This window comes from Nocardioides baekrokdamisoli (assembly GCF_003945325.1).
Taxonomy (GTDB): Bacteria; Actinomycetota; Actinomycetes; order Propionibacteriales; family Nocardioidaceae; genus Nocardioides; species Nocardioides baekrokdamisoli.
Window position 1 is genome coordinate 1367415 of the sequence record NZ_AP019307.1, and the last position, 56475, is coordinate 1423889.

General features: G+C 68.1%; 54 protein-coding genes (2 of these 54 running past the window's edge). 31 read left to right on the top strand and 23 right to left on the bottom strand.

The features are described 5' to 3' along the window. The 4 genes in view from KCTC_RS06630 to KCTC_RS06645 are tightly spaced (at most 54 nt apart) and all read left to right on the top strand, a layout consistent with a single transcriptional unit that may run on beyond the window. Positions 1–979: the 3' portion of a hypothetical protein gene (locus tag KCTC_RS06630; protein ID WP_125567901.1), read on the top strand. The gene continues 464 nt to the left of window position 1, outside the view; only the last 979 of its 1443 coding nucleotides appear in the window; its start codon lies beyond the left edge, outside the window; it ends in the stop codon at positions 977–979. Positions 980–1033: 54 nt separating this feature from the next. Next, positions 1034–1432, top strand: a complete 399-nt coding sequence (locus KCTC_RS06635) for a class III extradiol ring-cleavage dioxygenase family protein (RefSeq protein ID WP_125567903.1) — start codon at positions 1034–1036, stop codon at positions 1430–1432. Next, the gene (locus KCTC_RS06640) at positions 1429–1974 is read left to right on the top strand and encodes a dihydrofolate reductase family protein (protein WP_125567905.1); all 546 of its coding nucleotides are present in this window, start codon (positions 1429–1431) and stop codon (positions 1972–1974) included. Before KCTC_RS06635 ends, KCTC_RS06640 begins: the two co-directional genes overlap by 4 nt. A 19-nt stretch (positions 1975–1993) precedes the next feature. Continuing rightward, positions 1994–2761 carry an enoyl-CoA hydratase-related protein gene (locus KCTC_RS06645; protein ID WP_125567907.1) on the top strand — a complete coding sequence of 256 codons (768 nt, stop codon included), beginning with the start codon at positions 1994–1996 and terminating at the stop codon, positions 2759–2761. Positions 2762–2825: 64 nt separating this feature from the next. Here the strand turns inward: KCTC_RS06645 and KCTC_RS06650 are convergent, their stop codons facing one another. Continuing rightward, the gene (locus KCTC_RS06650) at positions 2826–3512 is read right to left on the bottom strand and encodes a response regulator (RefSeq protein WP_125567909.1); all 687 of its coding nucleotides are present in this window, start codon (positions 3510–3512) and stop codon (positions 2826–2828) included. Then, on the bottom strand, positions 3509–5089 hold the full coding sequence (locus tag KCTC_RS06655) for a sensor histidine kinase (RefSeq protein ID WP_125567911.1): 1581 nt from the start codon (positions 5087–5089) through the stop codon (positions 3509–3511). The genes KCTC_RS06650 and KCTC_RS06655 overlap by 4 nt, the downstream gene beginning before the upstream one ends. Before the next feature lie 134 nt (positions 5090–5223). On the opposite strand from KCTC_RS06655, the gene KCTC_RS06660 reads away from it, so the two are divergent. The 3 genes from KCTC_RS06660 to KCTC_RS06670 are packed head-to-tail and all read left to right on the top strand — an operon-like array spanning position 5224 to position 8482. Beyond that, positions 5224–6045 carry an ABC transporter ATP-binding protein gene (locus KCTC_RS06660; protein WP_125567913.1) on the top strand — a complete coding sequence of 274 codons (822 nt, stop codon included), beginning with the start codon at positions 5224–5226 and terminating at the stop codon, positions 6043–6045. Continuing rightward, positions 6042–7358: an ABC transporter permease gene (locus KCTC_RS06665; RefSeq protein ID WP_125567915.1), complete on the top strand. Its 1317-nt coding sequence runs from the start codon at positions 6042–6044 to the stop codon at positions 7356–7358. The genes KCTC_RS06660 and KCTC_RS06665 overlap by 4 nt, the downstream gene beginning before the upstream one ends. Positions 7359–7396: 38 nt before the next feature. Next, the gene (locus KCTC_RS06670; RefSeq protein ID WP_125567916.1) at positions 7397–8482 is read left to right on the top strand and encodes an ABC transporter substrate-binding protein; all 1086 of its coding nucleotides are present in this window, start codon (positions 7397–7399) and stop codon (positions 8480–8482) included. A 178-nt stretch (positions 8483–8660) separates the two neighbouring features. Here the strand turns inward: KCTC_RS06670 and folP are convergent, their stop codons facing one another. Next, positions 8661–9524, bottom strand: coding sequence for a dihydropteroate synthase (gene folP / locus KCTC_RS06675; RefSeq protein ID WP_231998869.1), 864 nt, complete (start codon positions 9522–9524; stop codon positions 8661–8663). Between the two features lie 126 nt (positions 9525–9650). Here folP and galE point away from each other — a divergent pair, with 126 nt between their 5' ends. From galE to KCTC_RS06690, 3 genes are all read left to right on the top strand, one after another. Continuing rightward, entirely contained in the window at positions 9651–10634 is a 984-nt protein-coding gene (gene galE, locus KCTC_RS06680; RefSeq protein ID WP_125567918.1) for a UDP-glucose 4-epimerase GalE, read from the top strand. Positions 10635–10761: 127 nt separating this feature from the next. After that, positions 10762–12207, top strand: a complete 1446-nt coding sequence (locus KCTC_RS06685; protein ID WP_125567920.1) for a sugar transferase — start codon at positions 10762–10764, stop codon at positions 12205–12207. 14 nt (positions 12208–12221) lie between these two features. Further along, positions 12222–13436, top strand: coding sequence for a polysaccharide biosynthesis protein (locus KCTC_RS06690; RefSeq protein ID WP_125567922.1), 1215 nt, complete (start codon positions 12222–12224; stop codon positions 13434–13436). Here KCTC_RS06690 and rfbA read toward each other — a convergent pair. Continuing rightward, the gene (gene rfbA / locus KCTC_RS06695; RefSeq protein WP_125567924.1) at positions 13419–14282 is read right to left on the bottom strand and encodes a glucose-1-phosphate thymidylyltransferase RfbA; all 864 of its coding nucleotides are present in this window, start codon (positions 14280–14282) and stop codon (positions 13419–13421) included. The two genes, KCTC_RS06690 and rfbA, sit on opposite strands and share 18 nt — an antisense overlap. Positions 14283–14340: 58 nt before the next feature. Between rfbA and rfbB the strand changes: the two genes are divergently transcribed. The 3 genes from rfbB to KCTC_RS06710 all read left to right on the top strand — a co-directional run bounded on the left by rfbB (position 14341) and on the right by KCTC_RS06710 (position 18008). Continuing rightward, positions 14341–15336, top strand: a complete 996-nt coding sequence (gene rfbB, locus KCTC_RS06700) for a dTDP-glucose 4,6-dehydratase (RefSeq protein ID WP_125567926.1) — start codon at positions 14341–14343, stop codon at positions 15334–15336. A gap of 64 nt (positions 15337–15400) precedes the next feature. Next, the gene (locus KCTC_RS06705; RefSeq protein ID WP_125567928.1) at positions 15401–16618 is read left to right on the top strand and encodes an AAA family ATPase; all 1218 of its coding nucleotides are present in this window, start codon (positions 15401–15403) and stop codon (positions 16616–16618) included. Continuing rightward, positions 16611–18008, top strand: coding sequence for a sugar nucleotide-binding protein (locus KCTC_RS06710; protein WP_125567930.1), 1398 nt, complete (start codon positions 16611–16613; stop codon positions 18006–18008). The genes KCTC_RS06705 and KCTC_RS06710 overlap by 8 nt, the downstream gene beginning before the upstream one ends. A gap of 63 nt (positions 18009–18071) precedes the next feature. Here KCTC_RS06710 and KCTC_RS06715 read toward each other — a convergent pair whose 3' ends face one another. The 6 genes from KCTC_RS06715 to KCTC_RS06740 all read right to left on the bottom strand — a co-directional run bounded on the left by KCTC_RS06715 (position 18072) and on the right by KCTC_RS06740 (position 22431). Continuing rightward, positions 18072–18443 (bottom strand): phosphomannose isomerase type II C-terminal cupin domain, encoded by a 372-nt coding sequence (locus KCTC_RS06715; RefSeq protein WP_125567932.1) that lies wholly within the window; start codon positions 18441–18443, stop codon positions 18072–18074. 129 nt (positions 18444–18572) lie between these two features. Next, on the bottom strand, positions 18573–19001 hold the full coding sequence (locus KCTC_RS06720; protein WP_125567935.1) for a hypothetical protein: 429 nt from the start codon (positions 18999–19001) through the stop codon (positions 18573–18575). Then, on the bottom strand, positions 19001–19408 hold the full coding sequence (locus KCTC_RS06725) for a helix-turn-helix domain-containing protein (RefSeq protein WP_125567937.1): 408 nt from the start codon (positions 19406–19408) through the stop codon (positions 19001–19003). The genes KCTC_RS06720 and KCTC_RS06725 overlap by 1 nt, the downstream gene beginning before the upstream one ends. A gap of 80 nt (positions 19409–19488) precedes the next feature. After that, a complete protein-coding gene (locus KCTC_RS06730) occupies positions 19489–20190 on the bottom strand; it encodes a hypothetical protein (protein ID WP_125567939.1) in 702 nt (233 codons plus the stop codon). After that, the gene (locus KCTC_RS06735; protein WP_125567941.1) at positions 20187–21068 is read right to left on the bottom strand and encodes a nucleotidyltransferase family protein; all 882 of its coding nucleotides are present in this window, start codon (positions 21066–21068) and stop codon (positions 20187–20189) included. Before KCTC_RS06735 ends, KCTC_RS06730 begins: the two co-directional genes overlap by 4 nt. Beyond that, positions 21061–22431, bottom strand: a complete 1371-nt coding sequence (locus tag KCTC_RS06740; protein WP_125567943.1) for a polysaccharide biosynthesis tyrosine autokinase — start codon at positions 22429–22431, stop codon at positions 21061–21063. Before KCTC_RS06740 ends, KCTC_RS06735 begins: the two co-directional genes overlap by 8 nt. A 107-nt stretch (positions 22432–22538) precedes the next feature. Here KCTC_RS06740 and KCTC_RS06745 point away from each other — a divergent pair, with 107 nt between their 5' ends. Further along, on the top strand, positions 22539–23591 hold the full coding sequence (locus KCTC_RS06745; RefSeq protein WP_125567945.1) for a hypothetical protein: 1053 nt from the start codon (positions 22539–22541) through the stop codon (positions 23589–23591). 34 nt (positions 23592–23625) lie between these two features. Next, entirely contained in the window at positions 23626–25176 is a 1551-nt protein-coding gene (cysC, locus tag KCTC_RS06750; RefSeq protein WP_125567947.1) for an adenylyl-sulfate kinase, read from the top strand. A gap of 344 nt (positions 25177–25520) precedes the next feature. Here cysC and KCTC_RS06755 read toward each other — a convergent pair whose 3' ends face one another. The 3 genes from KCTC_RS06755 to KCTC_RS06765 are packed head-to-tail and all read right to left on the bottom strand — an operon-like array spanning position 25521 to position 29557. Then, positions 25521–26687 carry a nucleotide sugar dehydrogenase gene (locus KCTC_RS06755; RefSeq protein WP_125567949.1) on the bottom strand — a complete coding sequence of 389 codons (1167 nt, stop codon included), beginning with the start codon at positions 26685–26687 and terminating at the stop codon, positions 25521–25523. Between the two features lie 49 nt (positions 26688–26736). Further along, on the bottom strand, positions 26737–28101 hold the full coding sequence (locus KCTC_RS06760; RefSeq protein WP_125567951.1) for a hypothetical protein: 1365 nt from the start codon (positions 28099–28101) through the stop codon (positions 26737–26739). Beyond that, a complete protein-coding gene (locus tag KCTC_RS06765) occupies positions 28082–29557 on the bottom strand; it encodes a bifunctional glycosyltransferase/class I SAM-dependent methyltransferase (protein ID WP_125567953.1) in 1476 nt (491 codons plus the stop codon). The genes KCTC_RS06760 and KCTC_RS06765 overlap by 20 nt, the downstream gene beginning before the upstream one ends. A gap of 226 nt (positions 29558–29783) precedes the next feature. Between KCTC_RS06765 and cysD the strand changes: the two genes are divergently transcribed. After that, on the top strand, positions 29784–30695 hold the full coding sequence (gene cysD, locus KCTC_RS06770) for a sulfate adenylyltransferase subunit CysD (protein WP_125567955.1): 912 nt from the start codon (positions 29784–29786) through the stop codon (positions 30693–30695). Between the two features lie 97 nt (positions 30696–30792). Further along, complete coding sequence (locus KCTC_RS06775; protein WP_125567957.1) at positions 30793–32193, top strand: polysaccharide biosynthesis tyrosine autokinase; 1401 nt, start codon at positions 30793–30795, stop codon at positions 32191–32193. Here KCTC_RS06775 and KCTC_RS06780 read toward each other — a convergent pair whose 3' ends face one another. Then, positions 32194–33306, bottom strand: a complete 1113-nt coding sequence (locus KCTC_RS06780; RefSeq protein ID WP_125567959.1) for a glycosyltransferase — start codon at positions 33304–33306, stop codon at positions 32194–32196. 113 nt (positions 33307–33419) lie between these two features. Between KCTC_RS06780 and KCTC_RS06785 the strand changes: the two genes are divergently transcribed. From KCTC_RS06785 to KCTC_RS06800, 5 genes are read left to right on the top strand one after another with little or no spacing between them, the layout of a single operon-like run. After that, complete coding sequence (locus KCTC_RS06785) at positions 33420–34019, top strand: arsenate reductase/protein-tyrosine-phosphatase family protein (RefSeq protein ID WP_125567961.1); 600 nt, start codon at positions 33420–33422, stop codon at positions 34017–34019. Further along, on the top strand, positions 34019–35347 hold the full coding sequence (locus KCTC_RS06790) for an O-antigen ligase family protein (protein WP_125567963.1): 1329 nt from the start codon (positions 34019–34021) through the stop codon (positions 35345–35347). Before KCTC_RS06785 ends, KCTC_RS06790 begins: the two co-directional genes overlap by 1 nt. Then, positions 35344–36177 (top strand): glycosyltransferase family 2 protein, encoded by an 834-nt coding sequence (locus KCTC_RS14680; protein WP_164512506.1) that lies wholly within the window; start codon positions 35344–35346, stop codon positions 36175–36177. Before KCTC_RS06790 ends, KCTC_RS14680 begins: the two co-directional genes overlap by 4 nt. Then, complete coding sequence (locus KCTC_RS06795) at positions 36174–37184, top strand: glycosyltransferase family 4 protein (RefSeq protein WP_164512507.1); 1011 nt, start codon at positions 36174–36176, stop codon at positions 37182–37184. The genes KCTC_RS14680 and KCTC_RS06795 overlap by 4 nt, the downstream gene beginning before the upstream one ends. Beyond that, the gene (locus KCTC_RS06800; protein WP_125567967.1) at positions 37181–38230 is read left to right on the top strand and encodes a glycosyltransferase; all 1050 of its coding nucleotides are present in this window, start codon (positions 37181–37183) and stop codon (positions 38228–38230) included. The genes KCTC_RS06795 and KCTC_RS06800 overlap by 4 nt, the downstream gene beginning before the upstream one ends. On the opposite strand, the gene KCTC_RS06805 is transcribed toward KCTC_RS06800, so the two are convergent. Then, positions 38231–39307, bottom strand: a complete 1077-nt coding sequence (locus KCTC_RS06805) for a glycoside hydrolase family 99-like domain-containing protein (protein ID WP_197715267.1) — start codon at positions 39305–39307, stop codon at positions 38231–38233. Between the two features lie 23 nt (positions 39308–39330). Between KCTC_RS06805 and KCTC_RS06810 the strand changes: the two genes are divergently transcribed. Beyond that, positions 39331–40158 carry a TylF/MycF/NovP-related O-methyltransferase gene (locus tag KCTC_RS06810; protein ID WP_125567971.1) on the top strand — a complete coding sequence of 276 codons (828 nt, stop codon included), beginning with the start codon at positions 39331–39333 and terminating at the stop codon, positions 40156–40158. Positions 40159–40161: 3 nt separating this feature from the next. On the opposite strand, the gene KCTC_RS06815 is transcribed toward KCTC_RS06810, so the two are convergent. Together KCTC_RS06815 and KCTC_RS06820 are read right to left on the bottom strand one after the other, a co-directional pair. Continuing rightward, positions 40162–41238, bottom strand: coding sequence for an acyltransferase family protein (locus tag KCTC_RS06815; RefSeq protein ID WP_164512508.1), 1077 nt, complete (start codon positions 41236–41238; stop codon positions 40162–40164). Positions 41239–41265: 27 nt separating this feature from the next. After that, complete coding sequence (locus tag KCTC_RS06820) at positions 41266–42372, bottom strand: glycosyltransferase family 4 protein (protein WP_164512509.1); 1107 nt, start codon at positions 42370–42372, stop codon at positions 41266–41268. Between the two features lie 59 nt (positions 42373–42431). Here KCTC_RS06820 and KCTC_RS06825 point away from each other — a divergent pair, with 59 nt between their 5' ends. Together KCTC_RS06825 and KCTC_RS15150 are read left to right on the top strand one after the other, a co-directional pair. Next, positions 42432–43925: a lipopolysaccharide biosynthesis protein gene (locus tag KCTC_RS06825; RefSeq protein WP_164512510.1), complete on the top strand. Its 1494-nt coding sequence runs from the start codon at positions 42432–42434 to the stop codon at positions 43923–43925. Positions 43926–43944: 19 nt separating this feature from the next. Further along, positions 43945–44508 (top strand): acyltransferase, encoded by a 564-nt coding sequence (locus tag KCTC_RS15150; protein WP_125567979.1) that lies wholly within the window; start codon positions 43945–43947, stop codon positions 44506–44508. Positions 44509–44512: 4 nt separating this feature from the next. Here KCTC_RS15150 and KCTC_RS06835 read toward each other — a convergent pair whose 3' ends face one another. Next, complete coding sequence (locus tag KCTC_RS06835) at positions 44513–45625, bottom strand: glycosyltransferase family 4 protein (RefSeq protein ID WP_125567981.1); 1113 nt, start codon at positions 45623–45625, stop codon at positions 44513–44515. Beyond that, a complete protein-coding gene (locus KCTC_RS06840) occupies positions 45622–46740 on the bottom strand; it encodes a glycosyltransferase family 4 protein (RefSeq protein ID WP_231998895.1) in 1119 nt (372 codons plus the stop codon). The genes KCTC_RS06835 and KCTC_RS06840 overlap by 4 nt, the downstream gene beginning before the upstream one ends. A gap of 64 nt (positions 46741–46804) precedes the next feature. On the opposite strand from KCTC_RS06840, the gene KCTC_RS06845 reads away from it, so the two are divergent. Continuing rightward, entirely contained in the window at positions 46805–47371 is a 567-nt protein-coding gene (locus KCTC_RS06845) for a dihydrofolate reductase family protein (RefSeq protein ID WP_125567985.1), read from the top strand. Here the strand turns inward: KCTC_RS06845 and KCTC_RS06850 are convergent. After that, entirely contained in the window at positions 47368–48417 is a 1050-nt protein-coding gene (locus tag KCTC_RS06850) for a glycosyltransferase family 4 protein (protein WP_164512511.1), read from the bottom strand. The two genes, KCTC_RS06845 and KCTC_RS06850, sit on opposite strands and share 4 nt — an antisense overlap. Before the next feature lie 19 nt (positions 48418–48436). Between KCTC_RS06850 and KCTC_RS06855 the strand changes: the two genes are divergently transcribed. After that, positions 48437–49648, top strand: a complete 1212-nt coding sequence (locus KCTC_RS06855; protein ID WP_125567989.1) for a glycosyltransferase family 4 protein — start codon at positions 48437–48439, stop codon at positions 49646–49648. After that, positions 49645–50739 (top strand): acyltransferase family protein, encoded by a 1095-nt coding sequence (locus KCTC_RS06860; RefSeq protein WP_125567991.1) that lies wholly within the window; start codon positions 49645–49647, stop codon positions 50737–50739. Before KCTC_RS06855 ends, KCTC_RS06860 begins: the two co-directional genes overlap by 4 nt. A gap of 21 nt (positions 50740–50760) precedes the next feature. Here KCTC_RS06860 and KCTC_RS06865 read toward each other — a convergent pair whose 3' ends face one another. Next, entirely contained in the window at positions 50761–52209 is a 1449-nt protein-coding gene (locus tag KCTC_RS06865; protein WP_125567993.1) for a hypothetical protein, read from the bottom strand. Positions 52210–52289: 80 nt separating this feature from the next. On the opposite strand from KCTC_RS06865, the gene KCTC_RS06870 reads away from it, so the two are divergent. Together KCTC_RS06870 and KCTC_RS06875 are read left to right on the top strand one after the other, a co-directional pair. Then, on the top strand, positions 52290–53534 hold the full coding sequence (locus KCTC_RS06870; RefSeq protein WP_125567995.1) for a sulfate adenylyltransferase subunit 1: 1245 nt from the start codon (positions 52290–52292) through the stop codon (positions 53532–53534). 105 nt (positions 53535–53639) lie between these two features. After that, complete coding sequence (locus KCTC_RS06875) at positions 53640–54557, top strand: hypothetical protein (RefSeq protein ID WP_125567997.1); 918 nt, start codon at positions 53640–53642, stop codon at positions 54555–54557. 55 nt (positions 54558–54612) lie between these two features. Here KCTC_RS06875 and KCTC_RS06880 read toward each other — a convergent pair whose 3' ends face one another. Beyond that, positions 54613–55332, bottom strand: a complete 720-nt coding sequence (locus tag KCTC_RS06880) for a class I SAM-dependent methyltransferase (protein ID WP_125567999.1) — start codon at positions 55330–55332, stop codon at positions 54613–54615. Between the two features lie 51 nt (positions 55333–55383). On the opposite strand from KCTC_RS06880, the gene ppnP reads away from it, so the two are divergent. Next, complete coding sequence (gene ppnP, locus KCTC_RS06885) at positions 55384–55689, top strand: pyrimidine/purine nucleoside phosphorylase (RefSeq protein ID WP_125568001.1); 306 nt, start codon at positions 55384–55386, stop codon at positions 55687–55689. A 4-nt stretch (positions 55690–55693) separates the two neighbouring features. Here ppnP and KCTC_RS06890 read toward each other — a convergent pair whose 3' ends face one another. Further along, positions 55694–56475: the 3' portion of an LCP family protein gene (locus KCTC_RS06890; RefSeq protein WP_164512513.1), read on the bottom strand. Its footprint extends 325 nt past the window's final position; only the last 782 of its 1107 coding nucleotides appear in the window; the start codon falls outside the window, past its right edge; its stop codon occupies positions 55694–55696.

Consider the following 56475-nt stretch of genomic DNA (forward strand, 5'->3'; position numbering starts at 1 on the left):
ATGGGCAACGACCAATGCGGTCAGCACCCAAGGGTTTTCCTACGGCTCCGGAGCGGCCCTGCAGACCTCACCCAATGCTGTCGCCGGTGGATACAGCATCGGACTGTGGTTCAAGTCCACCAACAAGGGCGGCTACATGTCGTTCGACCCCACGTCGTACAACGCCACCACGAGTTCGACCTCCTCCCCCGCCATCTGGACCGACAGCTCGGGCCACCTCGGATTCAGTCTGGCCACAACGACGGGCACTGTGACCGCGAAGTCCGCCGCGGTCATGTCGACCACCGCATGGCATTTCGTAGTGCTGTCCGTGCCCATCACTCTGGGGCTGACGGCAACCCCCACGATGTACATCGACGGGTCAGCAACGACGGTGACGCTCCCGATTCCGGGCACGGCACTTCTGCCTTCAGGGACGTCCGGCTACTGGCACCTGAACTGGGCCAACGCACCCGGCCAAGCGACTGTCTCGGCGGGCGGCCTCACGTCCGGGGCGTGGTACCGAGCCGCGCCAACGTCGGCCACGGAAGTCGATGCGATGCGCACGGCCGCAAACTTCGGCGCGTACCAGACGTACGTGACCGGACGCACCGCGATGCAAAGTTTCTGGCCACTGAACGACGACGGGACCTATACCTACTCCGGCTCCATCCCGGGCGTGCCAAATCCTTGCGGGACCGTGCAGGTTGACGCCTGGGGCACCACGAATGCCGGCAACACCTGTGACTTCCTGGCGGGCATCACCCCCACGCCAGTCACCTTCGACAAGGTCCTCGGCAAGAGTTTCACCTGTGCGGTGACGGCTCCGACCGTCGCTCAGACGTTGTCGATCACGCTCCGGCGTAGCGCCTCCTGGGTAGCACCGGCACAGCAACTCAGGCTCTACGTCCCCGTCACCTACACCACGACAAGCGCACCGGGGACCGGTTGGAGCCAGACGTTCACACTGAACTCCGCAGGCCACGTGCTGATTCCGTAGCCGACCTGTCCAACCAGCGAACGCAATTCCTGAACGACCGGCTAGTGTCGACCGGTGAGGATCGCGGTCGTGCCGGGGACATTGGCTCTTCAGGAGCGGTACGCGTCCCTCACCGATCCGATCCCGGAACTGCGCGCCGCGGTGACGGCTGCGCGCGAATGGGCCGACCGGGTCTTCGTGATCAACGGCTCCGCCCGGCGTACGCAGGCCTCTCCCGGGCCTTTCGACGAACGAGCGGTTCCGTTCGACGAGGCGTTGTTCACGGCGTTGACCGGGCCCGACGTCGCAAGGATCCGCTCGACAGACCAGAGGCTCGCCACCGAACTCTGGGCGACCGTCGGCTCCGCGCCGGACCTCGCCGACGCGCTGGCCAGCAAGCCGTGGCAGGTCAGCGTCGACTACCACGACGCTCCGACCGGAGTGGCCTGGTGGGTCATCAGGTACGCATCATGAGGACTCTGCTCGGTGACACCTCGTACACCTGGCCCGCCGGTCCGTGGGTGCGCGCGACGATGGTGTCGACCGCCGACGGCTCGGCGCACGGGCCGGATGGCCTCAGCGGGACGATCAACAACGCGACCGACAAGGAACTCTTCAACCGACTGCGGGACACGGCGGACGTGATCCTGGTGGGCGGTGGCACGGCCCGGGCCGAGGGTTACGGACCGGTCACCACGCCGATCGTCGTTGTCGCGCACGGGTTCCCCGCCGATCTGGCGTGGGCCACGGTCGTCTCCGGCGAGCCGCGCTCGATCATCACCGGAATGTACGAGGACGGCTACCAGCACATCCACGTCGAAGGCGGGCCCCACCTGCTCACCGACCTGCTCACCGCCGGCGTGGTCGACGAGTTGTGTGTGACGTACACGCCCGCGCTCGTCGGTGGTTCGTACGGGCGGATCACCGCCGGTCCGGATCTGAGCGTGGGCCTCACGCTGGCTTCGCTCGCGGAGGACGACGGGACGCTCTTCGCCCGGTGGCTCGTCAACCGCTGAGCCCCACTAGCCTCGACCCGTGACTGATCTGATGATCGAACGCCGCGAAGGCGTCGTCGAGGTGACCTTCAACCGCCCGGAGAAGTTCAACTCCTTCACCCGCGCGATGTACACCGAGATGCGCGAGCTCTTCCTCGCCACCGCCCAGGACACCACCGTGAAGGCGGTCGTGCTCCGCGGTGCCGGAGGCAAGGCGTTCGCCGCCGGCAATGACATTGCCGACTTCCTGGCACAGGACCAGGTCTCGTACGAAGCCGAGATCCGGACGATGTTCGACGCCCTGGCTGCACTCCCGCAGGTCACGATCGCGGCCGTCGACGGCGTCTGCGTCGGCGGCGGCCTGGGGATCGCGACGTTCTGCGACCTCCGGTTGGCGACGGCGAAATCGAAGTTCGGCTACCCGATCGCGAGGACCCTCGGCAACGCACTCTCCGCCCCCGTGCTGTTCCGCTGCGCCGCGATCTTCGGCGAATCGATCACCCGCGAGATGTTGCTCGCCGCCCGGTTGGTCACCGCCCAGCGGGCGTACGGCCTCGGCGCGCTGGCGGAAGTGGTCGAGGACGGAGACGCGCTAACCGCCTCGGTGGCGGCGCTCGTCGAGGAGATCCTGCTCCTGTCGGGGGTCACCCGGCGTACGACCAAGGATCAACTCGCCTTCCGCGCGGGCACGATCGAGCAGGTGCCCGAAGGTGAGGAGGCGCTGCTGCGCGAGGTGTACGGCGGCCCCGACTTCGCCGAGGGCGTACGCGCGTTCCTCGCGAAGGAGAAGCCGGCGTTCAGGGGCTGACTAACGCCGGGTTTCGGCCTGCCGGATGTCGGGTTTCGGCCTGCCGGATGTCGGGTCTCGGCGGTCAGCGCGGCGCGACCGGGGCGTAGAGGTGCTCCGGCCGACCGGCACCTCCGTACCGGAGTTCCAGGCGTACGAGCCCGTGCTCGGCGAGGTAGGCGAGATAGCGCTGGGCCGTCGGACGACTGATGCCCACCTGCTCGGCGATGTCAGCGGCTGAGATCGGCTCCGGCGACTGCCGGACGGCCGATCGCACAAGTTCGAGCGTGGGAGCCGAGTGGCCCTTGCGGAGAGTCGGCGGCAACTCGTCGGGACCGCGCAGCGTACGGAACAGGCGGTCGACCTCTGCCTGGTCCGGCTCGTCGCTGAGCGCCTTGAGCTGCCGGTGCAGGTCGCGATAGCTGATGAGTCGCTCTCGCAGCGCCGCCGCCGGGAAGGGCTTGACCAGGAAGTGCACGGCGCCGCGTTGCATGGCAGTACGCACCGTCGCGACGTCACGGGCTGCGGTGATGACGATGCAGTCCGGCCGATAGTCGCCGGGCAGATCCTGGGTGAGGACGTCCAGCCCGCTGCCGTCGGGCAGGTAGACGTCCAGCAGCACCAGATCCGGCTTCAACGACTCGATCGAGGTGAGCGCCTCGCGCAGCGTGTGCGCTTCTCCGATGACCCGGAAGCCCTCGACGCCGGCCACGTACGCCGCGTGGATCCGGGACACCCGGAAGTCGTCGTCGACGATGAGTGTGGTGATCATGACGCATCCTTCGGAAGGGTGACCGAGAACTCCGCGCCCGGGCCCTCGCTTGCAGTGATGACGCCGCCGAGCCGCTGCACGATGCGATGGACCAGCGCCAGCCCCAGTCCGCGGTGGACCGACTCGCGCGCCGGCTTGGTCGTATAGCCGTCGACGAACACGGCGGTGGCCGCGCCCGGCGGGAGCCCCGGTCCGTTGTCGCGTACCCGGATCCGGATCTCGCTCGGGTCCTCCACGATCGACACCTCCACGCGACCCTGCCGACCTGGCTCGAAACCGTCGCCCGAGAGCGCGTCGAGGGCATTGTCGATCAGGTTGCCGACGATCGTGGTGACCGCCTGCTCGCGGGTGGGTACGTCGCCCAGCCAGGAGTCATCGGTCAGCACCAGGTCGATGCCTCGCTCGGAGGCGATGGTGGTCTTGGCGAGCAGCAGCGCCACGACCAGAGGGCTGGCGATCCGCTCACGGAGCGACTCCGAGCGGCTCGCCTCGCCCCCGACGAGATCGGTCAGATACGCGAGCGCCTCCTGGTGCTCGCCGAGCTCCAGCAGGCCGGCCACGGTGTGCATCCGGTTGGAGAACTCGTGCTGCTGCGCACGGAGGGCATCCGTCATGCCGCGTACGCTGTCCAACTCGCGGAGCAGGCCGGCCAGCTCCGTCCGGTCACGCAGCGTGATCACCGATCCGTGTGGCCGTCCCGCCAACGAGACCGGCATCCGGTTGACGGTCAGACAGAAGTCGTCGGTGAGGACGACATCGTCGCGTCCGGCGGTGGCACCGGTGAGTACGTCCCGAAGCCGTCCCTCCGGCAGCGCGTCCTTGAGTCGCTCGCCGAGACTGACCGAGCCGAGGTCCGCCAGACGCCTGGCCTCGTCGTTCATCACCACGACCCGCTGATGCTCGTCCAGCGCGATCATGCCCTCGCGGATCCCGTGGAGGACGGCCTCACGCTCCTGGAAGAGCAGGGCGATCTCGTCCAGTTCGAGCCCGAAGGTCCGCCGTTTGAGCCGTGCAGCCAGAACAAGGGAGACCAGGGCGCCGACTCCGAGGGCGACCCCGAACCACAGTCCCATCAACGGCAGTTCGCTGCGCCACGTCGCAGCCACCGAACTCTCCTGGAGCCCCACCGAGACCTCGCCGACCATCGCTCCGGCGAGGTCGTACAACGGCGCCTTGCCGTTTGCGGACCGGCCGGTGCTTCCGGCGTCGACGGTGTAGTGGATCTGGCCGTCAAGCGTGGCAATCGGCTCGGAGACGGGCTGCCCGATGAGCGCCGCGTACGGGTGCGAGTGCCGGATCCGGTGGAGGTCGATGACCACGACGTACGAGGCACCCGTCGAGTTCATCACGTCGATCGCCAGCCGCTGGATGGTGTCCCCACACCGGGCACTCGCCGCCATGCAGCGGCGGATGTCAGGTATCTGCGCGGTGGTTGCCGCGATCGCGCCTGCGCGGCGTTCGTACGTGTGGTCGAGGTTCGTACGCTCGCCCCGGACGAACAGGCCGAAGCCGACCGCCACCGTGATCACCAGGATGACCACCTGGCTGGCCAGGATCTGGGTCGAGAGTTTGCGCATCGCCTCTGACAGTAGTGAGCGATGTGGTCCGGCTCACACATGAGCAGAACGATCAAAACCTGTATCAAGCCGGTTAACCGCGGGGTAACAGCACAATCGTGACCTGGGTCACAGCTGTTCCTACGGTGGCTCACATGTCAGAAGTCCACAGTGCGCGCGTCGAACTCGTCGACGTCAGCAAACGATTCCTCACCCCGTCCGGGGATGTCTTCACCGCGGTACGCGATGTCACGTTCACCGTCGAACCGGGTGAGTTCTGTGCCGTGGTCGGTCCGACCGGCTGCGGCAAGTCCACGACCTTGTCCCTCGTCTCCGGCCTCGACAAGCCCTCCGAGGGCACTGTCACGGTGGGCGGCAAGCCGGTCGACGGCATCGCCGACGGTGTCTCCTTCATGTTCCAGCAGGACGCCCTCCTGCCCTGGAAGTCGGTCCTCCACAACGTCGCCCTCGGCCCGATCTTCCGCGGCGTCAAGAAGAAGGACGCGTACGCCAAGGCACGCGACTGGCTGCGTCGCGTCGGCCTGGCCGGCTTCGAGGACCGCTACCCCCATCAGCTCTCGGGCGGCATGCGCAAGCGCGTCGCGATGGCTGCGGCGCTGATCAACGAGCCGCGGATCCTGATCATGGACGAGCCGTTCGGCGCCCTGGACGTCCAGACCAAGGCGATCATGTCGAACGAGCTGCTCAACCTCTGGGAGCAGGTGCGCTGCTCGGTCATCTTCATCACCCACGACCTCGACGAAGCCGTCGCGCTCTCGGACAAGGTCGTCGTGATGACCTCCTCGCCGGGCGCGGTCAAGGACATCTACGACATCGACCTGGCCCGCCCGCGCGGCGACGTCCAGGAGATCCGCTTCCAGCCGCGCTTCGTCGAACTGCAGCGCCAGATCTGGGCCTCGCTGCGCGAAGAGGTCGAGCGCGCGTACGCGACGACCGCGAAGGGAGTCTCGGTATGAGCACCACAGGTGGAACCCGATCGTCGGCATCAGCACGGAGCCCGATCGACTTCGTGATCGCACTCCTCGGCCTGGCCGGCTTCGCGCTGTCGTTCTTCGACTACTACACCGCAACCACGCCCACCGGCGTACGTTTCGTGAACAACGCCTGGCACGGCTGGTGGGGCTGGCTCGCCGCCGTACTCCTTCTTGTCGCCGCCCTGGCCGCAGCGGCCCGCATCGCCAACGTGCCGGTCCCCGGCCGTGACGCCATCTGCGGCTACGCCGCCAATGGCGGGCTGGCGCTGGCCGCCTTTGCGCTGATCGTGCACCCGGGGATCACCTTCTCCGCGGGTGGCAGCACCCACGTGTCGGCATTCGACATCCTCAACCCGGCCGACACCAGCGCGACGCCGGGCCAGATCGGCTGGGGTTGGGCTGCGTGGACCCTTCTCGCGGTCGCCGTGGCAACTGCGCTCCTGATCAGCTTCAGCCGCCCGGAGCCAGCGGTACGCCGCAGGCGCCGGCTGGTCGTCCTCAGTGGTCAACTCCTGCTGACCGTCGCCATCTTCGGCTCCTGGCAGTGGGCGACGTCTGGCAGCCACCCCCTGCTCGACGCCTTCACCTACGGCAAGCCGTCCGTCATCTTCCAGGGCGACGTCCAGCACGGCGGCCTGCGATGGTTCTTCAACGGAGGCACCCAGTTCGGGGCGTACAGCCGACAGATCTACGTGACGTTGAAGGAAGCGGTCTTCGGGTTCGCAGTCGGATCCGCAGCCGGAGTCGTCGCCGGAGTCGCGCTGGGCCAGAACGCGTACCTCGCCGATGTGTTCAGCCCGTTCATCAAGGTCGTCAACGCCATTCCGCGCATCGTCCTCGGATCGATCTTCGTGGTCGCGTTCGGCCTGGGCCTGACCCCGAAGATCCTCCTTGCCGGCGTCCTGGTCTTCTTCGTCGTCTTCTTCAACGCCTTCCAGGGCGTACGCGAGGTTGACCCGAACATCCTGTCGAACGCCCGAGTCCTCGGCGCCTCCAAGTGGAACATCACCCGGCACGTCACCATCCCGTCGGCGATGACCTGGATCATCGCCTCCCTGCACAGCGCCTTCGGATTCGCGATCGTCGGCGTCCTCGTGGCCGAGGTACTGGGGTCCACCGAGGGCCTGGGCGACGTCATCCACGCCTCACAAGGCAATTTCGACGGCACCGGCGTCTTCGCCGTGATGATCACCGTCGCCGTGATCGTCCTCGTGGCCGAAGCCCTGCTCACCAAGCTCGAGCACCGGTTGCTCGGATGGCGTCCCGCGTCGCGATCCGACGCCGCCAGCATCTGACGACCTCACCAACAACCCGTAAAGGAAAGAGAACAACAATGAACCGTCGCATCGCCCTGGCAGCCGCTGCGCTGCTGACCGCCACGCCCGCCCTGGCGGCCTGTGGATCCTCCAGCCCGAGCAGCGCCTCGAGCAACGCCTTCGGTGCCTCGGTCTCGGCCGCGCCGACCTACAACGCCAGCTTCCCGACCGTGAAGCTCATGATCGGCGGCTGGGACAAGCAGATCTACCTTCCCTACACGCTGGCCCAGAAGCTCGGCTTCTACCAGAAGTACGGCGTCAACGTCGTGCTCAGCACCGAGGGCAGCGTCAGCGCCGAGGACGCGCTTCTGGCCGGCGACGTACAGATGTCCGGTGCTTGGTACAACCACACCATCCAGCTCCAGGACAAGGGCAAGAGCGTCGAGGACGTCGTCCAGCTCTCCGGCGCCCCGGGCGAGCGGATCATGTGTGGCACCAACAGCGGCGTCCACAGCCCGGCTGACATCAAGGGCAAGAAGATGGGCGTCACCGACATCGGCTCGGGCACCGACACCCTCACCCAGTTCATCGCCGCCAAGGCCGGCATCAAGCGCAGCGACTACAAGACGATCGGAGTCGGCGCCGGCGCACCGGCCATCGCCCAACTTCAGCGCGGCAACATCGACTGCATGATGACCACGCAGCCGACGGTCGGCGCCCTCGAGAGCCAAGGGCTGGCGTACTCGGCCATCGACCTGGCGACGGTCCAGGGCGCTCAGGCGGCCATCGGCGACCAGTGGCCCGCGGCCGGAGTCCTGGCGAAGACCGACTGGGTGAACAGCAACAAGGCGACCGTCCAGAAGGTGGTCGACGCGCTCGTCGCGACGATGCACTGGATCCACACCCACAACGCGACGGACATCGCCAACGCACTGCCGCAGTCGTTCGTCCAGAACCCGCTGGTGACCAAGGCCGACTACATCAAGTCCCTCACCCAGGACTACGGCCAGTTCCTGCCGGACGGCCTGATGCCCGCGTCGGGTGCCCAGAACGTCCTCAAGAGCCTCGTCCTCGTCAAGGTGGCCACAGGCAACGAGGACCTGAGCAAGACCTACACCAACGACTTCGCCACCCAGGCGGCGAAGGACGGCGCACTGAACTAGTCGCACAGCCCTTCGGGGCTGGCTCCCAAGCCGCGGCGGGTCGATCTCACGGACGTGATCGGCCCGCCGTCGGTGGTTGACCGCCGAAAGGTGAAGAAATCCGGATCGAGAGGTGACGTCGTCTCCAGTCCACAGAGACGGGCTCACCTTTCGGCTCGGAAATCCTCACCTTTCGGCGTTACGAGAGGCCGCGGATCGCGCGGTACGGCGGCCTGCGCCCAGCGATCGACCAACTCATGTCGATCACGTCGCGCGTCTCGCGTACGTTGTGGGCCCGATAGATCCGCGCTCCCAACCATGCCGAGATGGCGGTCGCGGCGAGGGTGCCGGGCAGACGCTCACCGGTCTCGCGACCGAGGGTCTCCCCGATGAAGTCCTTGTTGGACAGCGAGACGAGCACCGGATAACCGGTGGCCACCATCTCCCCCAACCGCCGAGTCGTCTCCAGCGAGTGGAAGGTGTTCTTCGCGAAGTCATGGGCCGGATCGATGATGATCGACTCCCACGCCACCCCGGCGGCACGAGCTCGATCGGCGTAGCCCAGCACCGATGACAGCATCGACGCCATCACGTCGTCGTACTCCTGGCGATGCGGGTCGGTGCGCGGCGAGAGCCCGCCGGCGTGCGTACACACGACGGCGGCGCCGAACTCGGCCACGACGTCCACCAACCCGGGGTCGTGTCCACCCCAGGCGTCGTTGATCAGGTCGGCACCCTCGGCGAGCACCGCACGAGCCACCGACGCCCGCCAGGTGTCGACTGAGATCGCCAGCTGTGGGTACGCACCGCGTACGCGAGCCACGAACCCGGCGACCCGGTCGATCTCCTCCTCAGCCGAGACAGCGGCCCCGTAACCGGCCTTCACCCCGCCGATGTCGACGATGTCGGCGCCTTGTTCGACGACCTCCGCGACCCGATCCCACGCAGCTTCCTCCGCGTACGTCGAGCCCTGGTCGTAGAACGAGTCCGGGGTCCGGTTGACGATCGCCATCACCAGCGGCTGGTTGTCGTCGAACGAGATCGAGCGGAGCTTGAGGACCACGCCGCGACCCTACCTGCGGACGTACGCCGAACCCGTCGAGCCGCCGACACCACAAACCTCACCAGCATCAAGAATTAACACGCGCGAGAGCGACAACACCCCTTACGCATCGCTACCCTGCTCGACGTGAGTTGGCTTGTCACCGGCGGTGCCGGATACATCGGATCCCATGTGACACGTGCGCTCCTCGATGCCGACCTGACCCCCGTCGTCCTGGACGATCTCAGCACCGGTTTCCGACGCTTCGTGCCTGACGACGTGGCGTTCGTCGAGGCCAGCATCCTTGACCGCGCCGCCATCGAAAAGGCCATCACCGAGCACCAGGTCGAGGGCGTCATCCACCTCGCCGGCTACAAGTTCGCCGGCGTCAGCGTCGAGCGTCCGCTGCACACCTACGAGCAGAACGTCGAGGGCACCGCGCGGCTCCTTGAGGCCGTGGTCAGCACAGGCGTGAAGAACTTCGTGTTCTCCTCCAGCGCAGCCACCTTCGGCACTCCCGATGTCGACCTCGTGACCGAGGAGACGCCGACGCTTCCGGAGAGCCCGTACGGCGAGACGAAGCTGATCGGCGAATGGCTGATCCGCGACGTGGCCCGCACCCACGGCCTCCACCAGACGAGCCTGCGCTACTTCAACGTCGTCGGCAGTGGCTCCGACGATCTGTACGACACCAGCCCGCACAACCTGTTCCCGCTGGTGTTCGACGCCCTGGCCAACGGGCGTACGCCACGAATCAACGGCACCGACTACGCGACTCCCGACGGCACCTGCGTCCGTGACTACGTCCACGTCGCGGACCTTGCACACTCCCATGTGGTCGCCGCCCAGAAGTTGGCGGCAGGCGAGCAGCTCGCCCCGATCTACAACCTCGGGTCCGGCAATGGCTCCAGCGTGAAGGAGATCATGGACGCGGTACGCGAGGTCACCGGCATCGATTTCATCCCTGAGATCGGTCCGCGGCGCCCCGGAGATCCCGCCCGGATCGTCGCCACAGGCGAGCTTGCGGGCCGCGATCTGGAGTGGACGATGCGCAACAGCCTGACCGACATGGTCGCCAGCGCCTGGTCGGCACGCACTGCTGCAGGGGACGGTTACCCCCGTGGAACGTGAAGTTGAAGATTTGGCGGTCCCGTCCCCAAGAGTGACTTCGTCCCGTACCCTAGATTCCTCGGGCGGGCGTGACTCCAGTCACCCTTTGGCGTTATCTGGACGTGGGCTCTCGGGCGGAGGTGCGTTAATGACACTCCTCGCTGAGCGCCGTGCTCTTCGTTGGGTCACCCGTCAGAGCCGTACCCTCAGGTTCCTGCCGCTGACCGCACTGGTGTCCGACGCGGTCATCATCGTCCTGACGATGATCCTCGCCGCCATCGGTCACGACCTGGCTCCGCACACCGCACACCTGGCCAACACCGACCTGCTCATCGCGGGCCCGATCATCGTCGTTCTCTGGATCACGGTCATGGGCGGCTTCGGGGCTTATCAGGCCGAGGTCTTCGGCGCGGGCGCGGATGAGTACAAGCGGGTTCTGCACGGTTCGCTCTACAGCGTCAGCATCGTGGGCGTCGCCTGCTACCTCGCGCACTTCTCATTGGCCCGCGGCTTCTTCGTACTGATGTTCGTCATCGGGGTCCCGACCCTCCTGATCGGGCGCCGCCTGATCCGTCACGGCGTCCACCTCGCCCGCATCCAGGGCAAGCTGCAGGAGCGTACGGTCATCGCCGGGTCGGTCAGCAACGTCGACGACATCGCCGACGTGCTGCGCCGCGAGTCGTGGCTCGGCTACCGCGTCGTCGGCGCCCTGTGCCCCAGCTCGGCCACCGAGACGCCCGGCGGCATCCCGATCATCGGCCACGACGACCTCACCACGATCCACCGCGTCTCCGGCGACGCCGACGTGGTCTTCCTGGCCGGCGGCACCGACTTCAACTCCCGCGACATGCGCCAGCTCCAGTGGAGCCTCGAGCAGGACGCGACCCGGTTGATCGTCGCTCCGAATGTCAACGACATCTCCAGCGAGCGTGTGCGGGTACGCCCCGTGGGCGGTCTTCCGCTGATGCACATCGACGGTCCGCGCTGGAGTCACGCCACCCAGAAGGCCAAGCGCGTCTTCGACGTGATCGGCTCCTTGCTGCTGCTGACCATCTTCAGCCCGCTCATGCTCGCGATTGCCCTGCGCATCAAGTTGTACGACGGCGGCACGGTGTTGTTCGCCCAGACGCGCGTCGGCCGCAACGCGCGTACGTTCTCCTGCTTGAAGTTCCGCACCATGGTGCCGAACGCCGAGGATCTGCTGGCCGCACTGCACGCGCAGGCCGGCTACACCGGCGGGCTCTTCAAGATGGAGGACGACCCGCGCATCACCGGCCCCGGTCGCACCTTGCGCAAGTACTCCCTGGACGAACTCCCGCAGCTCATCAACGTCCTTCGCGGCGAGATGAGCCTGGTCGGCCCGCGACCGAACCTCGTCCATGAGGTCGCGCAGTACGAGAAGCACATGACCCGCCGCCTCCGCGTACGCCCAGGCATGACCGGCCTCTGGCAGGTCTCCGGTCGCGCGAACCTGTCCTGGGAAGAGGCGATCCGTCTCGACCTCTACTACGTCGACAACTGGTCGATGCTCCAGGACATCAACATCCTGATCAAGACGTTCCGAGTCATCACCGCGGGCCACGGCGCGTACTGACGCGTCCTCACGCTGTGTCACAGGCGGGCCTGAGGCGCCACATCGCGCTCTCGTTCGGACCGACGGTCCTGGCGCTGCTCACGGGCTTGGCCGCAGTCCCGGTCATCCTCTCCACGCTCGGCCCGGCAGCATGGGCGGCCGTCGCGGTCGGCCAGGCCGTGGGCTACTTCAGCAGCCAGTTCGTCGGCTGGGGGTGGAGCGCCGTCGGTGCCAGCGCGGTGGCGGCGCGCGATCCCCGGGGCCAGGCACAGTACGTCGCGGACTCGGTGGGACCCCGGCTGTGGCTCCTCGGCCTGGCGTTCCCGATCGGTTGCGCGGCAGCGTACGTCGTAGCGCCCCCGGGCGACCACGTGTGGCTGTGCGTGGCGCAGGCGGCCGCACTCATCCCCGGCGGACTCAACGGGATGTTTTACTACACAGGTTCGTCGCGACCGGACCTCACGATCCTGTTCGACGCCGTGCCGCGGGCGGCGGCGACCGTGATCGGGCTTGTGGTGCTCGTCGCAACGAAGAACATGTTCTGGTACATCGCGTTGCAGTTCGTCTGCGACCTGCTGCTGGTGTTCTTCTTCGTACGCCGTGCGGAGAGTTTCGGAGCCCGGTTCGACCTCGGTCGTAGGCACGCCTGGCGGATGCTGCGCCAGCAGCGTGCGGCTGTCCTGATCACCACGGCGACCAACGCGATCGGCTCCCTGCCGATCACGATCGTCTCGGCATTCCGCCTGCCGGCGATCGCCACGTACGCCCTCGCCGACCGGATCCGCGGCTACGCCGCCGGCGCGCTCGGCCCACTCGTGGGGACCGCGCAAGGCCGACTGCACTCCCCTGACCGCGCTGTCCTCCACCACCGGATCCGGGTCGCACTCCGGGTCTGGACATGTGCTGCCGTCGTGGTCGCCGTCGGGTTCGTGTTCGCCGCGTCCTGGGTCGGGCGGCTGCTGTCACACAACTCGATCCGGATCCAGCCGTCGATCGCGATCCCGTTCGCAGCCACGCTGGCTCTGGTGATCATGACCGACTTCATCGGCGGGGCGGCACTGCTGGCTCTCGAGCGGGTTCATGACGTCGCCCGCAGTTGGACCTTCGCAGCGGTGGTGGGGCTCCCCCTCGTCGCGATCGGCGCGTGGGCGTACGGCACGACGGGCGCTGCCGTCGGCGTGACCGCCATCCAGGCGATTGCCGCGGCCTGGCAGTGGTGGCGACTGGAGGCGCTACTCCGCCAGGAGTGAGAGCAGGTAGCTCCCGTATCCGCTCTTGACGAGCGGGCGGGCGAGTTCGGCGAGCCGCTCGTCGGAGAGCCAGCCCATCCGCCAGGCCACCTCTTCCGGGGCACCGATCTTGTCGCCCTGACGCGACTCGATCGCGCGTACGTAGTTGGCCGCGTCGTTGAGGTCGGAGATCGTGCCGGTGTCGAGCCAGGCCGAGCCGCGGGGCAGCACCTCGACCTGCAGGGTGCCGGCCTCGAGGTAGATCCGGTTGAGGTCGGTGATCTCGAGCTCCCCACGCGGCGACGGCTTGAGGTTGCGCGCGTACTCCACCACGGAGTTGTCGTAGAAGTAGAGGCCCGGGACCGCGTACGGGCTCTTCGGCTTCTCGGGCTTCTCCTCCAGCGAGATGGCCCGGAAGTTCTCGTCGAACTCGACGACGCCGTACGCGGTGGCGTCCGCGACGCGGTAGCCGAACACGGCGGCGCCCTCCAGCGACTCGAACCGGCGGAGCTTCTCGCCGAGCCCGGCACCGTAGAAGAGATTGTCGCCCAGGACCAAGCCGACCCGGTCGTCGCCGATGTGATCGGCACCGATGGTGAACGCCTGTGCGAGACCGTCGGGCGACGGCTGCACCTTGTAGGTCAGGTTGATCCCGAACTGCGAACCGTCCCCGAGCAGCCGCTGGAAAGCCTCGGCATCGTGAGGCGTGGTGATGATCAGGATGTCCCGGATCCCGGCCAGCATCAGCGTCGAGAGCGGGTAGTAGATCATCGGCTTGTCGTACACCGGCATGAGCTGCTTGCTCACGGCCAGGGTGATCGGATGCAGGCGTGAGCCGGTGCCACCGGCCAGGATGATGCCCTTCATGCCCGTGACCCTATCGAGGATCGGACCGGTCCGTCCGCCCACCGATAAGGTGTGGGCCGTGAAGAACATCCTCGTGACTGGCGGTGCGGGCTTCATCGGCTCGAACTTCGTGCATTACCTGGTCGAGAACACCGACGCCCAGGTCACCGTGCTCGACAAGATGACGTACGCGGCCTCCAAGGAGTCCGTCGACGGCCTCGGGGACCGCGTCAAGCTGATCGTGGGCGACATCGCCGACGCCGCTGTGGTCGACCCGCTGGTGGCCGAGGCGGATGCGGTGGTCCACTACGCGGCCGAGTCGCACAACGACAACTCGCTCAACGACCCGAGCCCGTTCGTCACCACCAACATCATCGGCACCTTCACGCTGCTGGAAGCGGTCCGCAAGTACGGCGTCCGCTACCACCACATCTCCACCGACGAGGTGTACGGCGACCTGGAGCTCGACGACCCGGAGCGGTTCACCGAGTCCACCCCGTACAACCCCTCCTCGCCGTACTCCTCGACGAAGGCGGGCTCGGACCTGCTCGTACGCGCCTGGGTCCGGTCGTTCGGCGTCGAGGCGACGATCTCGAACTGCTCCAACAACTACGGGCCGTGGCAGCACATCGAGAAGTTCATCCCGCGTCAGATCACCAACCTGATCGATGGTGTGAAGCCGAAGCTCTACGGCGCCGGCCTCAACGTCCGTGACTGGATCCACGCCAACGACCACTCCTCGGCTGTCCTGACGATCCTGGAGAAGGGCGCGATCGGCGAGACGTACCTCATCGGCGCCGACGGCGAGAAGAACAACCTCGACACCGTGAAGCTGATCCTGCGCCTGATGGGCCACGACGAGAACGACTTCGAGCACGTGAACGATCGCGCCGGCCACGACCTGCGGTACGCGATCGACTCGACCAAGCTGCGTACCGAACTCGGCTGGACGCCGAAGTTCCAGAACTTCGAGTCCGGCATGGCCGACACCATCCAGTGGTACCGCGACAACGAGACCTGGTGGCGCGCGAAGAAGGCCGAAGTCGAGGCCAAGTACGCCTCCCAGGGCCAGTAGTTTCAAGAGTTACTAAGGATTATCAAATCTTCCTAACTCTCACTAACTTCGATAACATCTGTTCATGGATCCCGTCCGAAACCCGTACACTCCCAACGCCGGCGCGCAGCCGGTCGCGGTGGTCGGACGCGACGACCAACTCCAGAATTTCGACCTGCTGCTGCACCGACTGACCGCCGGCCGCACCGAACAGTCGATGATCATCACCGGGCTTCGGGGCGTCGGGAAGACGGTCCTGCTCGGACGCTTCTACCGCAAGGCGATCGCACAGAACTGGGTCGTGATCGAGGAAGAGATCAGCAAGCACGACGACACTGCCTTCCGGCGCAACATCGCTGCGTGGATGCGGACCGCGCTTCTCGAGCTCTCTCCCCGCTCGCGCTGGTCGGACCGGCTGCACCGGGCTGGCGGTGTCCTCCGAGCCTTCTCCCTGACGGTGGATCCGACCGGTGGGTTGACCGCCGGCCTCGATGTCGATGCCTTGACCGGCCTCGCGGACCGCGGCGATCTCCGATACGACTTGACCGACCTCATGGTCGCGGTCGGCGAGGCTGCCCAGGCCAGTGACCGCGGGGTGATCCTGCTGCTCGACGAGATCCAGTTCCTGTCCAAGGTCCAGCTGGAGGCGCTGATCGCGGCGCTTCACAAGACGGTGCAACGAGCTCTCCCGGTGACCATGGTCGGCGCCGGCCTCCCGCAGATCGCCGAACTCGCGGGCGACGCCAAGTCGTACGCGGAACGCCTGTTCAAGTTCCCCCACATCGTCACCCTTGACAGCGAGGACGCCATGCGGGCGCTGAGCGAGCCAGCCGCCGAGGAGGGAGCAGCGTACGCGCCGGAGGCGCTTGCACTTGCTCTCGACATCACCGGCGGTTACCCGTACTTCTTGCAGGAACTCGGGTACGCCGTCTGGGGAATCGCGGAAGGCCCGGTCATCACGGCGGACGACATCCACACGGCGCTGCCGCTCTACGAGTCGAAACTCGACTCGTCGTTCTTCCGCGTACGTCTGGACCGCTCCACCGAATTGCAGCGCGTCTATCTGCGCGCGATGGCGGAGCTCGGACCCGAACCGCAGAAGGCCGCCGATGTGGCCACACTGCTGGGGCGGACCTCCTCGCAGGTCGCCCCCACGCGCGCCGAACTGATCAACCTCGGCCTGCTGTACACACCCGAGCACGGTTACGCGGCGTTCACCGTTCCGCATTTCGACCGATTCATGAAGCGCGCCATCCCCGACCTCGTGGTTCCGGAGATCCGAAAGAGGAAGACCCATGACTGACCTGACTGTTGAGCGGACCCCGATCCCGGGGCTCCTGGTGGTCCATCTGCCGGTCCACGGCGACGCTCGCGGCTGGTTCAAGGAGAACTGGCAGCGCGCGAAGATGACTGCGCTCGGCCTGCCCGACTTCGGACCGGTGCAGAACAACATGTCGTTCAACGCCTCCCGGGGCGCGACCCGCGGCATCCACACCGAGCCGTGGGACAAGTTCGTCTCGGTCGCCAGCGGCAGCGTCTTCGCAGCCTGGGTGGACATGCGTGAGGGTGACTCGTTCGGCGCCACGTTCCACATCGAGATCGGGCCTGACGTCGCGGTCTTCGTGCCGCGAGGCGTCGGCAACTCCTACCAGGCCCTCGAGGACGGCACGGTCTACAGCTACCTGGTCAACGACCACTTCGTGGCCGGCTTCACCTATCCCGCGCTCAACCTCGCCGACGAGACCGCTGGCATCCCGTGGCCGATCCCGCTGGACTCCGCGGAGGTCGAGATCAGCGAGAAGGACCAGAACAACCCGCGCCTGGCCGATGTGACGCCGATGGCTCCGAAGAAGACTCTGATCGTCGGGGCGAAGGGCCAACTCGGTCGGGCTCTGGCGGCGGTCTACCCCGGCGCGGTCCAGGTCGACCTCGACGAACTGGACATCTCCGACGCCTCCGCGGTCGCGGCCTGGCCGTGGAGCGAGTACGCCACGATCCTCAACGCGGCCGCGTACACGGCTGTGGACGCGGCTGAGACCCCCGAGGGCCGTCCGGTCGCCTGGAAGGCCAATGCGGTCGCTCCGGCGAACCTGGCAGCCGCTGCGCGCGAGCACGGCCTGACGCTGGTGCACGTGTCGAGTGAGTACGTCTTCGACGGGACCGCCGAGGAGCACACCGAGGACGAGGCCTTCTCCCCCCTCGGCGTCTACGCGCAGACCAAGGCTGCCGGCGACATCGCGGTGGCCACCGCGCCGCGGCACTACATCCTGCGTACGTCGTGGGTCATCGGCGACGGCAACAACTTCGTACGCACGATGGCGACCCTCGCCAGCAAGGGCATCTCGCCGAAGGTGGTGGACGACCAGATCGGCCGCCTGACCTTCACCGACACCCTCGCCGGCGCGATCAAGCATCTCCTCGACATCGAGGCGCCGTTCGGCACGTACAACGTCACCAACGGTGGCCAGCCGATGTCGTGGCAGGCGATCGCCGCTGAGGTGTACGCACTGAGTGGCCGAGCTCGTGAGGATGTCGGCGCCACGTCGACCGAGGAGTATTTCGCCGAGCAGGTGGCTGCCGGGAAGCTGATCAGCCCCCGCCCGAAGAACTCCGCGATGAACCTGGCGAGGATCCGGGCGACCGGCTTCGAACCCACGGATGCGATGGAAGCACTGAAGGCCTACCTCGCCTGAGCAGGCGACGAAGGCCCCCGGACGGCGTTGGGATCAACGCGGTGCCGGGGGCCTTTCGGTTCGTCAGTGGGAGTGCGTACGCGCTGCCGGAACCCGGCCGAAGTCGTCCTCGAGCCGGACGATGTCGTCCTCGCCGCAGTAGTCACCGCGCTGGATCTCGATGATGACGAGCTCGTCGTCCTGCTCGTTCACGATCCGGTGTGGCACGCCGACAGCGACCTCGACCGACTGGCCGGGACCGGTGTGGACGACGTTGCCGTCGATCACCGAGGAGGCCGTGCCGGAGATCACCGACCACCACTCGCTGCGATGATCGTGGGTCTGGTACGAGAGCCGCGAATGCGGGTTCACGTTGATCCGCTTCACCTTGTAACCGTCGCCCTCATCGAGGACGACCCAACTGCCCCACGGGCGAACTTCGGAATCACCGATCACGATGCAAACGGTAACCGACGCGGGTGGCCGGAACATGACATCCCACCAAATAGGTGAACCCGCGCACCGAAACGGTGCGCGGGTTCCCTGATGTATCTCGATCAGTCGGCCGCAAGCGGCCTCACTGAATCAAGCCTTCTTGGCAGCCGGAGCCTTCTTGGCCGGAGCCTTCTTCGCCGGAGCCTTCTTGGCGGCCGGAGCAGCCTTCTTGGCCGGAGCCTTCTTGGCGGCCGGCTTCGCCGGGGCGACCGGAGCCTCGACGACAGCCTCGGTCTTCTTGACCAGGCCGGTCACGAACGCCTTGGCGTCGAACGCCTTCGCGTCGGCGATGACCTTCTTGGTGTCAACAGCCTTCACCTGGGCAACAACGGCCTTGGCGTCGAAACCGGCGACGGCCTTGCGGGCGTCAGCGATCTGGGCCTTCACCGAGGCGAGGGTCGGGCGCTCGATCTTCGGCAGCTCCACCTTCGGGAGCTCAACCTTCGGCAGCTCGAACTTGGGCAGCTCGACCTTCGGCAGCTCGATCTTCGGCAGTTCAATCTTCGGCAGGGTAGCCATCAGTTTTCTCCTTCAAGTGGCGCCGCGGTCTGGGCCTCGGCAATGGGGTTGGCAGTGTTTTGAGCAAGGAACGACGCGTACACGTCAAGCAGTGACTGCTTCTGTCGCTCCGTCAGACGGGCATCGCCGAGAACGGCGACTTCCACCGATCCTCCGAACTCCTCCTCGACGCTGAGGATGCCGGCGCGGATGTAAACCTGCTCCGCCGAAATCCGCAGCGCCTTGGCGATCTGCTGGAGGACCTCAGCCGAGGGCTTGCGCAGACCACGCTCGATCTGGCTGAGGTACGGGTTTGAGACACCCGCCTGGTCGGCAAGTTGGCGCAGCGACAGCTTGGCGCCGACACGCTGCTCCTTGAGGTAGTCGCCGAGGGAACCGACGGCCATCCCAACCTTGCTCGTAACCATGAGAGAAGTATTGCTAACTATTGCTAGCAGTTGCAAGCGGGCGTCGCGTGAGCCTCCTCACACACCCGTCCGGACCCGGATCAGCCCAGCATCTCCAGCAGTCGGATCGCCGCCGAATCGGCGTCGCCGCGACGGCCAGCGACAGTCACCGGAGCAGTCGCGACCGCATCGGTGACGGCGGCCAGCACCTCGTACGGTCGACGTCTGGCCGCCACCGCGTTGTCCAGCAGACGCATCGCGGCTGCGCTCCTCGAGATGGGGGCGACAGCCCAGTCGGAACCGTCCTCGAAAGTCAGGTCGGCGATCGCGTGGATCCGGGCGGGCTCCATCACCGATGACGCACCGAGGTCGGTCGCATCCACGCGATGAAGACCCTCAGGAGTACGCATCACGAGTCTGCGCGGATACGCGTGCACCAACCCGTCCGGGGTGAGCAGCGCGTACTCGTCTGATCCGTAGGATGCTCCGTGTCGCAGCAGCGCCGCGACCAGGGAGGACTTGCCGACCCGGGACATGCCGGGAAGGAGCAGCGCGGCGCCGTTGACGGCGACGACCCCGGCATGGATGAACACCGCCTCGGTCGCATGCTCGGCGACCCAGAACTCGAGCTCATGGATCATCCCGGCGATGTCGTCACCGGGATGGATCGCCACGTGCTGCTCGGCCTCGAGTTCTTCCTCGCGCCACCAGAACGGCAGATGCTCCCGGACGTCCACATGTTCCGCGGCATAGATCGAGACCGCGCATCCGTACGCCCGCGAGCTGAGCTTCGTCCACGTCATCGGGCGCTCCGGTACGCCCGGAGAGCGCCCGGCAGGGCCGACAGGATGCGCAGCCACCGACGCACCCGAGCCCGTACGACCCCTGCCCTGCGGGCGCTGAGGTCCGGGTACGCGGCGCGGATGAAGTCGGCGGTCGGCCACACCTCGCGCAGCAGGAAGATCGGCACACCGCGCCATGGCGTCGTGGCCATCCGGTCGAGCGCGATGACCTGTGCTTCCGCATCACCCAGAGCCAGACGGGCCCGGCGGCTGAGCGGCTGCGGCGGGTCGACACCCACACGGGTGAGGGCCGCATCGAAGAGGTCAGCGGCGCCGAGGCGGACGGCGATGGCCCGAGCCTGATCCCACGCCGAGGCATCGGCGCGTGCGTACGCCAGGGTCAGGTCATCCCACCGCCGGGAGAGATCGCCACCTCCCGACAGCGCATGGAAGGCGACGGTCAGGCAACGACCGACCTCGTCGAGCGCCGGCACCTGGCCGGAGCCGAGATCGAAGTCGACGAAGTGAGGGCGAAGTTCGGCCCACAGTGAGTCGCCATCGACCGGAAGTGACGGCAGCGAACGGTGCAGGTCCACCTCGAAGCCGGAGGCGCTGCGCAGCTCGACGCTGTGCCCCCATTCGTGGGGAGCACCGACGGCGTGACCATCCGCGATTCCGCCTGCTCGCAGCGCGTCGATCGCGTCCGGCAGACGACTGGCCGGCACCAGCAGATCGACGTCGGCGTACGCCCGGGGCGGCGAGTACAACCACAGCGACGTGGTCGGGCCCTTGATGAGGACGTGCGGGATGTCCGCTCGTGCCAGACAGCGGCTGGCGTCCAGGGTCAGCAGGTCGACCCGCAGGTTGTTGGCCTGCACCTCGAGGTCGACATCAGCCACGACGCCACCTCCTCCTCACACGAGCGAGCGGCGTACGCAGGGCTGCGTCGGCCGCCGAGCCGCCGCGAGATGCGTTGGCCACGACACCGAGCACCACCGTGCCACTCCGGCTGAGCATCTCCATCGCTGAACGCAGTCGGGCCGGCGTCACCCGCCCGATGCGCGCGACCACGATCGTCGCGTCCGCCGCCGCACAGACGACCTCTGCGGACGCGTTGCGCTCGATGTGGGGTGCGTCGATCAGGATCAGATCGACCTCGGCACCGAGGTCAGCAAGCAGGTCCGCGAAACGCGTGTCCCCGAAGAGGTCGGAGTCCTCCCGTTCGGCACGGCCGGCGACGAGCACCTTCGGTCCCACACCCGCGTCCTGGATGACCGTCCGGACGGGGAGATGTCGGTGGAGGGCCTGGGACAGCCCGACGTCGCCGCTCAGACCGTAGTGACTCGCCAACGTGGGACGGCGCAGGTCCGCCTCGACGATCAGTACGCGCCGACCCGAGGCGTGGAGGGCAGCGCCGAGATGGGTCACGACGCTGGTCCGACCCTCCCCGGCGGTCGTACTGGTGACGGCGACGACCTTCGCGCCGCTGGCCACCACGGCAGCGCGAAGGCTCCGATGACCCTCGGCCTGCCGCCGCGAAGGCCTCGGCCCACGGGTGGGCAGAGGGAGGCGTACGCGCCGCGGGATGACCGCGAGCAGAGGTCGGCCGGTCACGGCGACCAACTGATCCCCGTCGCGAAGGCTCCGGTCCAGGACGTCGATGGCGGCGATGATCCCGAGACCGAGTGCCAGCCCGAGGGCGAGCCCGAGCTCGAGCCAGCGCTTCTTCACGGGAGAGTACGGTGCGGACGGCGGCACTGCGGGAAGCGTGACGTGCAGCGTGAGGCCCGTGTCCAGCGGGCCCACGAGATGAGCGAGCTCGGCCGGCAGGACGGCGGCGAGACCGTTTGCGACCTTCGCAGCCCGGACCGGATCCGTGTCCACCACCGCGATCGCGACCAGCGAACTGTCCCCGGAGTTGGTGACCACCTGCGGGAGCGAACCGGTCACGCCCGCGCGTTCCATTGCCTTCTGGATCACCGGCGCCTTGTCGGCCACCCCGGCCAACGCCTGGGCGCGGAAGAGGATGAGGTTGTGCGCCTCGAACTCGTCGCCGGCGGTCGTGCCTGAGTGCCCGATGGCGAGTTGCGTGATCGCCACGTATCGCGGCGTCTGTGACTGGTAGCCCAGGACCGACAGGCCGAGCCCGAGCACCACTGCAGCGATCAGCACCCACCACAGCCGCCGGACACGACGAAGGTAGAGCGCAACCACCACGACGCCTCCGAACCGACGGGTCCGCGGGCGACTGCCGGGATCCACGGGAAGTTTACCGATCGGGTACGCACCCAAGCGGCCGCGGATACAGTTCAGGCACAGGTCTGGGCGCGGGGAGCGGCCGACTCCTGAAGACTGGGGAACGACAGACGATGGCGCATGCACTCGTGACGGTCGCGGCGAAGGTCGTGAGCCGCAGGATCGACGACTCCTATGTCGTCCTCGACGAGGGGAAGCTCGTCGCACACCATCTGACGGGCGAGGTCGCTGACGTCTGGACGGACATCCTGGCCGGCGAACCGATTGATCTCAGTGCTCCAGCCGTGGCCGAACTCCATGCCCTCGGTCTGATCATCAGCGGCGGGATCGGGCGGCGTACCGCGCTCAAGCGCGCCGGGGTGGTGGTCGGACTCGGGATCACGTCGCTGGCCCTTCCGGAGGCTGCCGCGGCAGCCTCGGCGACCAGCCTCAACAAGGCCACCGCAGGCACGTACTGCGTCACGGTGCCCGCCGGTCAGACGACGGCGAGTTTCACCATCACGGCCGGCGGCGGTGGCGCTGGCGGCCTGACCGGCCTGCTCGGTGGCAACGGCGGAGGCGGAGCCAAACTGTCGGGAACGATCTCCGGCCTGGTCGGCGGAGATGTCGTCGTGGTCGTCGTCGGCGCAGGCGGTTCGGGTGGCTTCGCCGCGATCGCCGGCAGCGGCGGATCCGGCTATGACTCGGGCGGCAACGGCGCCGCAGCGCTGACCGGTGGTGGCGGCGGCGGCGGTGGCGCCACGAGCATCGGCGTGGTCCGCGGCGCCGCGCCCGGAAGCTGCCCCGCGAACCAGACATGGTCGGGTGCTGCCCCCACGACGCTCGGCGTCGCCGGCGCGGGCGCCGGAGGAGGCAGCACCGGAACCCTCAACGGCGGCAACGGCGGGACGACCAACGTCGGAAGCACCGCAGCCGCCGGCCAGAACGGCAAGAACGGTGGCCTGCTCAATCTGTTCGGTGGCGGAGGCGGTGGCGGCGGTGCCGGTTCACCCGCCCCGGGTGGCGTCGGTGGCGGAGCGACCGGCGGTTCAAGCGGCTGGGCCAACGGCGGCGCCTGGACCATCAGCGTCGTGAGCGCGACCACCGTGGCGAACGGCGGCCAGGACCTCCTCATCGGCATCGGCGGCACCGGCTCGCCGGGGGCAGGCATCGTCACCTTCCCCTAGGACCCGACGACCGACCGCGTGCGAGGATGTCGGCGTGTCACTCCCCCAGTACGCCGCGTCGGCACGCGAACTCGATGAACTCGATCTGGTGGCCTCTGGCGCCCTCCCCGGACCGGTGCGATGGGCGACCGACGACGCAGCGGTGATCGACCCCGAAGGGGCACCCGTGGCCGACCTCGTGGCAGGCCGCGTGGAGAACTGGACCGGCTTCGTCCACCGCCCCTTCCACCGGCTCTACCTCACGCCCGAGCAGGCGCGCAGCGCGTACGCCGGGCGTACCTTCGTCGCGGTGTCGGCACCGCTGTCCGAAGCGCAGCTGAGGCAACTGGCACTGACCAAGGGTGCAGTCGTGCTTGCGCTCGTCGGCACCGGCACGGCGAGTGTCGCCACCATCCGTTCGGTGATCCCGGGTACGCCCGTCGTCGCGGTCCCGCTTCCGGCGGACGCTGATGCGGCCGACCGTGCCACCGTGATCGCGGCGTACACCGATGACCCGGTCGAGCTCGACGGCGCATCGGCCCCGGTCGAGGGCAATGGCGGCCTGGTCGTCTTCTTCACCGGCTTCTCCGGCAGCGGCAAGTCCACTCTCGCTCGCGCACTCGTCGACCAACTGCTCGAGTCCGGCCACACCGTGACGTCCCTCGACGGGGACATCGTCCGTCGCAACCTCAGCGCGGGCCTCACCTTCAGCCCCGAGGACCGCGAGACCAACATCCGACGCATCGGCTGGGTCGCCGCCGAGATCGCCCGCCACGGCGGAATCGCCGTCTGCAGTCCGATCGCGCCGTACGACCGCACCCGCAAGGCTGTGCGAGCGATGGTGGAGGAGGCCGGCGGCCGCTTCGTACTGATCCACGTTGCGACGCCGATCGAGGAGTGCGAGCGGCGCGACCGCAAGGGGCTGTACGCCAAGGCGCGCGCCGGCGAGATCCCCGACTTCACCGGTATCAGCGCGCCCTACGAGGAGCCAGAGGACGCGGACGTACGCATCGACACCACCGGCCTGAGCATCGAGGAAGCCCTCGAGCCGGTGGCGGAGGCGGTACACGCCCCGACGGCGTCGACCACGGACCCCAGGGGCCCGTTGAAGGTGCTTTTCGTCTGCACGGCCAACATCTGCCGGAGCCCGTTCATGGAGCTCACCGCGCGAGCCCTCGCCCCGGAGTTGACGATCAGCAGCGCCGGTACGCACGGCTTCACGGCTGCGCCGATGGAGTCAGAGATGGCCGCCGTCCTGGCCGAGGGAATCGATCCGGGCGAGTTCCGAAGCCGGCCGTTGACCGTGGACATGCTCGCCGAGGCCGACCTGGTGCTGACGGCTCAAGCGAGCCACCGGTCCTACATCCTCGACGACCACCCGGCGTACTTCACCAAGGTGTTGACGCTGGGCCAGGCGGCCGAGGCCATCAGCAGGAGCGAGACCACGGGTCGGGCGCTGGTCGCGGAGTTGGCGCGTACGCGCGGAGCCTCGGACCCGGCTCTGGACGTCGACGACCCGTACCGCAAGGGCCCCGTCGCCGCACGCGCAGCAGCGGACCAGATCAGTTCGCTGGTGGCTGCGATCGTGCCGAGACTCCGCGAGTAGCGGACTTCGGGTCCGCTTCCCAGTGCGGGAAGTTCGGCCCGCCCTCGTCACGCGACTCCGGTACGAACGCGACCGGCGCCACCCGGTCGGCACGGGCTCCCATTCCGCGGCCCCCACCGGGCTCGGCATGCCAGGCCGGCATCGCGGCGTGCTGGCCGCGCGGACTCTCGAGGCGCGTGAGCGGCACCCAGGTGCGCGGCTGACCGGAGTGGTTCTCGATGTGCGGGCACTCGTCCCCATAGCGCCGACGACACTGGGCACGGCGTTTCATACGGCGGTACCAACGCATGGTGGGACTCCGATGCTTCAGGCCCGGTCCCGATACCAAGCGCGCCAGGCGAGGCTCAGTCCCGCCCGTAGATGTCCCGAGTGTAGACCTTGTGCGAGACGTCAGAAAGGGAATCGGCGTCCCGGTTGGCGATGATCACATCGGCGCGGCTCTTGAACTCATCGAAGTCGCGAACGACCTCGGAATGGAAAAATTCGTCCTCGGTCAGGGTCGGCTCGTAGATGATCACCGACACCCCCTTGGCCTTGATCCGCTTCATCACGCCCTGGATCGAGGAGGCCCGGAAGTTGTCCGATCCCGCCTTCATGATCAGCCGGTGGACGCCGACCGTCTTCGGCTCGCGGCGCAGGATGTCGGCAGCGATGAAGTCCTTGCGGGTGGTGTTGGCCTCGACGATCGCGCTGATCAGGTTCTGCGGCACGTCGGCATAGTTGGCCTGCAGTTGCTTGGTGTCCTTCGGCAGGCAGTAGCCGCCGTACCCGAACGACGGGTTGTTGTAGTGGTTCCCGATGCGCGGATCCAGGCCGACGCCCTCGATGATCTGACCGCTGTTGAGTCCGTGCAGGGCGGCGTACGTGTCGAGCTCGTTGAAGTACGCGACCCGCAGCGCCAGGTAGGTGTTGGCGAAGAGCTTGATCGCCTCGGCCTCGGTCGACCCGGTGAACAGGGTCGGGACCTCGGTCTCCTCGGACCCCTCGAGGAGCAGGGCGGCGAATTCCTTGCCCCGGTCGGTGTCCGACCCGACCACGATCCGCGAGGGGTGCAGGTTGTCGTACAGCGCCCTTCCTTCACGAAGGAACTCGGGGCTGAAGATGATCGACGCACCCGGGTGGCTCTCGCGCAGACGCGCGGTGAACCCGACCGGCACCGTCGACTTGATGACGATCGAGGCGTCCGGGTTGATCTCGAGCGCAGCGGCAGTGACCGACTCGACGGAGCGGGTGTCGAAGTAGTTCGTCCGCTCGTCGTAGTTGGTCGGCGTGGCGACGACGACGAACGTCGCACCCGCGTACGCCTCCCGCGGGTCGGTCGTCGCCGTGAGGCTCAACGGCTTGGTGGCGAGGTATTCCTCGAGCTCGTGATCGACGATCGGGGACACCCGGTTGTTGACCTTCGCGACCTTGTCCGGATCGAGGTCGAGGGCGACGACGTCGTGGTGCTGGGCCAGGATGACGGCGTTGGAGAGTCCGACGTAACCGGTTCCGGCGATCGCGATCTTCACGGGTGAAGAGTAACCATGCGCAAGCGAACGGCCGGTGACCTGACAACGCCTAGCCGGAGTGCGCCGGGCGCCTCGGCGGATCCCAGGTCAGCGCCGCCACGACCACGGCTGCCTCGACGAGGAAGAAGTAGTTCGCGAAAGCCTGCTTCCCGAGAGTGATCAGCACCAGGAGCGAGAACCCCACGCCGAGAGCGAAGGCCGCCGGCGTACGCGGTGCCCGCCAGGCGACGATCAGGGCCGTGATGAACCCGCCCACCAGCGGCAGCCATCCGTACGTCGAACTCGGCGGCCATCCCCAGTGGTTGACCGACCAGACCAGCGCGGAGGAGGAGTCGGCGCGGAAAGGCTGCAGGAATTGCAACCTGACCACACTGCGCCAGAACCCGGCCGGATCCCACGCCAGGAACGGCGCCAGCGCCAGCACCGCGGTGGCCACGGTCAGCGAGCTGAAGCGCCGCAGGCCGCCGGCGTACGCGCGGGCCGTCGGCAGCAGCAGGATGAGGAGCGGCGCGGCCACCACGAAGTACTGCTTGGACACCAGCAGCAGCCCGAGCCACACCGGGGTCCAGCGGCTCCCGCGCGACGCACCGACCACGGTCAGCACCAACAGGAGGATCGACACCGGCTCGACCCAGAAGTTGGAGAGGACGAACAAGGTGCCGGGCAGGAGCAGGATGAGCCCACCGCGCAACCCCACGTACCGGATCAGCACGACCGCCGCGATCACGAGGGCGATCAGGCCTCCGAGCCGGACGTCACCGAGGACGAACCCGACGACGGCGCTGATCAGGGCCGGCGGCGGATAGGGGAAGCCGAAGTCCAGGGTGGTGCCGGAGACCACCTGCGGTGAGTAGAACAACCGGTTGCCGGCCGCCGGGTACGGCGAGGTGAACGTCAGCGAGTACGGGTCGTGCCCGTGCAGGAGTGCGTCCGCGGAGCCGCGCAGGAAGACCCCGACGTCCATCACGATCGGCGCATGCAGGAGGGTCACCGTGGCAGCCGCCACCGCAAGGGCAGCGAAGGCCATGGAGAGCCACGGCCGCTTCAGGAGCCCGCAGCCGAGCGCGGCCGCGGCACCGAGGGTGATGGCGAGTTCCAGGCCGGATCTGGTCGAACTCGACACATCCGTCCACGACCCCAGTCGTACGACGTCCTCGCACACGAAGGCGACCGCGACAGCCGCCCAGAGAAGAAGTCCACCGTCGCGAGTCCCGGCGGATTCACTCCCCGAGCCGGACGCCGCCGACCTGGCGGAGCGCAGCATCACTGCGCCGAGGAGAGCGACCGCCACCAACTGTCCGGCGATGGCGACATCCGCCTCCATCGCGGTGGAACTGAGCCCGATGGCTGCCGCAGCCAACCAGAGCCACGACTCCGGACGCCACCGCAGCCGATCAGCGCCGAGGGCGCGCACGGTAGACGAACTGATAGCCGAAGAGGGTCGGCCGAGCCGCCACCAGGAACCGGTCGATCACCTGCACGAGACGACGAACCAACGCCGGAACGGGAAGCAACTCCCACGGCGTGCCCGAGTACTGGCGCTCGACGATCTCGAACCCGGCGTCGCGAAGCGTCCGCTCGAACATCCGGCGGGTGAAGAAACGTACGTGGCCACGATCCAGCGGCCCACGCTCGTCGTAGTCGAACAAGCCGGCGGCGATCCTGCCCCGCGGATACCAGTGCGAGATGTTGGGCACCGAGATCAGCAGCTCACCGTCATCGGCCAGGCGGGCGTGGATCTGCTGAAGGAGGGCGTCCGGATCCAGGACGTGCTCGGCCACGTCACCAGCCACGACGACGTCGTACGTCTCCGCCAGACCGTCCGGCAGTCCGGCGTTGAGATCCGCAGCTACGAACCGGCGCAGACGCTCAACCCCCGGATGGGTCTCCAGGTCGGTGCCGTCGACCTCGTGCCCGTACGACATCACCTCGCCGGCGAACGCGCCGTCGGAGCAGCCGACATCAAGGACCGACACCGGGGCACGACCAGCCAGCCAGCCGAGCAACAGGCGATGGCTGGAGTTGTCGGCGACCTTCGTCAGGTACGGGTCGGTGGCAGAGGGCATCGTGGGCGCGAATCGCGCACTCAGCACCGCCTTGATCACGTCCCGAGCGTAGGCGAGACCGTTCACGTGGCAGATCTCGTTTCCGTAATAGGTCGGGATCGGCACCTCGGAGATCCGCTTCTTGGCGGCAATCAGGCCGAGGATGATGTCGGTGTCGAACGAGAAGCCTTCGGCGTACGAGTCGATGCCGAGCTCCGTCAACGTGCTCACCCGGTAGGCCCGGTAGCCGCTGTGCCACTCGCTGAGCTTGACCCCGCTGGCGCGGTTCTGGAGCCAGGTCAGGATCCGGTTCCCAACGAACTTGTACATCGGCATCCCGCCCTCGCGGGCAGCGCCCGGGGGCAGCATGCGCGACCCGAAGACCGCATCCGCCTCTCCCCGCTCGATCGGGGCGATCAGCGACTCGATCACCTCCGGGGCGTACTGGCCGTCGGCGTGCAACAGGACGACGATGTCGCAGCGGTCGGCGAGCCACTGGTAGCCGTCCTTCTGGTTGCCGCCGTAGCCGCGGTTGACCTTCTGCCTGCGGACGGTCACGGGCAGCGAGCTGCGCTCGCGGTATTCGCGCGCCAGCGTGAAGGTCCGGTCGCTGCTGGCGTCATCGCTGACCAGGACGTGCGAGACCCGCTCCGCGAAGTCCGTCGGGAGCCGGTCGAGGGTGTCGACGAGGGTGGATTCAGCGTTGTACGCGACGACGAGGACCCCGATCCGGGCGTGCTCTGCCGACGTCGGGGCCGCGGTCGACCGGCGACCCTCCACCCACTGTCGGGTCCACTCTGCTGGGCTCACGGCAACGGTGCTCATGGGCATTCCTCCCCTTGTCTGTGCCCATCGTCACGGGGTCGGGGGCCACCATCAACGGGTCAGGGAGTGATCGACCCGAAGAGGTATCCGGCCAGTAGTCACAAAGGCTCGGTCACCTCTTCCGGAGGTGTACGCGGGGCCCTCGACGGGGTCCGCGGAGCCCTCTCGGTCCACGCAGACGTACGCACCGCACCGCCGAGCGCTCGCTCCCGTACGATGAACCGCCATGTCTACGCCCAAGGACTATCGCCTTTCCCAGTTGGATCAGCTGGAGGCCGAGTCGATCCACATCTTCCGTGAATCCGCTGCCGAGTTCGAGCGGCCGGTACTGATGTTCTCCGGCGGCAAGGACAGCATCGTGATGCTGCGTCTGGCCGAGAAAGCGTTCCACCCCGCCAAGATCCCCTTCCCGGTCCTCCAGGTCGACACCGGACGCGACTTCCCCGAAGTGCTCTCCACCCGCGACAACTGGGTCAACCGACTCGGAGTCAAACTCGTCATCGCCAGTGTCGATGACGCGATCCGGGACGGGATCGTGGTCGAGGACGGCAAGACCAGCCGCAACCGGATGCAGATCGCGACCCTGCTCCATGCGATCGAGGACAACGGGTTCACCGCCGCCTTCGGAGGCGGTCGACGCGATGAGGAAAAGGCCCGCGCGAAGGAACGGGTCTACTCCCACCGTGACGAGTTCGGCCAATGGGACCCCAAGAACCAGCGCCCCGAACTGTGGAACCTCTACAACGGGCGACTCCATGAGGGTGAGCACATGCGGGTGTTCCCGATCTCGAACTGGACCGAACTCGACATCTGGGACTACATCGGCCGCGAAGGCATCGAGATCCCCTCGATCTACTTCTCCCACCAACGCCGCGTGTTCGAACGCGACGGAATGCTGCTGTCGGAATCCGAATGGAACACCCTGCGCGACGGGGAAACCATCCAGGAGCGGACCGTCCGGTTCCGCACCGTCGGCGACATCACGTTGACCGGATGCGTCGAATCCGGGGCCAGCACCGTCGACGACATCATCACCGAAGTCGCCACCGCCCGCGTCACCGAACGCGGAGCCACCCGCGGCGACGACCGCTTCAGCGAAGCAGCCATGGAAGACCGCAAGAAGGAAGGCTACTTCTGAGCCACGGATGCCTCCCAGGAGCGATCACGCCGGGTAATCTCGGCTGGGTTCCGGGACCGTGTGAAGTAGTGAATCGAGGGAGACTGCGTTGGACGGGATGCGCCTGCGCCGCGCGCTCGCTCGCGCTTGGTATCTGATTCTCGTCGGTGCCCTCTGCGGAGCCGCCGGCGGCTACGTCGTGTACACGAGGGCGACCCCCACCTATCAGGCCTCGGCCCAGTACGTCGTGGGGTACAGCGCCACCCGAGTCGGCCTGGACGAGACCACCCAACGCGTCCTGTCGGCCCAGCGCGCGACGACACTCATCCAGATCGCCACCACCGTTCCGGTGATCCAGGACGCGCTCAAGGCAGCCGGCCTTCCGAATGACGCGCCCACCGTCACGGCGTCCGGTGAGGACTCGAACTCGTTCCTCACGATCACTGTCACCGACACCGACCCGCAGGGCGCCGCCCAGATCGCCAACGCGTACGGCTCGATCCTGCTGCCGCAGATGGTCCGCCTGGTCGGTCCCATCGACAAGGACGTACGACTCCAGGTCGTGGCTCCCGCCGTACCGCCGCGCTCGCAGGCTTCTCCGGTCCTGGCCCACGACCTCGGGTACGGCCTGATCGCCGGCCTGGTCCTGGGACTGCTGATCGCCCTGGCTCGCGAGATGCTGGACATGAGCGTGCGCGAGTCCGACGACGTCGTCGCGGCGTCCGGGCTCACATTGTTGGCCGCTGTGCCGTACAGCCAGCCGAAGGTCCGGCTGCCCACCGACCGCGACCCTCGCAGCATCCGCGCCGAGGCGTACCGCCAGATCCGCACCGCGATCACCAGCAGCCAGCCGACGCCGCAGGTCATTGCCGTCACCAGCGCCACCAGCGGCGAGGGCAAGACCACCGTCACCTGCAACGTCGCCACCGCCTTCGCCCGGGCCGGTCACCGAGTCGCGGTCGTCGATGCGGACCTGCGTCGTTCCTCGGTGTCCGAGGTCATGGACGTCCCGCCGGGCCATCCCGGACTCAGCGAGATCCTGCTGGGGCGCGAGACGCTGTCCGAGACGATCCTGATGACCAACGAGGAACTCCCGGACGTCCTCCTGGCCGGCGAACCGGTCCAGGACCCCAGCGAGCATCTGGCCTCGGCGACATTCGCCGGTCTCGTGGCCGAACTGCGGACCACGTACGACTTCGTCTTCATCGACACTCCCCCGGTCATTCCGGTCACGGACGCCTTGGTGGTGTCTCCGCTCTGCGACGCGGTGGTGATCGTGGCCCGGATCGGTTACACCACCCCCGCTCGGATCCGACGTGCGATGACCGCGCTCACCCAGGTGCGGGCAGTGACCCTGGGAGTCGTCGCGAACTGCGCACGCGGCAACGCTGATCGCGACTACCGGTACGGCTACGCGAGCTACTACGAGCGCGGACCGAGGAAGCCCGAGGGCGACTCGACCACGGCCCCGCCGACGACGCCGGGCAAGCGCGCGAACCGCGGCAGCCACGCTCGCTGATCAGACGGCGACGAGCCCCTGGGGCCGCAGGTCACGGCCCAGGACGGTGTCGACCGCTTCCGCGATGCGCGTCCGAAAGGCCTCCGGAGCGTACGCAGAACCGAGACTGCGGATCTTGTCCGGTGACCATGAGTGCGTACGGCACTCGCGGATGCCAGCCGCCACGGCCTCCGGCGAGGTGTCGTCGATGAACACGCCCGTACTGCCCTCGATGGTGGAATCGAGGTAGCCGCCGGCACGGAGCACGACGGACGGCGTCCCGAAGGCCTGCGCCTCCACCGTGGTGAGTCCGAAATCCTCATGCGCCACCGCCACCAGGGCGGACGCATTCGCGTACAGCCATCGCAGGCCGGCATCGCTGAGCTGCTGGAGGACTGTGACCCGGTCCGAGGCCCATTCGGGACGACCCCCGACGACCACCAGCCGTTCGTCGGGGACGAGGTCCATCGCGGCGATGATCTGTTCGGTGTGCTTGTAGCCACGCAGGCGACTGATGGTCAGCAGGAAACCCGGCTCGGCTCCGGGGATCGGGTCGATCGGGCCTTCCGGCGACAACCCACGCGGGGGTGGCAGCACATCGGCCCGCAGGCCGTACGCCGCGTGCACCCGGCGGGCGACCGCGGAAGAGTTGACCATGTACGCGGCAGCGTCCTCCGCTGCGACGGCGTCGGTCTGTCGCAACCGATCAGTGCTGGCGGCGAACGCGGTCCGGGCCCAGCCCGGCATGCCCTCGAAGTAGTCGTCGGGCTGGTACAGCCACCGCGCGGGGTTGTGGCAGTAGACCAGCTTCGGCGCAGCCGAGGTCACGCGATGGGCCCAGCCGCTGCTGGAACAGATGACGACGTCCGCATCCTCGACCACGTACTCGGAGAACGCCCGGGCGAGGAACGGGAACGCCCGACGGGGGTCGGCGCGGAAGGCACGCACCTTGTTGGTCCAGAGCGTCTCGACGTCGTAGTCGGAGAACTCCGTGAAGGTGGTCGCAGGATTCCAGCACGAGGTGACCAGACGGGCGTCGGGGAACGTACGCATCAACTCGAGCGTCACACGCTCGGCGCCCCCGCGCTGCGTGAGGTAGTCATGGACGATGACGACGCGTTCTTGATTCCCCACGTAGATAAGATGCCTTTCGTCGGCGATGATGACGCGATTACGGCCGCAATCTCACAAGCGGATCATCTGTCTCAGTACGTTAGCCACTCCACTGTCATTCTTTTGGACTATTTGTGCTCAGCCGAAAGACCCTTGTTGCGGGTCAGCCACGACGTGGCGCCGATGACGCTGCCGTCCAGATTCTGGTGGTCTGCACGGGCAACATCTGCCGCTCTCCGTACGTGGCAGCGCTCCTCCAGCGGGCGCTCCCGGATGCACGCGTGACATCGGCCGGCACAGCCGCCATGGTCGGGCGACAGCCGGTGGTGCCCGTGGCCGACGTCCTCGCCGACCTGGGCGCGGGTACGTCCGCACCAGCCCGGCAACTGCGCCGATCGATGGTGCGCCGCGCCGACGTCATCGTGGCGATGACGCACACCCAGCGCGCCACCGTGGTCCAGATCGTGCCGAAGTCCGGCGCACGAACTTTCACGCTCAAGGAACTGGCCCGGACGGCCGCGCACCTCACACCACCGGGCGACGACCTCCGCACCAGCCTGACCGCACTGCTGGCTCGCACCGCTCTCGACGTGGGTGCGTCCGCACGCGATCACGACGACGATCTCGACGATCCGTACGGGGGTCCCCCCGAGGGGTACGTCCGGATGATGAGCGAGGCCGACCTGGCCGTGGGCGCCATCGTTGCCGCGCTGCGGGCGGAGACCCTTCGGTGATGACCCCCGAGCGGATCCGCGCAGCCGCACCCACCATCCTCGTGGTCGCCGTGACCGCCGGCGCAGCCTTCACGGTCGGGGCGATCGGCGGGCACCTCGGTACGACCCCATTCGCCATCCTGATCGGCGTGGTGGTCGTGGGCGCGATCGTCCTGCTCCGCCCGGCACTGGTCGGGGTGGTGTCGCTGCTGGCGATCTTCAACGTCTACCGCGTCAGTGCCGGCGCGTCCGCGAACCCGGGCGCCATGACCGGCATCTCGTACTCCGATGCCGCCCTGGCCGGCGCCACGCTGCTCGCCGTGCCGAGCATGGCGCGTACGCCGGAGATCCGGCGCCTCGGGCTGCCGCTCCTGGGTCTGGCGCTCTACTTCGTCGCCCTGCTGCCGACGTTCATCCTCAACCACTCGCATCGGGCGGACGCCGAGGCGTTCCATCGGTTCATCCTGGTCGGCGGCGCGCTGGTGGTGGGCGCCTGGCTGACCCGGGATCGGCTGGTGAAGCCGGCCCTGCTGACCGTGATGGTGATGGGCTTCGTCGTCGGCGTCGTCACGATCATCAGCGGCGCAGCGCATGGCTTCACCCAGCCGGCCTCGCCGTTCGGACTGAACAAGAACTACGGCGGTGCCCTGCAGGGTGACCTGGCCGTGATCATGATCGTCCTCGGCCGCAAGCTCGGGTTGAACAGGATCACCCACCTGATCGGCGCCGCGGTGTTCGTCGGCGCCACGTTCGCCACTCACTCGCGCGGCAGCATGCTCGGCATCTGCGCCGGCCTGTTCATCACGATCATCGGCGGTGGACTGGCGCGCAGTCGGGTCTCCCAGGCGATCGTCGTCGTCCTCACTGCGGGCCTCGGCCTCTTCATGTACAACTCGATCCAGGCCCAGATGAACGTGCCCACGAATGAGTTCAAGTTGAACCCGATCGGCGTACGCCAACAGGTCGAGCAGGAGGCGCGGCGGATCTGGCGTACCTCGCCGTGGGACGGCGTCGGGCTCAAATACTTCACGTCGGGCAACTACGGCCATTTCGGCAGCCAGGCCCCCAACAACGTCGTCGACAACGAACTGGCCGAGTCGGGCATCATCGGGCTGACCGGGTTCGTGGCGTTGGCAGGGTGTGTGGGCGTCGCCGGATGGACCCGTCGCAAGGACGCGTACGTCCTGACCGGACTCGCCCTCGTCGTCGGACACCTCGCCCACGGGCAGGTCGACGTCTATTGGCAGGCTGGCCTGGTGCCTCTCCCGTACCTCGTCCTCGGTATGGGCTTGGCTGCGCCTCCCTCCCGGGACCCGGTCGAGCGGGCCGTGGCGGGGGTGACCGCATGACGCCGCCGCTCGTGGTGGTGGTCGCGTACGCCCGGGATGACCTTCTCCAGATCTGCCTTGACGGCCTCGGCGAGTACTCCCCGGTTGTCGTGGTGGACAACGCGGCCGCCGCCTCGACCGAGGCGCTGGTACGGGGCGGGACAGCGGCGTACGTGGCCGCACCGAGCAATCTGGGCTTCGCGGGCGGCGTCAATCTCGCCCTGGCGACGGCCTGGGACGGGCAGAGCGACGTCCTCCTGCTCAACCCGGACGCCCGGGTCACGGCGGCACAGGTCACCGATCTGCAGGCGGCGATGTGGGCGAGGGGCGGCCGCTGTGCCGCGGTCGGGCCTCGTCTCCAGCGACCGGACGGGAGCGAGGAGCCGGCGAGTTGGCCGCTGCCCTCACCCCGACAGGTGTGGCTGGACGCCTTCGGTCTGGGGCGTTGGGATCGCGGCCCTCGCTTCGTCGCCGGCACGGTCCTGATGGTGCGCGGGAAGGCTCTTGCTGAGATCGGAGGCCTTGACGAACGCTATTTCCTGTACGCCGAGGAGGCGGACTGGCAGATGCGCGCCCGTGCGGCCGGATGGTCCGTCGGTGTCGTCGAAACCCTCACGGTCACGCATGTCGGCGGCGCATCCAGCAGTGATCAGCTCATCAGAATTCGCCAGTTCCACCGCAGCGCTCGGCTCTTCGCCGAGCGGTGGTACCCGGGGACAGGTGCGCTCCTGATGCGCGCCGGCCGCGTGGTCGCTGCCTGCCGCCGCTGGATCACCCGACCATCGTCGCGGCTCGAGCAGCGAGAACTGCTGGCGACCTCGCTGGACCGCACGTTCAGGGGCGGGTCGTGAGCCGTCCCCGGGTGACCCACGTCGTCGCGACCGATGCCTTCGCCGGCGTCGAGCGGTACGTCTGCGACACCGTGACCGAACTGCACGCGCGCGGCTGGCAGGTCACCGTCATCGGGGGGGACCCTGAGGCGATGCGCGCCAACCTTCCCGCCGGCGTACTGCAGTTCCCGGCCAGGACCGCCGCCCATGCCGTACGGACCCTCTGGCGCCGCCCGAGCGATCTGGTGCACACCCACATGACCGCAGCCGAAGCTGCTGCAGCGCCGTTGAAGGGACTCAGGTTCCAGCGACTGGTGAGCACGCGACACCTTGCCCAACCGCGGGGCTCCTCGCCGCTCGGACGCCTGGCTCGACCCGTGATCGAAGCAAGGCTGGACGCACAGATCGCGATCAGCGAGTACGCCGCGTCCGTCATCGTCGGGCCGTCGATCGTCGTGCCGAACGGTGTGCCGAGCAGTCGACTCGCTCCGCTCCCGCGGGAGCGGACCATCGTGGTGATGCAGCGGCTGGAGTCCGAGAAGGACACGGCACTGGCCGTGCAGGCGTACGCGGCCTCGCATCTGGCCGAGGACGGGTGGGCGCTCCGGATCTGCGGCCGTGGCGCCGAGGAGCAGCCGCTACGAGCACTCGCACGGGACCTCCGGATCGAGGTGGATTTCGCCGGCTTCGTCACCGATCCCCGGTCGGTGCTGGCGTCGGCCGGGATCGTCCTCGGCACGGCCCCTGCTGAACCGTTCGGCCTCGCCGTGGTCGAGGCGATGGCCGAGGCGGCCCCGGTCGTCGCCTCGGACGGCGGCGCCCACCCCGAGGTACTGGGCCCCGACGGGGTCTACTTCCCGGTCGGTGACGTGCAGGCTGCCGCGGCAGCACTGCGTACCGTCGCCGCCGATGAGGCGTACGCCGCCGCCTACGGACGTACGCTGCAACGACGGCACTCCGAGCTGTTCACGATCGAACGCCACGTGGACCGGCTCGAGGTCGTGTACGAGGAGGCCTGGAACCGATGACGCACGTCGCGTTGCTGAGTCTGGAGCCGTGGGATGAGGTCTGGCGCCGGAACCAACACCTGGCGAGCCGACTCGTCGACCGCGGCTCGGCATCGTCGCTGACGTTCGTCACCCCGCCGACCGGTGGGCTCGCTACCCAAGCGGCGCGGTGGTCGCCGCACCCCGGGATCACCGTCGTGACCCCGCCCCTGGTGGTGCCCCGACGCTTCGGTGGCCACCGGGTGCTCGGCGAATGGCTGCGGTACGAGCTCCGCGGAGCGGACGTGATCTGGGTCAACGATCCGGTGGCCGGGGCGTCGGTGATCAATCGCACCAAGCCGATGGCGTACGACGTCACCGACGACTGGCGCTCGATGCCGCAGCCCGAGGCGGATCGGCTGCGGATCATCCGGGCGGAGGATCGGTTGGCGGCCGTCGCCCACACGGTCGTCTGCTCCTCGGTCCTGCACGAGCGGTGGCTGCATCGCTATCGGATCGACGCCACCGTGATCCCCAACGGCGTCGACGTGCGGGCCATCCGCGCCGCGGCCCCGCACGCGCTCACCGGGCCCGGTCCGCACGCCGTCTACGTGGGGACCCTGCACGAGAACCGGATCGACCTCGACCTGGTCCGCGACCTGATCACCGAGTGGCCCGGCACGGTCCATCTGGTCGGTCCGTGGCACCTGCCGGTGAGCGTGTCGACCCAATGGCGCGCGCTCGGCGCTGACATCGTCGGACCGGTCGCCAGCGCCGACGTCCCAGCGTGGCTGAACGCGGCCGATGTGTTGATCTGCCCGCATCGCGTCGACGACTTCACCCTCAGCCTGGATGCCATCAAGGCTCACGAGTACCTCGCCACCGACCGTCCGGTGGTGGCCACGCCGAGTTGCGGCTTCCAGCTCCTGTCGGGTGCCGGGCTGAGTGTCGTCGGTGCTGAGGGCTTCCTCAGTGCGTGCCAGGACGCGCTGGCCGGTCCGGCGATCTCGCGTACGGTCGCCGTGGACTGGGACGAGCGCACCTCCGCCTTCGCCGCAGCGCTGGGTCTCGGACAGGCGCTCGCCTGATCAGTCGCTCAGACCGGCAGCCAACGCCTCCAACCAGCCGCGACCCCAGCGCCGATCCGGCTCGAGGTGGTTGCCCTCGGCCCATTCGTTCCAGGATTTCACCCAGACGATCCCTTCACCGTCGGGCAGTTCCCGCGCGCGGCGGGCAGCAGCCGCCACGTGCGTACGAAAACGCTCGGGCGAGGATCCGGTGAGGACGACCCCGTTGCGACCCGACCGCGGGGTGTTGTCCCACGCCGGCCAGACGGCCGGCTGGAAGAAGTCCGGGTCGACGAAGTCCGGCAGCGGTTCCGGCTGTGGCAGGTAGGGATAGCTCTCCGGCATGCCGAGCCGCCGGGACAGATTGACGCGCCTCGCCGAGCCGCGCCTCCGCAGGGCAGGAAGCCGCATGAACACAGCCGCGTCGAAGCCATCGATACGCGCGGTGGCGTACGTCGGCTCCTCCTCGGTCCGGTTGGTGACCTCAGCGACGAAATACAGTCCGGGCAGGCCGGCAGCCTCCGCCAACGCCCGCCAGTGGGCGATGAAACCGGCCACGTCCGGCAGATTCTCCGGGCGGAAGACGTAGAAGATCGGCCGGCCGTCGACCGTGAGATAGCGAGGATCCCGGAACGCCGGCAGCACCGCCTCGAAATGGGCTTCCTCGTCGGCAGCACCGGGGTACGTCTGCTCGATCAGGATGGTGTCCTTGGCCCCGTGCCACACGCCGCTCCAACTCTCGTTGGCCCAGCCCAGGCAGAACCCCAGATCCGGCTCCCCCGACTCGATCACCTCGGTGATCGGCCGCTCCAGGATCCGACGGCCGCCACCGAACCAGTAGTGCCAGTAGCAGAACCCCGAGACGCCGTAGGCCCGCGCCAACTCCGCCTGTGCGTGCCGGTTCTCGGCGACCCGGAGGTCGTAGAAACCCAACTCCCCCGGCAGATCGGGCTGTCGGTGCCCCGGGAAGAGTGGCCGTGCCTTGGTGACGTTGGTCCACTCGGTGAAGCCGGTGCCCCACCAGGCGTCGTTCTCCGGGATCGGATGGAACTGCGGTAGATAGAACGCAATCGACCGGAGCGAGGGTCCTGAGGGCACGCGCCGAAGCATAGGATGCCCGCGTGAATCCAGCGGCCGACTCGTACCTGACCCTGCTGGCCGAGACTCTCACCCGGTATCAGCGCGGCCAGCACCTGCGAGCGGTCGATCCGTTGGGGCGTGGCCGGGTCGTGACCGGCGCCGTACGCACCGCCTCCGGACTCCTGGCCCGGCAGGGTCTTGTCGTGGCTCGGCCGGTCCCGTCCGATGATGCAGCGCGCGAGATCGGGAAGGAATGGCCGTACGACGGCGCCGAAACGATGATCGGGCTCAAGCGGCTCGCCAACATCCGCCAGTGCATCGAGACCGCCCTGGCCGACGGCGTACCCGGTGACGTCATGGAGTGCGGCGTCTGGCGGGGCGGGGCTGCCATCTACATGGCCGCCACCCTGGCCGTGCACGACGCCACCGACCGGGCGGTGTGGTTGGCCGACTCCTTCGAGGGCCTCCCGGCTCCCGAGACACAGCGGTACGCCAAGGCCGATCAACTCGATCTGTCCGACATCGCGCACCTGGCGGTGGGCCTCGAGGAGGTGCAGGCGAACCTGCGGAAGTACCACCTTCTCGGGGACAACATCCGCTTCCTCCAGGGCTGGTTCAAGGACACCCTGCCCACGGCGCCGGTCGAGAGCCTGGCCGTGCTCCGGCTCGACGGCGACCTTTACTCCTCCACGATGGACGTGCTGGTCAGCATGTACGACAAGGTCAGTGTCGGCGGGTTCATCCTCGTGGACGACTACAACGATCTGGCCGAATGCCGTGAGGCAGTCACCGATTTTCGGGCCGAACGCGGGATCACTGACGAGATCGTCCCGGTCGACTGGACCGGGGTCTACTGGCGCAAGTCCTGACCCTCAGGCTGCGCTGAGGGCGTGCAACCGCTCACGGCGCTGCGCAATCACTGCGCCGGCCCGAACCCTGATCGGCTGCTCGACGAGGTAGTAGCTGACCGCCGCCAGCGCCACCGCGGCCAGCGTCCTGATGAGGGCAATCGCAGGGGTCGACCAGTCCGCCATCCAGCGATCGGTGGCAGCGTTGAACAGCCCTGAGTACAGATACGCGCCATAGCTGATCTGGCCGACCCAGCGCAGCGGCGCGACGCTGAACAGCCGCGCCGGAACGCTCGTCTCGCGTTGAGAGAGATGACCGATCAGGAGCATCGAGGCCAGGGCCGCCAATGGCACGCACTCATTGAGGAAGTCGAGACGGGTACGACCGGCAGCGATGATGACGCCGACCAGCGCAACCAGACTCAGGACCCCGGTCAGATGCGCGGCGAGGACGCGCCGCACCCGCAGGTCGCGCACGACCAGCGCCAGCAAGCCGCCGAGCAGCAGGGAGCCGGCGCGCGAGTCCGGCCGGAAGTACGCCTGCGGGATCCCGTCGATCGACGGACCGTGATGGAGGACCAGGGACGCCCAGGACGCCGCGACCCCGAGGACGACGAGCGCGATCGCCCACCGCTGACGACGAAGCCGCAGCAAGAACATCAGGATCACGGGCCAGAGCAGGTAGAACTGCTCCTCCTCAGCCAACGACCAGGTGTGGCCCAGACCGTCGAGGTTCGACCATCGCAGCGACACCGCGATGTTGGCGGTGTAGGTGACCACGGCGGCGACGGCGCCGGCGTACGCGGCGAAGGTGCCGTCCGGCAGGAGTCGGTACGCCATGCCGGCAGCGACCAGGGTCAGCACCAGAGCCGGAGCCAGTCGAGCGATCCGGCGCAGATAGAACGACGAGAGCGACACCGAACCCCACCGCTCGCGCTCCTGGATGAGCAGTGTCGAGATGAGGTAGCCGCTGAGGACGAAGAAGATCTCGATGCCCAAGCCACCGCCGAGGAAGTGCGGTCCGTACCCGGAATGGAGCGCCAGGATCAGGAGAACCGCGGTGCCTCGCACGCCGTCAAAGGCAGCGATCCGGGCAGGCATGGGCGACATCGTGCCACGCAGCTGAGGTCAGCCGAGCAGACCCGCGGGCAGCGCCGCGACGTACGCCGCCTTCACCTCGTCGACCGACATGCGGGCATGCGCGTACGCGGCCGCCCGCTGCCGGAGTTGGTCGCACGCGGCCCGGTCCGTGACCAGGGTGGTGACGGCGTCGCCGACCGCGTCGGTCTGCATGACGACCCCCTCGGCTGCCAGCTCGCTGGCCCCGGCTCGAGGATCATTCGTGATCACAGCTGCGCCGGCACCCAGCGCCCAGCACAGCGGGCTGCTGGTCGCCAGAGGATTGGCGTACGGCCCGGTGACCAGGCGCACCACGACGGCAGAACGTCGATAGACAGCCAGCAGGGTGGCCTCGTCGACGAAGCCGAGGAGTTCGATGGTGAGGTCCGTCCCCTCGGCCGCGCGCTGCACCGCGTCACGCACATTCTCAGAACTGGCACCCACCACGACTCGCCAGCCACCCGACCTCGGCAACGCCTCGACCACTTCGGCGGCGGCGACCTGGTCGGAGAGGTAGCCAGGCAGGAAGACGGTCCTGTCGGGCGACGGAGACGAGAACTCGACCGGATGGGCCAGCGCGACTGCGGCGATACCGCGTTCAGCCGAGACGGCCTCCGCGCCCGCACGAGTGAGAGCGAAGACCCGTATCGCGCCGCCGAGAAGGCCACGCTCCAGACGCGCACCGACCACCCGGGACAGCCACATCCCGATCCGACGCAGTCCCCGGCGGTCCAGCACCCCGAACAGCATCGAAGCACCCACCACCGACGGCGGATCGTGCAGGGTCAGTGCGTACGGCACGCTCCGGCCGCTCAGGCGCAGCCCGAGACCGAACCAGAACTCGAACAGTGCTCGGCCGCTGAGTTCAAGGTGCACCAACGTCGGCTTGCGCCGGCCCGTACGGAAGCCCGAGACGCATCCGGCGATGGCTGACCGCAGTGTCTGGGACCGGTGCGGGTCCCCCGGCACGGCGACCCACTCAACGTCACCGATCTGGCGGAGGATCTGTGAAAATGGCTCGGCGTAGAGCGCCACCCCGCTCGGAGACGGCGCGCGCTTCGCGACGTACACGATCCGGGGCCGACCAGAGCGGAGAGGACCGGGATGTTCACTCACCGCGCCACCCCGCCCGTACGCCGCTGCACCAGACCACCGTATCGACACCGCGCGGACTGATGAGCAACCTTCGGACCCAGACGCTGCGCGGCTCCGTGTGGACCGTGATCGGCACCGTCGCGAACGTGCCGCTCGCCATCGGGCTGACCCTGGTGCTCGCGCGAGCGCTGTCGCCCCAGGGGTACGGGCGGTTCGCGCTGCTCACCTTTGTGGTGCTGCTCGTCAACGCCGTGGCCGGGCTGGGCCTGACGAACGTCGTCCAGAGGCGGGTGTCGCTGGATCACGGACGGGCGGACCCCGCCGCTCAGCGTCGCTGGCTGCAGATGGCTCAGACCGTGTGCACGGGCCAGATGATCGTCGTGCTGGCGGCCTGCGCATGGCTGTTCCACGGAAGCGCGCCCCTGCTCCTGATCACCGGGTACGTCGTCCTCAACTGGCTGTCCACACCCGCGGCCACGTTGCTGACGTCGACCAACCAGAGCGCGATCGTCGCCAGGACGGCCATGGTCTCCGCCGTGGTCTCCGCCGCCGTCGAGATCTGCCTGGCGGTCTGGAGCCACAACCCCGACCTGGTGCTCGCGAGCGGCATGCTCGCCGGCACGGTGCCCCACCTCGCCCTGATCTGGCTCGCTGGACCTCGGGCGATGACCCGGCCCGGATGGGGCGTCGTCCCGATCTCCCGCAGCGACTGGCGGTTCGCCCTCACCAGCCTGGCCAGCGGACAGATCGCAGTGCTGGTGTTCAGCCGGTCCGAGTTGCTGTTCTTCGGTCCGACGATGGCGTACGACCGGGGCCGGTTCGCAGCGGCCGGGTCCATCGGCGCGCGTACGTCCCTGCTGATCGACTCGCTGTTCGGCAGCATCCCTGCCGCGCTCACCACCTTGCACGGGCGAGATGAGGCCGACTACCACCGCGGCGTCGCGGCGCTGTTCCGGCTGTCAACGGTCCTCTTCACCGTGCTGTTCCCGAGCGCGTTCGTCTGCGCGGTCATCGCGGCGCCGTACGTCTTCCCGGCGCAGTACGGCGACCTGCGCTGGTGGGTGCTCCCCCTGATTGCGATCTCACTCCTGCAGACGGCCGCGCAGCCGGCCCTCGCCGCGTGGTCGGCCCGCGGGTCGGCGGACGTCCCGCTCGCTGCAGGGATCGCCGGTGCCGTGATCGATGTGGTGCTGAGCGCCTCCCTGGTGCCGTCGTACGGCCTGCGGGGCGCGGTGATCGCCAACGTCGGCGCTGGTCTGGTCTACCTGATCGTGATCGCGTGGGCGTTCCGTACGAACATCGCCCGATCTCTCTATCGGACCTATCTGGTCACCACGGCGGTCGCGACCGCACTCGGCGCCGCGGTGGCGACGGGCGTGGCGCTGATGTTCGCGACCCGCGACCCACTGGTGTTGGCTGCGATTCCTGCGGCACTGCTGCTCAGCCTGATGGTGCTGGCGATCGTGCGGCCGCTCGGCGCTGCGGACGCCGAGCTCCTCGGCTCTGGGCGGCTGGGAGGGCTCGTACGCCGAACGCTCCAGTGGTGCGTTCGTACGCGCTCGACGCCGGTGTGAGCGTGGAATACTCCCGGGCATGTCGACCGCTTCGTACGCGACCTTGAGGCGTTGGCTGCATCCGCTGCGCGCGATCGCGGAGCTGTTCCACAATCGGGCGCTGACCCACCTGCCGTGGACCTGGTTGCGGGTCGCGTACCTCCGCCGACTGGGCATGGAGGCCGGGCCGCACACCTACCTGTTCGGCGGCTCGGAGGTGCTCGAACCGCGCAACCTGACGATCGCCGGGAACTGCCACATCGGTCGGTTCTGCCAGATCGACGCGCGCGGCGGGATCTCGATCGGCCGTAATGTCGTCATCGCCAGCCACACGCTCCTGATCACCGCCGACCACGACCCGGACGACCCGGAGTTCGGCGGCCGGCTCGGTCCGATCACGATCAGGGACCGCGTCTGGCTGGGCAGCCGGGTCACGATCCTCAAGGGCGTGACCATCGGCGAAGGTGCCGTGGTCACGGCGGGATCCGTTGTCCATCGCGACGTTCCGCCGTGGACGATCGTCGGCGGCGTACCGGCGGTCCCGATCCGGGACCGTTCACGGGAGCAGACGTACGAGATCGACTCCGGCCCGAGGTTCTACTGAGCGGTCACAGACCGTCGTAGACGGCCAGGGTCTGGCGCGCGCAGCGCTCCCAGGTGAACGTGGCGGCGTGCGATCGGCCGGCGGCAACCGTGGCTGCGTGCGCTGCTGTATCCATGCCGAGGACGTCCACGATCCCGTCGGCGATCGATGCGACCGACTCGGGGTCGATGTAGCGGGCGATGCTGCCGCCGACCTCGGGCAGCGAGGTGGCGGACGAGGCGACGACGGGGCAGCCGGCGGCCATCGCCTCCAACACCGGCAACCCGAAACCTTCCGCGAGCGAGGGGAACACGAACGCCGCGGCGCGCTGATAGAGCGCCACCGCTTCGGCGTCCGACACGTACCCGGTGAAGATCAGCGCGTCGGACGGCAGACCGGTCGGGGCCGTACGCCGCAGATCGGCTTCGGCGCGGATCGACGGTCCGGCGAGGACCAGCCGAAGGTCGGCGAAGCCGGGAGTCGTACGCACCGCCGCAAAGGCTTCGATCAGCCGCGGCAGGTTCTTCCGAGGCGTGTGACCACCGATGTGGAGCAGGTAGGGACCGTCCGGGACCGGCGCGTCGGACACCTCGGCAAACCGCTCCGCGCGTACGCCGTAGAGGGTCACGTGGACGCGCTCCTCGGGTACGCCGAACGCCTCGCAGATCGCATCTCTGGATGCTGCCGATCCGGTGGTCACGGCGGCGGCGCGGCGCAGCAGGCTCCCGGCGCCGACGTACATCGCGCCCTCCTCGGCGGGCCAGCGCCGGGCCACGACGTCGTGGAGGTTGACCACGAGCTTCCTCGAGGGGACCGCCGGGTCGGCATCGGTGTGGAACTGGTGGAAGACGTCGTACGCGCCACCGAGAACCCGTTCGCTCGGGAAGCCCACGGAGGCCTGGAGCCCACGCACGGCCCGTTCCGGGATCCGCGTCGTACGTGCGCGCACGCTCGGGTGGACCGCGGCTGCCGAGGCCGGACCGATCTCCGGGTGGCGTGCCGAGTTGTGGCGCAGCGCCACGGCCAACTCGGGGCGCTCGGCGACCAGCGCACGCAGCAGTTCGGTGAGGTGTACGCCGGGCCCTGATCGTTCGCCCGCGAGCGGAGGCCCGCTGACCAGAAGTCGTCGTACGGTCATCGAAGCACCAACTCGTACGCGGCCAGATAGGACTCGACGGCCGTGTCCCAGCCGTACCCGGCAGCCACAACGGCCGCGGCGGCAGCGCGTCGAGCTGCGCCGACCTCGTCGTGAAGCAGGTCCCGGACTGCGGCGACCAGCGCATCCGGATCGTCGGCGGCGGCAAGTGACCCGGTGACGCCGTTGATGATCAGATCCGGGAGGCCGCCGACTGCTGCGGCGACCACCGGCGTTCCCGCAGCCATCGCCTCCAGCGCGACCAACCCGAAGGCTTCGGCATGGCTCGGCACGACGACCGCCGAGGCGCTGCGCATCAGCCCGGCGATGCGGACCGGCTCTGCGTCGCCGACGAGCGCGATCCGGTCGGCGGCTCCGGAGGCCAGCCTGAGTGCTTCAAGCCGCGCCCGGTCCGGACCTTCGCCTGCGATCAGGAGCCGGTGCGGGAGGTCCGCGGACAGGCGGTCCCAGCGCTCGATCACATCCCCGAAGCCCTTGTTCGGGACCAGCCGACCGACCATCAGCACGTACGGCTCAGCGGCGACGATCCGTGGTCCGGAGAAGAGGTCGAGATCAACCCCGTTGGGGATGACCCGGACGTCCTCGAAGTCGGCGCCCTGGAACGCCCGGGCCCGCCGCAGGGTGTCCCGGGACGGGGCGGTGACGAGGTCCGCATCGGCCGCCAGTCGTCGCCACGATCGCCCGGCACGACGGTCTCGCTGATACAGCCCGGTCGCATCGCCGGTGAGCTCGCCGTGGGTCGTGACGACGAGCGGCACACCCGCGGCGCGGGCTCCGATGCGGGCGTAGTCGGCGTTGGAGGACACGCAGTGCACGTGGATCAGATCGACCTCGCGCGCAAGCGCGGTGAACTCACGTCGGTGCGCCCGGGAGAGCAACGCCCATGAGGTCATCCCGCGGACGGACCGGTGCGGCGTACGGAATGGAATCCGCACGACCTCGATGCCGTCGACGACCTCGGTGGCCGGCAGGTCCCGCGGCGCCCGGTTGGTCACAACGAGCGGCTGGTGCCCTCGCTCAGCCAGGCCCCGGGCAAGGTGGGCGGCCACGCTCTCCACCCCGCCGACGTGCGGGTGATAGCTGCTGGGGACCACCATCACGCGCACGACTAGAGGCTAACGGCTGAGCCCTTCTCTCGGCCTGTCCTCCTACGCTCAAGGCATGAGCCGCATCGTGTACGCCACGGCCACCTCCCTGGACGGCTACCTCGCCGACGCGGACAACTCTCTTGACTGGCTCTTCGCAGTCGACGGCGGTGACGATGCAATCGCCGAGGGCGAGACCTTCATGGCGGGGGTCACCGTCTACGTGGAGGGCTCGACGACCTACCTCTGGGTCCTCGAACACGAACGGGTCCTCGATGAACCCAGCAAGTGGCAGACGTTCTATGGCGACCGGAAGACGTTCGTCTTCTCGTCTCGGCCAGACCTCACCCTGGTCCCAGGAGCCGACATCGAGGTGCTCAACGGGCCGGTCGAGCAGCACATCGACACCATCCTGGCCGCTGCGGGCGACGGTGACGTACTGCTCGCCGGCGGCGGGGCGTTGGCCGCGGCATTCGCCGAGATCGGGAGGCTGGACGCGATCTACCTGTCGATCGCACCGGTCACTCTGGGGGCCGGCGCACCATTGCTTCCCGCCCGCTTCGACTCGACTCGGCTTCGTCTGACCGCGGTCCACCAGACCGGTCAATTCATTCAGGCCGAGTACGAGGTCCTCTCCGACTAGGACGGGGCCTCGGCTGCTGCCAGCACCTGCCGCATCGAGTCATCCCACGAGAACCGGCGTACGTTGCGCTCCCCCGCCTCGGCGAGCTCCCCAGCCAGCAGCGGATCCGTGAGGACCCTGAGGGCGGCGTCCGTGATCGCGCTCGAATCGTACGGATCGAAGAGCAACCCCGACCCGTCCAGGACCTCGGGGAGCGACGCGGCGTCTGCCGCGATGACCGGGCAACCGCACGCCTGGCTCTCCAGGATCGGCAGCCCGAAGCCCTCGTACAACGACGGCAGGATGCTGAGTCGCGCTCCGCGGTAGAGCGCGATGAGTTCGTCATCGGTGACCCGCCCGACCATCACGACGCCGGGCCGGGCCGCCAGGCCGCCTGCACTTCCCGCGACCAGTAGCGGGTCGCCGACGATCCTCAACTCGATCCCGGTCTGCTGGTGGACGTGCTCCCAGGCCTCCACGAGCCGGGCGATGTTCTTGCGCTCACTCGGAGAGCCGACGGCGACGGCGTACGCCCCGCGCTCCTGCAGCCCGGGTGAGAACTCGGGTCCGACGGCGTTCGGCACCACGAGGATCTTCGACCGCTGGATGCCGTACGCCTCGGCCAGCTCGCGTCGGGAGAACTCGCTCACCGTGACGACCGCCGCGGACACCCGGAGCAGCAGCCACGCCATCACCCGGTACCAGGTCCGGAATCGCCACGAGTAGTTCGACGGGAGCCGGAGGTAGCCCACATCGTGATGGCTGGCGACCTGGCGTCGGTAGGTGATCGGGCCGGTGTTGCACAGGCCGATCAGGACCGGGCGGCCGAGCCGCCGCAGGTACGCCGGGAGCTCGATCTGTTCCCAGGCGTGGCCGTGCAGGCGGCCGGTCGTACGCCACGACTCGACCGGCACCCACTGGGGCCGACTCACGCCGGCGGGAGCCACCACGACCGTGTCGGGGCGAGCGACGAGCAGGCGCCTGGTGATCTCGGTGGCGAACCGTTCCACGCCGGTGATCGGGTGCGTCAGGAAGCGCCCGTTCACTGCCAGCGGCCGCCTCGTCACCGCCGGTACGCTACCCGGGATGAAGGTCCTGCGCATGTATCACGCCGGGCGTGACGCAGCCCATCGCGAACGCGATCGTGCGCTGGCCGAGGCGGGCGCGGACCTCACTCTCGTGGTGCCGTCGCAGTGGCCCGGACCGGACCATCTCGGCGACGAGGACTTCCGTGTGATCGAGCTCCCGGTGCTGCGTCCGGGGGACATCAATCGACACACGTACGCGGACCCGCGGATGGTGGCGGACCTCATCGCCGATCTGACTCCCGATGTCGTCGACATCCACGAGGAGCCTTACAGCGCGGCCATGCATCAATTGCTCGGACTGCTCGGCCCGCAACAGGCAGTCGTTGCGTACACGGCGCAGAACATCGACAAACGCTTCCCCCCGCCCTTCGCCCGCTGGGAGCGCGCGGCGCTGAGGCGGCTCAACGGGCTGTATCCCTGTTCGCGGCAGGCCGCGAGCGTCGCTATCGGCAAGGGGTACGCGGGACCGGTCGAGGTGCTCCCCCTGGCAGCTCCGGCAGCGATGACCGCCGGCGACCAGCGGCTCGACGGAGACCTGAGGCTGCTTCTGGTCGGCCGGATGGTGCCGGAGAAGGGCGTGCTGGATGCCGTACGCCTGCTCGCCGACGCGCGGCTGTCGCACGCGCGGCTGCAGCTGGTCGGCGAAGGACCCGAAGTCGTCCGCGCCCTCGAGCTGGCCGCAGCCCTGGGCGTACGCGACCGCCTCGACATCTCCGGATGGCTCGATGCGGGGGCCTTGGCAACCCACTACCGACGAGCCCACATCGTCCTCGCGCCGAGCAGATCCACCCGATCCTGGACGGAGCAGTTCGGCCGGATGGTGGTCGAGGCTCAGGCCTGCGGCGCCGTGGTCGTCGGCTACGCCAGCGGGGCTCTCGACGAGGTGATCGGCAATGCCGGGCTCACCGTGCCGGAGGGGGACGAGCAGGCGCTCGCGGCTGCCGTGGCCGGGTTGGCGACCGACCCGTCGCGCTGGAACGACCTCCGCACGCGCGGCTTCGAACTCGCCGCAACCCGGACCTGGGATGCAGTCGCTCGGCACCAGATGGCGTTGTACGAACGAGCCCTTGCCGGCCCTGCGCCGACAGCGTCAGGTCGCGCCGCGGCCCGTGAGACCTGGGGCGCGCCCGCGCTGGACGGCGTACGCCCCTGGGCTCTGCCCCACCTCGCTGACCGAGTCCGCACTCGGATCCTCGGAGCGGATCGATGACGCACTACCGCGGCCTGCACGGGCTGCGTGGCCTCGCTGCTCTCACGGTGGTGATCTCGCATGCGTTGCTGACGGACAACCGGATGTTCGCGGTGACGCTCGGCAAGCCGGTCACCGGCGCCAGCGCCTGGATCACCTACTCGCCACTGCACCTGTTCTGGGACGCATCGGAGGCGGTGATCGTCTTCTTCGTCCTCTCCGGGTTCGTCCTCGCGCTGCCATTCGTCCACAGCACCCCGATCGCACAGTGGCTGGCCTACTACCCGCGGCGGCTCGCACGGCTCCTGCTGCCGATCTGGGCGGCCGTGGCGCTGGCGTTCGTGATCGCGGTGCTCATCCCGCGCTCACCGGACACGGCCAGCTCGTGGGTCGACCAACACGCTCATGCGGCCACGTTGCACAACGCCGCCCAGGCCGCGGTCGTACGCGGAGACCTCCCGCTCAACACGCCGTTGTGGACGATGAAGTGGGAGATCATGTTCTCGTTGCTGCTGCCTGCCTATGTGCTGGGTGGGCGTCTGCTGCGCAAGGTCTGGCTCCCGATGGTCGTGCTGGCGATCCTTGTCGGCGTCTGGGGCGGCCATCGCGCCAGCGCGTACATCGCGTACCTGCCGGTCTTTGCCGTCGGAACGTTGTTGGCGCTCGGCCGCGAGCGCTGGATGCCCTGGTTCGGCCGCCTCACCGGCTGGCGGATGTGGCTGGTGCTGGTCGCCGCGCTGGGCCTACTCAACGTCCACTGGGCCACCCGGGCCACCGCCGGCACCGGGCCGGGCAACCTGTGGATCCCGGGATCGATCGTCCTGGCCGCGGGCGCGCTGGTCTGCCTGTTCGCTGCGACGCCGGCAGTCGCGGCGTTCGGCACCCATCGCGTGGTGGCCTGGCTCGGGCAGATCTCCTTCAGCCTGTATCTGATCCACGAGCCGATCGTGGTGTCGATCGCGCAGATCGACGGCGGCCGGATGCCGTGGCCGGCGACGCTGGCGATCGCGCTACCGGCCTCGATCGCGGCGGCAGCCGTCTTCCACCGATGGGTCGAGGCCCCGGCGCATCGGCTCTCCCGCCGGATCGGGAATGCGTTCAGCTCGCGGTGAGCAACTGAACCGACGGCCTGCTCATTCGCAGGACCGCGCCAGACCCTGCAACTTGGTGTGATCAAGTGGCAGCGAGCCGGCGTCGATCGCACGGAGTTGTTCGGGGGTGTACGCCTGCACGACGGCGGTGGCATAGCAGACCGCGAACGCAGTCGGGACCGATCCCTTGCTCTCGACTGCGCTGACGATCACGTTGCGCACAGTCAGCACGTACAGCGCGTCGAACGAATGGTCACCGCTCGCCTTGTAGGTCTTGCCCGGGTCACATGTGTTGAGCGTGACCACCGAGCCCCTCGACGTGACGGTCGCGCCCGTCCTCGCCGCCGCAGCCCAGCGCTTGAGCCCGGCATCGATCCGGGCGGCCGCGGCCGAGCTGGAACCGGCGAAGTTGGTCCGCATGCACGATGTGCCGTTCTTCGTGTACTGCACGTAGAGATCGCCACCGTCCCCGCCCGCGGTCTGCAGTGCAGTGCCGATCGAGTTCCCCTTGGTGAGCAGGAAGTACAACCACATCACGCCGAAGGTGCCGCGATCCACCTCGACCTCACCGGTCGCGAGCTTCGGCTCGGAGACGGGAGTGGGCTTCCAGTTCTCGTCGAGCAACCACGGTTCGACGATCTGGATGTCGTGCTCAGGGGCCTTCTCGAAGAGCTTGTTGACTGCGTCGTTGCCGCCCTTCCTGAAGGTTTCGTCGACGACGTCGTTGCCCAGCGGATACGGCGCATAGTCGGTCGCCTGCAGGATCTCGGGTACGTCCTTGAGACCGGCGTCGCTGTTCTTGGCGAACTTCGCCTCCTCCTTGGCAACCTCAGCAGCATCCGCCTTGGAAAGGGCCTTGCGGTAGCCGTTTTCGATCCGGCGGGCGTCGCCCTCCACGATCGACGTGAAGGCGGTGTCATCCACCGTCTTCGAGTCACGCAGGCGCTTCGTCGTGCTCTCGAGATCGAAGTACTGGTCCTGAAGCACGTGAGTGAGCTCATGCACCAGCGTGACCTTCGTGTACGGGGTGAGGTGGTCGCCACGCACCCGGATCTTCTTGTCCAAGTACGAATAGAAGCCGATCACGGACCCGCTCTGGCTCTTGTTCTCCAACTTCAGCAGGTCCTGGCCACCTGACATCACGCCCAGCGCGCGCACCATGCCGTTGGCCTGCTCGCGCCTCTTGCGAGCATCGCCGCTCTCCGCCTCGTCCTTCACGGTGACCTCGGCGTTGAACTCCTTGTCGGAGAGGAACTCGACATAGACAGGGTGCTTGAACTTGAGGCCGCGGTGCTCTTCGACGTACGCAACGAGGCTCGCGACCCGCGGGTCCCAGGTCGAGGGGTACGTCGGTCCGTGCTCCGAATCGGTGCCGCGGATCCAGGTGGCGCCGATGCCGGCAAGGATGCCGATCACCAGGACGAGCCCGATCAACGCGCCTGTTCCCAGGCTCTTCTTCGCTACCTCTGGGGCCTCAAACTGGTCACTCATGCCCGAACCCTAAGACATCGCGGAGCGGCATGAGGGTCACTCGCCATTACCATTGGCCAGTGCCCGAGACCAAGCGCCACATGGACCTGCTGCGATTCGCGACCGCTGGTTCGGTGGATGACGGGAAGTCGACCCTGATCGGTCGCCTGCTCTACGACAGCAAAGCAATCTTCGAAGACCAGTTGGACGCCGTGGAACGGACCTCCGAAGCCAAAGGCCACGGCTACGTCGACCTGTCCCTGCTCACCGACGGACTCCGCAGCGAACGCGAACAAGGCATCACCATCGACGTGGCCTACCGCTACTTCGCCACCCCCAACCGCAAATTCATCATCGCCGACACCCCCGGCCACGTGCAGTACACCCGCAACATGGTCACCGGCGCCTCCACCGCCGACCTCGGTTTGATCCTCGTCGACGCCCGCCACGGCCTCACCGAACAATCCCGCCGCCACGCCGTGCTGCTGTCCCTGCTCCGAGTGCCCCACTTCGTCCTGGCGATCAACAAAATGGACCTCGTCGACTACTCCGAAGACGTCTACCGGGGCATCCTCGAAGAATTCACCACCTTCGCCACCAAACTCGACGTCCCCGACCTCGAAATCATCCCCATCTCCGCACTCCAGGGCGACAACGTCGTGGACCGGTCAGTCAACATGGACTGGTACAAGGGCCCCACCCTGATGCACCACCTCGAACACGTCCACGTCGCCTCCGACCGCGACTACCGCGACGTCCGGTTCCCCGTCCAATACGTCATCCGCCCCAAATCCGACCAACACCACGACTACCGCGGCTACGGCGGCACCGTCGCCGGCGGCGTCCTGAAACCCGGCGACGAAATCGTGGTCCTGCCCTCCGGGATGACCACCACCATCGAAGCCATCGACCTCTTCGGTGAAGAACTCGACGCCGCCTACCCACCGATGTCCGTCACCATCCGCCTTAAGGACGACGTCGACGTGTCCCGCGGCGACATGATCGCCCGGATCCACAACGCCCCCGTCCCCAAACAAGACATCGACGCCATGATCTGCTGGATGTCCACCACCCCCCTACAACCCCGCCAGAAACTGGCCATCAAACACACCACCCGCACCGCCCGGGCCCTGGTGAAGGACATTCAGTACCGGCTCGACGTCAACACCCTGCACCGCGACCCCGACGCCACCACCCTCAGCCTCAACGAAATCGGCCGCATCCACCTCCGCACCACCACCCCCCTACTCGCCGACGTCTACGCCCAAAACCGCACCACCGGCTCCTTCATCCTCATCGACGAAGCCACCGGCATCACCGTCGGCGCCGGCATGATCAACAACTGATCCCCTCGTGTGGTTCAGCGGGGGCCAGAGCACGCGCTGAACCACACGAGCCGGGCCTGTGGATAGCCGTTTGCCGCAACCGCGGACCTGTCGCACAGTCTGGGGATGCAGCGCACACCCCTGGATCGACTCATCCTCGCCCAGGACGGCGTTGTCCGTCGCGATCAGTTGGCCGGTCTGGCCATCTCCCGCGACACCGTCCGCGCCAACCTGAGAGCGGACCGGTGGGTTCGACGCAGCTCGACGGTGGTGACCACGTTCACCGGCACTCCGACCGCGATCCAGCAGCAGTGGATCGCGGTCCTGCACGGCGGTCCGGACGCGCTCCTCGGCGGCCTCGCGGCAGCAAGCGCAGCAGGCCTCAAGAACTGGGCCCGGGAGGAGATTCCGGTCTACATCCCTGCCGACGGCGGACCAGCGAGGCCGGCGCCGGACTTCGCCCGCTACATCCGAACTCGCCGCGACCTGAGGTCGTTGCGCGCCGGCCGCCCCGGCGTCCCGCGCCTCCGCCTCGAACCCGCCGTCCTCCTGTGGGCAGCGAATCAGAGCTCGCCCTCGACGATCCGCGGGGCCCTGAGCGCATGCGTGCAACAGCGTCTGACCGATCCCGCCCAACTACTGGACTGGATTGACCGTCTGGCGCCGCTGGCCAGATCCCCGCTCATGCGGGACACCCTCGAGATGATCACGGGCGGCGCCCACTCGAACGCGGAGATGAACCTCAAGCGGCTGTGCCAGCGCTTCGGGCTCCAGCCGCCGGTCAGGCAGACCAAGCGTCGCGATGCTCATGGCCACGTCAGGTTCACCGACGCGGAGTGGCGCACGGCAGACGGACGCACCGTGGTCCTTGAGATCGATGGGGCGTTCCACATGGAGGTCGAGCACTGGGAGGCCGACATGGCCCGGGCACGGGCGCTGAGCAGTCCTCTGGTGAATGTGTTGCAGTGCACCGCTGAGGAGGCCGGGGAGAGCGCCGAGTTGGCCGCGGATCTGGTTCGTCTCGGCGTTCCACGGGCGGCCTGAGGTCTCGCGTGTGGCTGAGCGGGTGCCAGGAACCCCGCTCAGCCACACAAGACGATCAGGGGCGCTGGGCGACCACGACGATCTCGGGACCAAGCGTCTCCCGTTTCTCGGCGAGCCAGGCGAGCGCCCGCTTGCCGGCCCGCGCGACCGGCGTCGTACGCCCGATGTCGATGTGGAAGTGGCGCGAGCAGGTCTCGACCACGTCGAGGTCGGCGTACGCCATCAGCTCGCGCACCTCGGCGAAGGTGTATTCGCGGAAGTGCCTCGCGTGCGGCAGTCCGGCGATCCAGTCGGGCAGTGGGGTCGCGATGCTGCGCCCCGAGATGACCCGCACGCGATTCAGGACGTACGCGGCATTGGGCGTGGTGAAGTAGAGCCGCCCGCCCGGCCGCAGCAACCGTCGGATCTCCTGCAATGAGCGCACCGGATAGCCGCTGAGGTGCTCGTACACCTCGGTCATGATGATCGCGTCGAAGGACGCGTCGGGGAGCGGATAGGGCACCTGTTCCAGATCCCATCGCACGTCGACGACGCCGTTCTCGGCGTAGAGCCGAGCCATCCGACCGGCCTCGCCGCTCCCCCACTCGTCCGGCGCCTCGCCGAGGTCCAGAGCCGTGGCCCGGTAGCCCTCTCGCGCCAGCGCGGCGATCTGGTCGCCGGGGGCAGCGCCCAGTTCGAGGATGTCGGCCGGGGCGGCGAAGTCGCGGCGCAGCAGGTCGGCCACGAAGGCGTACCGCGCCTGCGATTCCACTCCGAGGTCATGCCGTTCGCTCACGCGCGCAACCTAGCAGCCACCGGCGGCGGGGCATCGTTACGATCTGGCCTCATGAGCACGTATGAGAACGTCACCCTCGAGACCACCGCGAACGTCTACTTCGACGGCAAGTGCGTCTCGCACACGTTCCACACCGCCGACGGTACCCGCAAGAGCGCGGGCGTCATCCTGCCGTCGAAGCTCACCTTCGGCACCGCGGCTCCCGAGGTCATGGACATCCTCACCGGCTCGTGCACGGTGACCCTCGATGGCGTGATCAGCACGTACGCCGCGGGCCAGTCGTTCTCGGTGCCGGGCGACTCGAGCTTCGACATCGAGGTCGCCGAGGCTGTGTCGTACGTCTGCCACTACGGCTGAGGCGTCACTGCACCTGGTTCTGGTTGATCGAGTAGCCCGCCATCTGGTCGTGGCGCAGGTCGTACCCCAGTTCACTCATCCCGGCGGGGTCGTACGTCAGCACCTGTCCCACGCCCGGGATCGTCAGGAAGGACGTCCCGTTGTGGACGTACGGCGCGGTGAAGTAGCTGACCTTGAGGTTGTGGATCGCGACGTCGCGACCGAGCCCGATCAGGTAGCCCATGCCCATCCGCTGGTCGACGATCGTGTTCGACAGCCCGTCGCTGATCACCTGGGGCAGCTCGACCGGGTTCAGGAGGACGCCGGACTTCGTGAGCTTGCGGAACACCGCCGCCATCCACGCCTGTTGGTCGCGTCCGCGGTCGATGTCGCCGAGGGCGAGTTGGTGGCGTTCGCGTACGAAGCCCAGCGCTTCGAGCCCGGTCATGTGGTGCATGCCGACGGTCCACCGGCCGTATGCACCTCCATTGGCGCAGGTCGCGTTGGCCGGCTGCACCCCTTCGTCGTACGCCTGGGTGACGTCGATGTCGACTCCGCCGAGGTCATCGGTCAGGTTCGCGAAGCCACAGAAGCCCATCATCATCACGTGGTCGATGTGGAACGGTGGCTGCCCGGGGGCGCTGAGGAGGTCCTGCAGCGTCTTGACGAGGAGTTGCGAGGCGCCTTCGGAGCCGCGCAGGCCGGGCTGGTGCCACAGCGCGCCCCAGGAGAACGAGGCGTTGATCTTCGCCTTGTTGTCGGCCGGCGCCAGGCCGCCACAGTGGGTGGGGCCGCACGGGATCGAGA

Bases quoted from the DNA above. Each gene is read 5' to 3' on its own strand.
- KCTC_RS06640 (WP_125567905.1), top strand. From the start codon at position 1,429: ATGAGGACTCTGCTCGGTGACACCTCGTACACCTGGCCCGCCGGTCCG.
- KCTC_RS06650 (WP_125567909.1), bottom strand. From the start codon at position 3,512: ATGATCACCACACTCATCGTCGACGACGACTTCCGGGTGTCCCGGATC.
- KCTC_RS06655 (WP_125567911.1), bottom strand. From the start codon at position 5,089: ATGCGCAAACTCTCGACCCAGATCCTGGCCAGCCAGGTGGTCATCCTG.
- KCTC_RS06660 (WP_125567913.1), top strand. From the start codon at position 5,224: ATGTCAGAAGTCCACAGTGCGCGCGTCGAACTCGTCGACGTCAGCAAA.
- KCTC_RS06665 (WP_125567915.1), top strand. From the start codon at position 6,042: ATGAGCACCACAGGTGGAACCCGATCGTCGGCATCAGCACGGAGCCCG.
- KCTC_RS06670 (WP_125567916.1), top strand. From the start codon at position 7,397: ATGAACCGTCGCATCGCCCTGGCAGCCGCTGCGCTGCTGACCGCCACG.
- KCTC_RS06685 (WP_125567920.1), top strand. From the start codon at position 10,762: ATGACACTCCTCGCTGAGCGCCGTGCTCTTCGTTGGGTCACCCGTCAG.
- rfbA (WP_125567924.1), bottom strand. From the start codon at position 14,282: ATGAAGGGCATCATCCTGGCCGGTGGCACCGGCTCACGCCTGCATCCG.
- KCTC_RS06705 (WP_125567928.1), top strand. From the start codon at position 15,401: ATGGATCCCGTCCGAAACCCGTACACTCCCAACGCCGGCGCGCAGCCG.
- KCTC_RS06710 (WP_125567930.1), top strand. From the start codon at position 16,611: ATGACTGACCTGACTGTTGAGCGGACCCCGATCCCGGGGCTCCTGGTG.
- KCTC_RS06720 (WP_125567935.1), bottom strand. From the start codon at position 19,001: ATGGCTACCCTGCCGAAGATTGAACTGCCGAAGATCGAGCTGCCGAAG.
- KCTC_RS06725 (WP_125567937.1), bottom strand. From the start codon at position 19,408: ATGGTTACGAGCAAGGTTGGGATGGCCGTCGGTTCCCTCGGCGACTAC.
- KCTC_RS06730 (WP_125567939.1), bottom strand. From the start codon at position 20,190: ATGACGTGGACGAAGCTCAGCTCGCGGGCGTACGGATGCGCGGTCTCG.
- KCTC_RS06745 (WP_125567945.1), top strand. From the start codon at position 22,539: ATGGCGCATGCACTCGTGACGGTCGCGGCGAAGGTCGTGAGCCGCAGG.
- KCTC_RS06765 (WP_125567953.1), bottom strand. From the start codon at position 29,557: ATGAGCACCGTTGCCGTGAGCCCAGCAGAGTGGACCCGACAGTGGGTG.
- cysD (WP_125567955.1), top strand. From the start codon at position 29,784: ATGTCTACGCCCAAGGACTATCGCCTTTCCCAGTTGGATCAGCTGGAG.
- KCTC_RS06775 (WP_125567957.1), top strand. From the start codon at position 30,793: ATGCGCCTGCGCCGCGCGCTCGCTCGCGCTTGGTATCTGATTCTCGTC.
- KCTC_RS06790 (WP_125567963.1), top strand. From the start codon at position 34,019: ATGACCCCCGAGCGGATCCGCGCAGCCGCACCCACCATCCTCGTGGTC.
- KCTC_RS14680 (WP_164512506.1), top strand. From the start codon at position 35,344: ATGACGCCGCCGCTCGTGGTGGTGGTCGCGTACGCCCGGGATGACCTT.
- KCTC_RS06800 (WP_125567967.1), top strand. From the start codon at position 37,181: ATGACGCACGTCGCGTTGCTGAGTCTGGAGCCGTGGGATGAGGTCTGG.
- KCTC_RS06815 (WP_164512508.1), bottom strand. From the start codon at position 41,238: ATGCCTGCCCGGATCGCTGCCTTTGACGGCGTGCGAGGCACCGCGGTT.
- KCTC_RS06825 (WP_164512510.1), top strand. From the start codon at position 42,432: ATGAGCAACCTTCGGACCCAGACGCTGCGCGGCTCCGTGTGGACCGTG.
- KCTC_RS15150 (WP_125567979.1), top strand. From the start codon at position 43,945: ATGTCGACCGCTTCGTACGCGACCTTGAGGCGTTGGCTGCATCCGCTG.
- KCTC_RS06835 (WP_125567981.1), bottom strand. From the start codon at position 45,625: ATGACCGTACGACGACTTCTGGTCAGCGGGCCTCCGCTCGCGGGCGAA.
- KCTC_RS06840 (WP_231998895.1), bottom strand. From the start codon at position 46,740: ATGGTGGTCCCCAGCAGCTATCACCCGCACGTCGGCGGGGTGGAGAGC.
- KCTC_RS06845 (WP_125567985.1), top strand. From the start codon at position 46,805: ATGAGCCGCATCGTGTACGCCACGGCCACCTCCCTGGACGGCTACCTC.
- KCTC_RS06855 (WP_125567989.1), top strand. From the start codon at position 48,437: ATGAAGGTCCTGCGCATGTATCACGCCGGGCGTGACGCAGCCCATCGC.
- KCTC_RS06860 (WP_125567991.1), top strand. From the start codon at position 49,645: ATGACGCACTACCGCGGCCTGCACGGGCTGCGTGGCCTCGCTGCTCTC.
- KCTC_RS06865 (WP_125567993.1), bottom strand. From the start codon at position 52,209: ATGAGTGACCAGTTTGAGGCCCCAGAGGTAGCGAAGAAGAGCCTGGGA.
- KCTC_RS06870 (WP_125567995.1), top strand. From the start codon at position 52,290: ATGGACCTGCTGCGATTCGCGACCGCTGGTTCGGTGGATGACGGGAAG.
- KCTC_RS06875 (WP_125567997.1), top strand. From the start codon at position 53,640: ATGCAGCGCACACCCCTGGATCGACTCATCCTCGCCCAGGACGGCGTT.
- ppnP (WP_125568001.1), top strand. From the start codon at position 55,384: ATGAGCACGTATGAGAACGTCACCCTCGAGACCACCGCGAACGTCTAC.